This window comes from Stenotrophomonas sp. P5_A9 (assembly GCF_056400525.1).
Genome location: NZ_JBFULC010000001.1, coordinates 112,528 through 159,218, shown reverse-complemented (window position 1 = coordinate 159,218; position 46,691 = coordinate 112,528). Strand labels below are relative to the sequence as shown.

The window sequence follows — 46,691 nt, the reverse complement described above, 5'->3', positions numbered from 1 at the left end:
GCAACGTGGCCATTCCGATCGCGGCGGTGGGGTATTTCAGCTACTTCTTCCCGATTCTGTCCGAGCCGCTGCCGCGCTGCCTGGCGGTGCTGGCGCTGGTGTGGGCCTTGAGCTTTGCCAACGTGATCGGTCCGTCGTTCGTCAGCAAGCTGCAGACGGTGACCACCAGCTTCGCGCTGGTCCCGATCCTGGGCATTGCGATCTTCGGCTGGTTCTTCTTCGACCCAACCATCTTCAAGGGCGCCTACAACGTGTCCGGCGAGTCCAACTTCGGCGCGGTGTCCAGTGCTGCCGCGCTGACCCTGTGGGCGTTCATCGGCGTGGAATCGGCCTCGGTGACCGCCGGCGTAGTGGAGAACCCGGAGAAGAACGTGGCGCGCGCCACCCTGGCCGGTGTATTCCTGGCCGCGGTGGCCTACATCGCCAGCTCCTCGGTGATCATGGGCATGGTGCCCAATGGCGACCTGCAGGTGTCCGATGCGCCGTTCGCGCTGGCTGCGGCCAATGCAGTGGGCGGGTGGGGCGGTGCGCTGGTCAGCCTGTGTGCCTTCGTCGGCGCGGCCGGCTCGCTTGGCGGCTGGATCCTGCTGACCGCGCAGAGCGCAAAGGCTGCCTCCGATGACGGCCTGTTCCCCAGCATCTTCAGCAAGACCAACAAGGACGACGTGCCGGTCAAGGGCGTGCTGATCGTGGCAGTACTGATGACGGTGGCCGTACTGGTCACCTCCACCTCCAAAACCGCCTCGGCGCAGTTCGATGTGATCACCTCGGCCGCCGTGGTGCTGACCCTGCTGCCCTACATCTATTCCTGCGTGGCCTGCTACTTCGTGGTCGAGCGCTCGCACACGTTGGTGCATACCGGCGCGTTCTGGCTGCTGACCAGCGTGACAGTGGTGTACTGCTTGTGGGCGATCTTTGGCTCGTCCGGCAGCATCGTCCAGTACGCCTTCCTGTTCGTGCTGTTCATCACGGTGTTCTATCCGTTCTTCAGCGAAGAGCGGCGCCGCCAGCGCGGTCTGCCCGCGCTCGATTCTGCCGTCCGCGCGACGCTTTCGTGATATTGCCCCAGGAGAATCCCCGTGTACTTCAAGTCCCTTGATTACCCCATCATCGTCATCGACGACGATTACGAGTCACCGCGGATCGGCGGCATCCTGATCCGTGCGCTGGTGGACGAGCTGCGCAAGAGCGACCAGCGCGTGCTGTGTGGCCTGACCCTGGCCGATGCGCAGGCTGGTGCGCGCACCTATGTGGCTGCCTCAGCGGTGCTGATCTCCATCGATGGCACCGAAGAGAATCCCGAGCAGTTCCAGCGTCTGCTTGCCTTCCTGCGCGAGCAGACCGCCCGCCGTGCCAACCTGCCGGTGTTCCTGTACGGCGAGCGGCGCACCATCGAGAAGGTGCCGAGCAAGCTGCTGAAGTTCGTGCACGGCTATATCTTCCTGTTCGAAGATACCAAGAGCTTCATCTCGCGCCAGGTGATGCGTGCGGCCGAAGACTACATGGCCAACCTGCTGCCGCCGTTCTTCAAGGCGTTGATCCACCACACCGCCGAGTCGAATTACTCCTGGCATACGCCTGGGCATGCCGGCGGCGTGGCGTTCACCAAGTCGCCGGTGGGACGTGCGTTCCACCAGTTTTACGGGGAAAACACCCTGCGCAGCGATCTGTCGATCTCGGTGCCGGAGCTGGGCTCGCTGCTGGACCATACCGGCCCGATCAAAGAGGCCGAGAACGAGGCGGCGCGCAACTTCGGTGCCGACCATACCTTCTTCGTCACCAACGGCACTTCCACCGCCAACAAGATCGTCTGGCACGGGACCGTGGGGCGGGGCGATGTGGTGTTCGTGGACCGCAACTGCCACAAATCCCTGCTGCACTCGCTGATCATGACCGGCGGCATCCCGGTGTACTTCACCCCCAGCCGCAACGCGCACGGCATCATCGGGCCGATCAGCCTGGACCAGTTCACCCCCGCGTCGTTGCAGGCGGCCATCGCGGCCAATCCGCTGGCCAGCAAGGCCTACAAGGCCGGTTCCAAGCCGCGCATCGCGGTGGTGACCAATTCCACCTACGACGGGCTGTGCTACAACGCTGAGAAGATCGCCGAGGAAATCGGCAGCGCGGTTGATTTCCTGCATTTCGATGAAGCCTGGTATGCGTATGCGGCCTTCCATCCGTTCTACGAGAACCACTACGGCATGGCCAAGGGCAAGCCGCGCGAGCAGGATGCGATCATCTTCACCACCCATTCCACCCACAAACTGCTGGCCGCGTTCTCACAGGCCTCGATGATCCATGTTCGCAATGCGGCCAGCCGCGCGCTGGACGCCGAGCGTTTCAACGAAGCCTTCATGATGCACACCACCACCAGCCCGCATTACGGGGTGATCGCCGCGTGCGATGTAGCCTCGAAGATGATGGAAGGGGCGGCCGGTGAGTCGCTGGTGCAGGAGATGCACGATGAGGCCATCGCTTTCCGACGCGCGATGCTGCACGTGCGCGAGGACCTGGGCCGCGACGACTGGTGGTTCAGCGTGTGGCAGCCGGACAAGCTGGAACGGTCACTGGCCAAGGGCGATGCACCGGCACCGATGGTGGCCAAGCGGAGCGAATGGTACCTGCAGCCGGATGCACACTGGCACGGGTTCGATGGCCTGGTTGAAGACTATGTGCTGATCGATCCGATCAAGGTGACCCTGCTGACCCCGGGGCTGTCGATCGATGGCGATATCGGCCAGCGCGGCATCCCTGCGGCGGTGCTGAGCAAGTTCCTGTGGACGCGCGGCATCACCGTGGAGAAAACCAACCTGTACTCGGTGCTGTTCCTGTTCTCGATGGGCATCACCAAGGGCAAGTGGAGCACGCTGGTCACCGAGCTGATGGCGTTCAAGGAGCTGTATGACGCCAACGCGCCGCTGACCCGCGCCTTGCCGGGGCTGGCGGCGGACTTCCCGGTGGCGTATGCCGGCTGGGGCCTGCGCGATCTGTGCCAGGCGCTGCACGAATTCAACCGCCAGTTCGCCGTGGCCAAGGTGATGCGCGCGATGTACGTGGACCTGCCCGAGCCGGTGATGACCCCGGCCGAGGCGTACGACCACCTGGTGCGTGGGCAGATCGAGCGGGTGGACATCGAGCAGATCAGCGGGCGCATCGCCGGCACCATGCTGGTGCCGTACCCGCCGGGCATCCCGACGATCATGCCGGGCGAGCGTTTCGGCGCCAGCGATGAGCCGATCATCCAGTCGCTGCGCATCGCCCGCGAGCAGAACGCGCGCTTCCCAGGCTTCGAGTCGGACGTGCACGGGCTTATCATCGACCGCGACGGCGACGTGCCAGGCTACAAGGTGGAGGTGCTGAAGGTCTGACGCCTGCGCGCCGGACCTTCGGCAAGCGATGGATACAGCACGCGAGCAGCGGGTCCTCACGTTTTCCATCGGGGTAACGATGGCGGTCAGCGCCATCGGCTTTGTCGGTGGCCTGCTGGTGGGGTCGCAGGCCATTCTGTTCGACGGCGTCTACAGCCTGGTCGACGTGGCCCTGACCCTGGTGGCGCTGTCGGTGCTGCGGCTGGTGGCGCGGGAGGAAAGCCCGCGCTTCCAGTACGGGTACTGGCACCTTGAACCGATGGTGGAGGCTTTGGGCGGGGCGATCCTGTCGCTGGCCTGCATCTATGCGTTGGCCAATTCGATCATCGGGCTGACCACCGGCGGGCATGAGGTCAAGGCCGGCCCCGCGTTGCTGTGGGCGGCCGTATTGTGCGTGAGCAACCTGGGCATGGCCGCGTTCGTGCGTGCCCGCGCGCAGCAGCTGAAATCGGCGCTGTTGTGGCTGGACGTACGCGCCTGGCTGTTGAGCGGTCTGATGAGCCTGGCGGTGGTGCTGGCGTTTGCGATCGCGCTGCTGCTGCGCGATGGCACGCACGCACACTGGATTCCCTACCTGGACCCGCTGGTGTTGGCGGCGATCAGCGTGGCGGTGCTGCCGGTGCCGTTGCGCAGTGCGTGGAAGGCCATGCGCGAGGTGCTGCAGGTGGCGCCGGATACGCTGGACGCGCGCGTGCAGGCAGTGATGAAGGACTTCGTGGCCGAACACGGCTATCTGGATTTCACCAGCCACGTGGCCAAGATGGGGCGCATGCGCTTCGTCGAGATCCACATCCTGACCCATCCGGAAACGGTGATCGGCAGCATCGGCAATGTGGACCGGCTGCGCGATGACATCGCCGGGCGCCTGGACGCGCGCGGTAGCGAGTTCTGGTTGACCATCGATTTCACCGCCGATCCGGCCTGGACCTGATTCGGCGCGCAGCGCTCAAGGTGGGGACCTCTGGCCCTCACTGGACGTCGAGATGATCGTTGCGTTCTGCGGCAGTGACACCACGAACGGGTAGCGCGGCAGCAGCCAGGGGTAGTCTCGCTCCAACACGGCGTGGGCGTCATCCCGACGGTCGTTGAAGGCCAAGTCGTGCGCCATCACCCGGCGGGCATCCTGCTGGCTCGGCTCGCCCGTCACGACGTACACATCGCCAATGTAGGTGGCCTTGCCGGCCTCGATCGTGATGTGTGGGGCATCGGCCTCGTCCAGGGCCAAGGTCTGACCCTGCCGGTAGAACAGCAGTCCGATGTAATAGCGCCCGGCCTTGATCCGCAGCGAGGTGGTGGGCTCGTTGCAGACGATCACACCCTTGAAACGGTACGGGCCGATCAGCCCCTTGGCCGAGGTGCCAGGCGCGTACAACTGCATGCCGAAGGTGTTATCCGGGCAGTGGCTGGTGGTGATCAGCAGCCCTTCGTCGGGCTTGAGCGTGGCGCTTTCCTTGAGGTTTTGCGGCCCGGCCAGGCAGGGCAGGGCGACCAGCAACAGCAGTGCAGTCCAGACAATTCTCATCCTGAGCTCCCGTGGGGTTCTTCGTGAACGTGCTTTGGCGGGCGTACGACCCGCGCGGATGGCCGGGAGTGCTCGAATCATCCATGACTGCACCGCAGCGTTGCAATGCGCTGCGTTGACCTCAACCGAGGTTRAGGCACGAGACTGCGAACTCACTCCCTGACCAAGTCTTCCCCCATGTTGATCGATACCCCTGTCGCGCCCGCCGGCCTGTTCGGCTTCATCAATCCATCCGGCCTTTACGACCCGAGCGCGAATGGCTATTCGCATGTGGCGGTGGTGCGCCTGCCGGCCCGCGTGATCCATATCGCCGGGCAGGGCGGGGAGACCGCCGATGGCGCGTTGTCGCCCCGCTTCGAGGCGCAGGTCGCCCAGGCGCTGGACAACCTGAGCCTGGCGCTGGCGTCGGCCGGGGCCAGCTTGGCCGACGTGGCCAAGCTCACGGTGCTGGTGGTTGATCACGATCAGGACCGTTTGGGCATCCTGTCCGATCAGATCGGTCGGCGCTGGCCATTGGGGCGTGCCCCGACCTGTACGTTGATCCCGGTACCGCGACTGGCACTGGACGGGATGCTGTTCGAGATCGAGGCGACGGCGTACACCGCGTAAGCAACAATGTTGGCAGTGAATATATGAAGCGTATATGATGCGTATATTCTTCGTATCCAGGGCATCCCCATGGGCATCGTCAACATCGACGACGAACTGCACGACAACCTGCGCCGCGCCAGTGGTGTGTCCGGCCGCTCGATCAATGCCCAGGCCGGCTTCTGGATCAAGATCGGGATGCTGTGCGAGATGAATCCCGGGATGAGTTACCAGGAGATCGTCGGCCGCGAGCTGCGCGCGGCCGGGGTCGAGCCGGGTGCGTTGCGGGTGGCCGAAGCATGATCAAGACCGCTGAAGAGCAGGCGTTGATGCGCGCATCCGGGCGTCTGCTGGCACAGGTGTTCGAGGCGTTGGATACGCTGCCGCTGGAAGGCATGAGCACGCTGCAGGTCAACGACTGGGTGGAACGCTTCATCGTCGATCAGCTGCACGCGCGGCCGGCCAGCAAGGGCCAGTATGGTTTCGCCTACGTGTTGAACAGCTCCATCGACCGGGTGGTCTGCCACGGCGTGCCGTCGGCCGATGACGTCCTGCGCAGCGGCAGCATCGTCAACCTGGACATCACGCTGGAGAAGGACGGCTACATCGCCGACGCCAGCAAGACCTACCTGATCGGCGAGGTGGACTACGCGGCCAAGCGGCTGGTGCGGGTCACCCGCGAGGCGATGTGGAAAGGCATCGGCGTGGTGCGTCCGGGCGCGACGCTGGGCGATATCGGCTTTGCGATCCAGCAGCATGCCAAGGCGCACGGCTACAGCGTGGTCAAGGAGTTCTGCGGGCACGGCATCGGCCGGGAAATGCACGAAGAGCCGCAGGTGCTGCATTACGGTCGCCGCGGCGATGGGCTGGAACTGGAGGAAGGCATGACCTTCACCATCGAGCCGATGATCAACCAGGGCCGCGCGGCCATCGACATGAGCGAGGACGGCTGGACGGTGACCACGCGCGACGGCAAGCTCTCCGCGCAGGCCGAGCATACGGTGCTGGTCACTGCCGATGGGGTGGAGGTGTTGACGCTGCGTGCGGGTGAGCAGACGGGACGCTGATGGCGACCCGGTCGGGCACGACCCGGCGCTAGCCGATGTCGCCGCTGCGCGTGGACACCAGCTTGAGGAAGGCCTCGTTCTGGTAGCGGCTCATGCGCAGCTGCTGGCCGGTATCCATGGTGACCACGTGGTGGCCGTTGAACCAGGGATGGATGGCCTTGACCCGACGCACGTTGACGATCGCCGAGCGGTGCACCCGGGCGAAATGGYGCGGGTCCAGCCGCGCGGCCAACGTCGCCATGGTTTCGCGCAGCTCGTGCACGCGGTCGACCAGGTGGATTTCCACGATGTTGCGCGCGGCCTTGATCCAGACGATGTCGTCCACCGCGATCAGCACCACGTGCTCGTCCACCCGCACCGGAATGCGTTGCAGGTAGTCCTCGCGCTGGCGCAGCGCATCCAGTGCCTGCAGGATCTGCACCGAGGCCTGCGCGCCGACGCCACTGGCGGCCGACAGCCGGTGCTTTGCGCGCTGCAGGGTGGCGGCGAAGCGCTCGCGGCTGAACGGCTTGACCAGGTAATCGATGGCGTTGGCCTCGAAGGCCTTGACCGCGTACTGCTCGTACGCGGTGACGAACACGGTGGCGGGCATGCGCTCGGCACCGATGGTGGCGACCACGTCCATGCCGTTGATGGCCGGCATCTGGATGTCCAGGAACACCAGGTCCGGGGATTGATTGCGGATCGCGGCCACCGCCGAGACCCCATCGCCGCACTCGCCGACGATCTCGATATCGGTATCGTCGCGCAGCAGGCGCACGATCGCGTGGCGCGCGATCGGCTCGTCATCCACCACCAGCGCGGTGAGGGTCATGCCGGCGACAGGCCGGGGTTGAATTCGGGTGCATCCTCGGCGCTCTCCAGCACGCGGAAGGGCACGCGGATGCGGCACACCACGCCTTCGGGCCACATCATGTCCAGGCGCACCTCGGCGGCATCGCCGTAGAGTTCCTGCAGGCGCAATCGCGTGTTGGACATGCCGATGCCATGGCCGGCCGAGGCGGTCGGCTCGGCGGAGAGGGTGCTGTTGCGGTTGCGCACTTCGATGCACAGCGCGTCGCCGTCACGCCGCGCCTCGATCTCGATGGTGTCGCTGCCCACGCGTTGGCCGATGCCATGGCGCAGGGCGTTCTCCACCAGCGGCTGCAGGATCAGGCTCGGGACGGCGCACTCCAGCGTGTCCGGGGCGATGTAGGTGCGGGTGGTGAGGCGGTCCTTGAAGCGCACACGCTGGATGCCCAGGTACAGCTCGATCAGGTCCAGCTCCTGGCGCAGGCTGATTTCCTGGCCGTCGTAGTCCTCCAGGAACGCACGCAGCAGCTCACTCAGGCGCAGCAGCATGTCTTCGGCGGACAGCTTGTCCTCGTCGAGCAGGGTAATGATCGCGTGCAGCGTGTTGAACAGGAAATGCGGCTGCAGCTGCGACTTCAACGCGAGCAGACGCGACTGCGCCAGCTCGGTGGCCAGCTGGCTGGCTTCCAGTTCGCGCCGGGCCTTCTCGGCGTGGAAATGCAGCGCCTGCTGGATCGCAAACAGCGTCCAGTAGGTCAGCAGGCCAATGGCGAAGTGCTGTTCCAGGAAATACCCCAGCTGCTCGGCGAACCCGCTGGGTTCGAACAGGGTGGAGACCAGCGCGCCCAGCACCATCGCGGCGAAGGTGACGCACAGGCTGGCCAGCACCTGCGCGCCCAGACCGTGGAAGCGCAGCGTGCCGCGCACCGGGAAACGTTCGGCCAGGCGGAACACCGTCGGTGCCAGGGCGGCCCAGGTATACCACTGGATCAGCGACCAGCGGGCCAGATCCCAGAACGGCCAGTTGGTGCGGGGCAGGCCGACGTTGATCGCGTTCTGCATGGCGAACACCAGCGCCACCAGCGTCCACAGGGCGATGTAGCGGGACAGGCGGATCTGGGTGCTGCCAAGGCGGATGAGCATGGTCGGTCCTGCGCCGCGGGTGTGCGGCAAGGGGCATCTTAGGCGCGGGGGGAGGGGGCGGGAAGCGCCATGACGGCCCATTACGATTGGCCCGCGCGTGGCGACGATTGGTCCCGGATCGATTGGCGGCGGGCGATGGCCGGTGCCTGATACGGACGTCCTTCACCGCTACGGAGATGCCGCCATGTTCCTGATCCGCCCTGTCCTGATCGCTTCGCTGTGCTTGATCCCGCTGTTGGTGACCGCCCCGGCGCAGGCCGGCGATGCACGTTACCTCGGCCTGCTCAACCGCGCCCACGACAGCGTCGTCGCGCTGGAGGTGGCCCCGGCCGGCAGCGATGCATACGTCGCCCGACCGATCGACAGGCTCGACGGGGGCGGCGGCAGCGCCACCGTGCGCCTGGGCGAGGCCGGCTGCCGGTTCGATGTACGGCTGCAGTTCCGCAATGGCCGGCGCGCGGTCTATCACGGGGTGGATGTGTGCACCGGCGACACGCTGGCGATCGCGCCGCTGCCGCGTGGGCGCGACGATGTGGCCGTGGCCGTGCAGTCGCGCTGAGCGCACCGGTCGTCCGGGCATTGCATCAGAGGGGGGGCGGTGGTTCCGGGGGAGCGCGGATCACGCCGCGACGGGCGCGGCCAGGCCCTCGCGTTCCAGCGCGGTGCGCACCGAGGGGCGGGCCTGCACGCGCTGATACCAGCGCTGCAGATTGGCCAGCGCATCGAAGTGGATGTCGGCCTTGTAGTACGAAGTCAGCCACGCCGCCTGGCCCCAGCCAACCAGTGCGAACAGGTAGGCGTCGGCGACGCTGAAGGTGTCGCCGGTGAGGTAATCGCGTTCGGCCAGTTGCGCGTCGATCCAGGCGACACGTTGCGCGAGCTTCGGCCGTGCGGTGTCCACATACTTGCCGGCGGCGGTGGCGTACAGCAGGGGGATGAATCCCTTGTGGATCTCGGTGGCGAGGAAGCTCAGCCATTCCTGCAGGCGGTAGCGCGCCAGCGTGCCGTTCGCTGGTGCCAGTGCGCTGGCCGGATGCTGGTCGGCGAGGAACTGCAGGATCGCCGCGCCTTCGCGCAGCACGCTGCCGTCGTCCAGTTCCAGCGCCGGCACGTAGCCAAGTGGATTGACCCGCAGGTAGTCATCGCCGTCGGCGGTGCGATGGGTGCGGTGATCGACCTTGACCAGCGTGGCGGCGATGCCGAGTTCGTTGAGCACGATGTGTGCGGCGAGCGAGCAGGCGGCGGGCAGGTAATAGAGCTTCATTGAGGTATCCAGGACGGGGAGGGGGCCTCTGCGTGAGGCGTCCTGCCGCATTCTAGGAGCGCGGTATAAAAACGGAAGAAGGCACTATCCTGTGGTGTAGGTACATAATTGTTACCTCYCGCCTTCTGGACCCTTCGATGAAAGACACCGTCTCCGGCTGCTCGGTGGAAGAAGCCATGCGCCTGCTCGGCGGGCGCTGGCGGCTGCTGATCGCCTCTTACCTGCTCGATGGGCCGAAGCGCTTCAACGATCTGCGCCGCGACATTCCCGCCATTTCCCAGCGCATGCTGACCCTGGACCTGCGTGCACTTGAAGCGGCCGGGCTGGTCAGCCGCACCGTGTATCCGACGGTGCCGGTCAAGGTGGAGTACGCGCTGACCGAGGACGGGCGGCGGTTGCAGCCGGTGGTGGAGGTGATGCAGGTGTTCGGGTTGTGGGTCAAGGCGCGTGCGGCCGTCGTCGATGCGGACGCGGTGCGCTGACCGACGCGTGCATCACGTGCGTGGATTCACTGGTCGGCGGCGGCGGCGGAACGGAACCCGATGACCTTGTCCACGGTGAAGCCGGGCAGCATCGCGCGCAGTTCATCCAGCATCTTCAACCGCGACGCCTCGGCGCTGTCGGCGGGAAGGCCAGCAGCAAGCGCACGCTGGTAGGTGTCCAGCCCCGCCGCCTGCAGCGCCGGTTCGCAGTGCGATGCCGCGGCAAGGGCGATCTCGGTGGCGCTGGCGCTGCTGCGGTAATGCTGCTGGGCGTAGGCGAAATGGCAGTCGAGCAATGCGGTCAGCAGCGGGTCCCGGCTCGGTTCCGGGGTCTGGGCCAGTGCCGTGCTGCCCAGGACGAGGCCGGCAAACAGTGCGATGCAGCAGCGGTGGTGCATGGGGTTTCCTGGTGGGGCTGTCGGGCGTAAGCGCTCAGCGCTGGGGCAGGGTGTCGACCGGCGCCTGCGTGGCCATCAACCCGGCCACCCAGTCGATGAACACCCGCAGTTTGACGCTGACATGCCGGTTCGGCGGAAACGCAACATACAGCGGCATCGGCTCGAGGTGCCAGTCCGCGAACACGCGCACCAGTTCGCCATTGGCCACGTGCGGGGCGGCCATGTAGGTAGGCAGCCATAGCAGGCCCAACCCGGCCACACCGGCGGCGAGATAGGCGTTGCCGTCGTCCAGTGCCAGCCGGTGGCGGCCCTGCACGGTGATGCGTTCTTCGCCACGCTGCATCGTGTAGGGAAGCACCTTGCCGTTGCGCGAGCGCAGGTAGCCGACGATGCGGTGGTGGCTGTCGATCAGGGCGCGCGGGTGGTCGGGGATACCCGCCTGGTTCAGATAGGCCGGTGCCGCGTGGATGCCGGCCTGCAGGTCGCCGATGCGGCGGGCGACCAGCGACTGATCGGTGATCGGGCCGCCGCGGATCACCGCGTCCACGTTCTCACCGATCAGGTCGATGTTGCGATCACTCACGCCCAGATCGAGCTGGATGTCCGGGTAGCGGGCCAGGAAGTCGGGCAGGGCGGGGACCAGCACCAGGCGCGCGAGCGGCGCGGGCACGTCGATGCGCAGGCRTCCGCGTGGCAGGGCGGCGGCGCCGGACAGGCTGGTGTCGGCATCGTCGATGTCGGCCAGCAGGCGCACCACCCGTTCGTAGTACGCCGCGCCGTCAGCGGTGACGTTGACCTGGCGGGTGGTGCGGTTGAGCAGGCGCACCCGCAGCCGCGCCTCCAGTTGCTGGACCAGTTGGGTGACGGTGGTGCGGCTCAGCTGCAGGGTCTGGGCCGCCTTGGTGAAGCTGCCGGTTTCCACCACGCGCACGAAGGCCTGCATTGCATCGAAGCGGTCCATGGGGCGCCTTACGGAGTGGGATTGTTTGGATTCTACAAATAGTGATGGTCGGTCTGGGGCGTTTATCCAGGCCGGCGCGGCCTCTACCGTAGTGGCATCACAACAACGGGCCACCGGCCCGGGAGAAAACGATGGCAACCCGTGACGTGGTCTTTCCGCCTGGCCGGCAGGCCCTGTACGAGCGCAACCGCTATTCGCCGGCGGTGCGTGCCAATGGCTTCCTGTTCGTCTCCGGCCAGGTCGGCAGCCGCGAGGACGGCTCGCCCGAGCCGGTGCTCGAGGACCAGGTGCGGCGTGCGTTCGACAACCTCAACGCGGTACTGGGGGCTGCCGGCTGCACCTTCGAGGACGTAGTCGATGTGACCGTGTTCCTGGTCGATCCGGAGCGGATCTTCGAGCGGGTGTGGGCGATCGTGCCCGAGTACTGGGGCCAGGCGCCGTACCCGACCCTGACCGGGATCGGGGTGACGTGGCTGTATGGGTTCGATGTGGAGATCAAGGTGATTGCAAAGCTGCCGGACTGAGGGCCGTCCGGGCCGTGCGCCGGCCAGAAACGTGGGGCGGTGCCCGGTGGTAGAGCCACGCCATGTGTGGTTGGCAGCGCTCATGACGCGGCAACGGAGGCCAGCCACGCATGGCGTGCCTCTACCGACGCAGTAGGCCTTCACGCGACTGCGCCAGCCCGATGGCGATAGTGCACGGGTCATTCTGCTGCCCCGCGCCTACCTACATGCCCCTGATTCCCGAGCGCGTCCAGCGCTGGCCCCGGCCGTGGCGCCTGGCGTTGTTCTCGTTGCTGGCGCTCTACGCGCTGTATCTGATTGCCGGTAACGTGTTCCTCAATACGCCGCTGTTTGATGCGGTCACCAACCGCAAGCCTGAAAAATTCACCATGCAGACCGGGCCGGCGCTCACCGTGCTGCCGGGCCAGGCCATCGTGTGGAACATCCGCATGCGCGGGCAGGCCGGGCATACGGTCTACATCTTCCGCGCCGACCGGGCCAGCGCCTGGATCGATCTGGTGGCGCTGTTCCGCCGCGAGGTACGGATCCCGCGCATCGATGCCACGGGCGTGGAAGCGGACATCCAGCGGGTGGACAAGGCGATTCCGCCACCGCCGCGCAGCGATCGGGGCTGGACGCTGCGTTTCGACGCGATCCACAGTGATTCCATCCGCAGCGGCCAGTTCGGCAAGCTGCTGATCGTGGGGCAAGGGCATGGCAACGTCGGCTTCCTCAAGCAGCTCAAGGGCGGGCCGTCGGAACTGTTCGATTCCACCGCCGGCTTCGAGCAGGCGACAGTCAGTTTCGACGGGGTGAAGGTGCTGGACGAGGCGCATCTTGGCGCACGCTTCCACTTCCCGCGTCACTATCGTGACCAGGCGCCGGGGCTGCGCAAGTTCGAGATCACCTGGGCGCAGCTGCAGATCGATGCGCGCAGCCAGGCGTTGGAAATCGACACCGGCGGCGCGCATGTCAAGGTGGGCAGCGCCCCATCGAACGCGCGGCTCAATGCCGATGTGGTGCTGGACCAGGGCGCGTTGCAGGCCGGCAGCCGGGTGGTGTGGCGGGTGCCGGTGCATGCCGGCATCGATGCCGATGACCGGGGTTTGCTGTCCCTGCAGCTGGATGTGGCGCAGGACATGCGGGTGCAGGCGCGGCTGCCGCGGGATCCGGAAACCGGCAGTGAACTGCATGCCGACCTGCGCGTGACCGGCACGAAGATTCCGTTCCGGGCGCCGGCCGAGCTGCTGCCCCGGTTGTCCGGGCAGGTGCAGGGCGCGTGGAAGTTCGAGTCGTTGAACTGGATCGCCGATCTGTTCGTGCGCAAGCCATGGTTCCACCTGGATGGTGGCGGGCTGCTGGAGGGCGACCTGAAGATCGCCGATGGCCAGCTTGCGCCGGGCAGCACGCTGGACATTCCGCAGGTGGCGGCCGTGGCCGAGGTGGCCGGTGTACGTCTGCGCGGCGATGCCAACGCACACGGCAGCATCGTGGCGGGCGCGCCGGCCCAGGCGCAGCTGGACGTGAAGATTCCGCAGTTCCTGGCCGCGCCGACGAACGCGCCCAAGGCGTTGTTGTTCGATGGGCGCGCGATGGCCCTGACCCTGCGCGGGGACGCCCGCCTGCAGCAGTTGCGTGACGGCATGCGCGCGCGCCTGCGCTTCAAAGATGCGCGGGTGCCGGACCTGACCGCCTACAACCGCTACCTGGGCAACGACAACGTGCGCCTGCTCGGGGGCACCGGCCTGCTCAGCGGCGATGTCGAAATGGATTCCTCCGGTCGTGTTGGCACCGGCCGGGCCGACCTGCGGGGACGCGGTGCGCAGTTGCAGGTGGCTGGCATCGCCATGCGCGGTGATGCACGGCTGAAGGCGCGCGTGCAGCGGGCCGATTTCGATGCCAAACAATTCGACCTGGGCGGTACCACGATCGATCTGCGCAGTATCCGTGTCGGCGATGCGGGCGGTGAAGAGAACTGGTGGGGAACGGTGGTGGTGCGCAAGGGCCATATCGATGCGGCCGCGCCGTTCCAGGTGGATGCCCAAGCCGATCTGCGCCTGCGCGATGCCGGGCCGTTGCTGGGCGTGTTCGCCGAGCGCAGCGCCTATCCACGCTGGGTGCTGGGCCTGCTGGATTCGGGCGAGGTGCAGGCCAGCGGTCAGCTGCGCTGGCGCAGTGGCGAGCTGCGCGTGGAGGATCTGCAGGCCGAGAACGAACGCCTGTCGTTGCGCGCCCGGCTCGACCTTGCACATGCGCAGCGGCGGGGGGATCTGTACCTGCGCTGGGGCGTGCTGGGTGCCGGGATCGAGCTGCAGGGCCAGCAGCGCAAGTGGCACCTGGCGGGCGCGCGCGAGTGGTATGACCAGCAGCCGCGGTTGTTGCCGGCCAGTGGGTCGGCGCCGTAGTTTGGCGGCTTCGGCAGCCACGCATGGCGTGGCTCTACCCGGGTCCGATGCGGTGTTAGGCATGGTCCGGGATGTGGCGTCACGGATCGCAACCCGGCAGCAACGGGGGTAGAGCCACGCCATGCGTGGCTGACGCGGTGTCCGGGTCAGGCATTGCCGCAGGGTGAAGATGCCGATGGCCATCCCATCGCTGGCCGAGCGCATGGTGGGGTGGGCGCCCGCCCGGTAGCGCATTGGCCGGCTGTCACTGCAACTGCAATCCCTGCGCGGCGGTTAGTTGCCCGTCGAGCGGATGCAGGTGGTGGCGGGCCTGCGGACCGTTGCTGTCGAAGCGGCCGAGCAGATGTCCTCGAAGGCGACCTGCTGCATGGCCACGGCGTGGTGGCGCGCTGGTGTGGTCATGGCGTCGCTTCCGGGGCTGGCGCAGGCCAGTAGAAACTGTCCGAGGTAGCGCGCGCGCCGAAGATGGCCTGGCCGACACGGACCACGGTGGCCCCTTCTTCGATGGCCAGGTCGAAATCGCCGGACATGCCCATCGACAACTCGTCCAAGGTAACCCCCTCAGGCAAGGTCGGGCGCAACCGGTCGCGCAGGTCGCGCAGACGCGCGAAGCAGGGGCGGACCAGGGTCGGGTCCGGCGAGAACAGGGCCAGAGTCATCAGCCCGCGCACGCGCAGCCGGGTGAACGCCGGCAACTGCTGCAGGAAGTCGGCGACCGCGATCGGGTCCAGCCCGTACTTGCTGGCTTCACTGGAGGTGTTGACCTGCACGAACACGTCCAGGTCGCGCTGCTCCACTTCCAGCCGTCGGTCCAGGGCCTCGGCCACGCGCAGGCTGTCCAGCGCCTGGAACTCGCTGGCGAAACGCGCCACCTCGCGCGCCTTGTTGGTCTGCAGGTGGCCGATCACCGACCAGCGGATCGGCAGGTCGGCCATGGCCTCGGCCTTGGCCTGTGCCTCCTGCACCTTGTTCTCGCCCAGTTCGTGGCAGCCTGCCTCCCAGGCCAGCCGCAGCCGCGCTTCATCCACGGTCTTGCTTACCGGCAGCAGGCGCACGCTGGATGGCGCGCGGCCAGCGCGGGCGCAGGCGTCGGCGATGCGTGCATGTACGGCTGCGAGGTTGTCGGCGATCTCCGCGGCGGTCGTGGCCTGCGGCCAATCAGGGCGTGGGTTGGACATCGCGTACTCCCGGAAGCTCGGCCGGTATGGTGGCATATCCGCGCGGCCGGATGGCACGCGCACCTCAGGGCGCGCTGGGCGTGCTCGGGCGCACGTAGTGCGATTGGCCGTTGTCGCCGACGAAGATCAGCTCCGGCTTGCCCTGCCATGAGGTGAGCATGGCGCCGGTGCTGTTCTGGTGTTTGAGCACCAGGGTGGCGCCCCGATCCGGGTTGGCGGTGACCTTGAAGACTTCGGTGGTGCCGCTGGCATCGTCCAGGGTGAGCATGGCTTCATCGCCGACATCGGCGGTGCCGTAGCCGCCACGTTCGGAGCCATGGGCGTCGAGCAGGATCATGCCGGACAACGGCGAGGCGCGCGGCCCCTGCGACACCCCCTTGCTCAGCGGATCGGGCACCGGCGCCCCCAGGATCAGCCGGGCCTGGCCGTTGCCGTCCTGGATGACCAGACCGCGCGCGGTGATCACCCGGTCCTCGGCCTGGCTCTGGTGCAGGCGCACAGCGGTCCAGCCGGAAACAACCAGGGCAAGGCTGGAGACGATCAGTGTGGTGACGGTAAGTGCGCGGGACAAAGGCGGCTCCAGATCCTTGGAAGGCAGCGACAATACCGGACGGGCCGATGGGGACACCAGTCGGGAAAGTCTGCAATTGCGGTGATCGTGAAGTGGATCACGCGCTGCGCGCGGGCACTCAGTGGAAGTCGCGGCTGCGTGTACGCACGCCGTCGATCAGGGCATCGATGTTGTACATCTGCCGCACGATCAGGTGCTGCACGCCGTCCACGCGTTCGAGGCGGCCGTCGATCTGCATCATCTGCGCTTCGACCAGCACGCGGTGCTGGCGGTCGGCGATCTTGCGCCAGACCACGGCATTGACCATGCCGCATTCGTCTTCCAGGGTGAGGAAGGTGACCCCGCTGGCGGTCTGCGGGCGCTGGCGCATGCGCACCAGCCCGGCAAAACGCACGCTGCGCCCGTGCGGCAACGCGGCCAGTTCGTCCGAGCGCTGGCAGCGGCGCTGGCGCAGTTGCGGGCGGATGAAGGACACCATGTGCCGGCCGAGCGTGGTGCCGGTGCTGTTGTAATCGGCCTGCATGTCCTCCAAAGCGCTGGGCAGCGGCAACGGCACGCTGGCTTCGACGGTGGCGCGCGCGGTGTCGAACAGCGGCAGCGGTTTTTCCACGCCGGACACTTCCCAGCGCGCGCGATGGCGATGCCCGCTCAGGCCTTTCAATGCGCCGGCGTCGGCAAGCAGGCCCTGGTGGCGACGGTCCAGCCGCGCGCGTTGGCTGAGATCGGCCACGCTCTCGAACGGCAGCCGTGCGCGTGCCTGCACCAGCGCGGTGGCCACGTCTTCGCTGAAGCCGTCGATCAGGCGCAGGCCCAGGCGGATGCCGAACGGCCGCCCGGGTGCGGTGGGCGCCACCAGCGTGCAGTCCCAGTCGCTGTGGCGCACATCCACCGGCAGCACCGGCACGCCATGGCGGCGCGCGTCCTGCAGGATCTGGTCGGGCGTGTAGAAGCCCAACGGCTGGCTGTTGATCAGGCTGGCGGCGAATGCGGAGGGATGGTGGCACTTGAGCCAGCAGCTGACATAGGTGATCAACGCGAAGCTGGCCGCGTGGCTCTCCGGGAAACCGTAGCTGCCGAAGCCCTTGATCTGTTCGAACAGGCGCTCGCCGTATTCGCGGCTGTGGCCATGGGCGGCCATGCCGGTGAGCAGCTTGTCGCGGTGCGGCTCCAGCCCGCCATGGCGCTTCCACGCCGCCATCGAGCGGCGCAGTGCATCGGCCTCGCCGGGGCTGAAGCCGGCGGCGGCGACCGCCAGTTGCATCACCTGTTCCTGGAACAGCGGCACGCCCAGGGTGCGCTTGAAGACCTTCTCCAGCGCGGGCGGGTAGTCGATCTCCTCGATGCCTTCTTCCTTGAGCTTCTTGCGCCGGTTCAGGTACGGATGGACCATGTCGCCCTGGATCGGGCCGGGGCGCACGATCGCCACTTCGATCACCAGGTCGTAGAAGCAGCGCGGCTGCATGCGCGGCAGCATCGCCATCTGTGCGCGCGATTCGATCTGGAACACGCCCAGGGTGTCGGCGCGGCAGATCATGTCGTAGGTGGGGCCATCGCCGGAGGGAATATCGGCCATGCCCATCTTCGGCGCGCCATGCGCGTGCAGCATGGCCAGGCATTTGCGCACGGCGGTGAGCATGCCCAGCGCCAGGCAGTCGACCTTCATCAGCCCGGTGGCGTCCAGGTCGTCCTTGTCCCACTGGATCACGGTGCGATCGGCCATGGCCGCGTTCTCCACTGGCACCAGCGTGGACAGGGGGTGTTCGGAAATCACGAAACCGCCCGGGTGCTGGGACAGGTGGCGCGGAAAATCGACCAGTTCGCTGGTCAATGCCACCACCCGCCGCATCAACGGCGTGTCCGGGTCGAAGCCACGCTCGCGCAGGGCCTCGGGCAGGGGTTCGTGGCTGCTCCAGCGGTCCAGGCACGCGGCCAGTTCGTTGACCTGGTCCGGCGGCAGGCCGAGCACGCGGGCCACGTCGCGCACCGCGCTGCGGCCGCGGTAGCTGATGGCCACGGCGGTGAGCGCGGCGCGTTCGCGGCCATAGCGGTTGAACACGTACTGCAGCACTTCCTCGCGGCGCTCGTGTTCGAAATCGATGTCGATGTCCGGCGGTTCGTCGCGCTCGGCGGAAATGAAGCGCTCGAACAGCAGCTCCATGTCGCTGGGGTCGATCTCGGTCACGCCCAGCACGTAGCACACCGACGAATTGGCCGCCGAGCCGCGGCCCTGGCACAGGATCTGCTGGCGGCGCGCGAAGCGCACGATGTCGTGCACGGTCAGGAAGTAGGACTCGTACTGCTTGGTGTGGATCAGGTGCAGTTCGTGTTCTATCTGCGCGCGCTGCTTGGCGGTGGCACCGCTTTTCCAGCGCCATTGCATGCCTTCCTCGACCAGCGTGCGCAGCCAGCTGGCCGGATCGTGCCCGGCCGGGATCAGTTCGCGCGGGTAGGTGTAGTGCAGCTGTTTGAGGTCGAAGTGGCAGCGTTCGGCGATGCGCAGGGTTTCGGCCAGCAACGCGGGCGGGTACAGCGCGGCCAGCGCCTGGCGGGTGCGCAGGTGGCGCTCGCCGTTGGGAAACAGCCGCCAGCCGGCATCGGCGATGGTGCAGTGGTGGCGTATCGCGGTGAGGGTGTCCTGCAGGGCGCGGCGGCGGCGGACGTGCATGTGCACATCACCGCTTGCCACCAGCGGGAGGGCGTGTTCGTCGCCGAAACGTTGCAGCGTCGCCAGGCGTTGCGCATCGTCGGCCTCACGGTGCAGCTCCACCGCCAGCCATAGCCGCTGCGCGAAGCGCGCCTGCAGCCAGGCGGCATCCTCTGCCGTGGGCGTGCGGTCCAGCCACAGGCACAGCAGGCTGGCCGGCAGCGCATCGAAGTCCTCGCGCACGCAGCGGTACTCGCCCTTGGGCGCGCGCCGGCGGCAGGTGGTGATCAGCTGGCACAGGCCGGCGTAGGCGGCCAGGTCGGTGCATAGCAGCACCAGCCTGGGGCCGTCCTCGATCTGGAACTCGGCGCCGGTGATCAACGCCAGGTCGTGTTTCTTCGCGGCCTGCCAGGCGCGCACGATGCCGGCCAGCGAGCATTCGTCGGTGATCGCCAGCGCGCGGTAGCCCTGGCCCTTGGCGCGGGCGAACAGTTCCTCGGCGATGGACGCGCCACGCTGGAAACTGAAGGCCGACAGGCAGTGCAGTTCGGCGTAGTCGGGCAGGGCGGTGCTCATGCGAACCAGCCGTGCAGCATCCACGGGCCGCCGCGCGTGTCGGCACTGGTATAGGCCCAGCCACGCTGGCCCTGCGCGGTTTCCACCACGTAGTAGTCGCGGCGGATATCGCCTTCGTCCCACCAGCCCGATTCGATCCGTTCGGGGCCGGACAGGATGCGCAGGTGCGGATCGAGCAGCGGTTGCGGGCGCGGCAGCAGCCAGCCCGGGCGTAGGGGCAGCGGCGGCGGCGGGCCTTTGGGCGCGCCGTGCGCATCGCCGCTGGCCCGTTCCGGGCGGTGCTCGGCACGCAGTCCCAGGCCCTGCACGGCATCGTCGCCGAGGCGCGCGCRCAGGCGTTCGCGCACCTGTTCCCAGGGCATCGCCTGTTGCGGGCGCGGGTCGAACAGGTCGCGCGCGGCCGGCACGAACGGTGGCAGGTGCTCGGCCTGCAGGCGCAGGCCACGGCTGCCGGCCGGCAGCTGCAGGTGGTCCACGCGGTTGCGGGCCAGCTCGAACAGCATCGCCGCATCGCGCTCGGGCGCGAGCAGGCCGATGCTCAGGCAGGTGTCCGGGTGCTGGTCGTGTTCGAACCACAGGTCGAAACGCTGCACCCCGCCATCGCGCGAACACAGGAACGCGGCCAGGTCGCCGGTCAGGCGACGCAGCGGGAACAGCAGGGCCTGGGTGGACTCGATTTCGTAATCGAACTCGATGCGCGCATCGAAGCGGTCCGGTGGCTGGAAATAGCGTAACGGCGGCGTACTGATTCCGCGCAGCGCGTCCAGGTGGGCCAGCACCTGGGGCGGGAAACGCCGGGCCAGGCTCTCGCGCGGCAGCTGGAAGGCCGCGCCCAGCGTGCGCAGGCCCGAGCGCGCCAATACCGTGACCGCCTCGGCGGGCAGGCCGCTGCGTTCGATCGGGAGCTGCGCCAGGGTGGCGTCCAGTTGGCTGGCGTCCACGCCCAGCCGTGCATGCGCGCGAGTCAGTACCCAGGCCGCATGTGGATTGGGCGCGGCAACCAGGCGATGGCGGAAACCGAGGTCCTTCAAGCCATCGCAGAGACGCTTTTCGATCGCCGGCCAATCGCCGAACAGCGCGCGGCTGGCGCCGATCTCCAGCGCCAGCGCGTGCGGGAAGGCCAGGCTGACCTGCGAGCTGATGCCGTACAGCCAGCTGGCCAGCAGGTGCCGGGTGGCCTGTTCGGCGCGCGGGTCATGTTCAACGGTGAGCATGTCGCGGGTGAGTACCTGCGCGGCCGAAAGCAGCATGCCGCGACGCAACCCCAATTGGCGGGCCGACGGGCTCACCGCATGCAGCACGCGGCGCTGCGCCGGGCCGCTGAGCAGCACCAGCGGCACCGACGGATCGGGCTGCTGGCGCAGGGCGGCATCCAGCGCCAGCTGTGGCAACAAGAGGCAGGCCCAGTGCACGGCGGCCGCTCAATGCGCCAGCGACAGCGGCAAGGGCTGCGCCGGGGCCATGCCGCCGCGACACTTGAGCACGCGTACCTGGCCGTTTTGCAGTTGCAGGCGCAGCGGCGCCGGTGAACTGTTGCGCGCCTGGCGCAGGTCGCGGAAGGCAAACCCCAGGCACTGGCCGGTTTCGGCGGCCACCTGCAGCCGGCGCAGGGCGCGGTCGTCGGCCTGCTGCGGCCAGCACAGCACGGCGGCGCAGGCCGCAGAGCGCAGGCACTGTTCGGCGGCCCACAGGGCATCGCGCGGGGCTGCCCGCACCACCTGCACCTGGTTCAAGGCCAGCCCGGCACCGGCCCAGCCGGGTGCATGCGGCAGGTAGGGCGGGGCAATCAGCACGATGGTCTGCTGCTGCTGGCTCAGCCGCGCCAGGGTCGGCCAGACCAACGCCAGCTCGCCGTGCCCCGGCGCGGCCAGCAGCACCTCCGACAGCGCCGCCGGCGGCCAGCCGCCGCCGGGCAGGCGGGCGTCCAGCGCCGGGTGGCCGGTAGGGTGCGGGGCCGTGGCCGGCGGCGTGGCCTGCGGCCTGCCGCGCCAGACCTGCCGGCTTTCCAGCAACTGGTCCAGGGCCAGTACCGCGCCCATCAGCGCACCTCCCGAAGGGGCTGGCGCAGGCAGGCGGGGGCGGCAAGGCGGGGCATGGCGGGCAGTATCGGCAGGGTCGGTGTCAGGGGCTGAGACCGACAATCCTACCGGCAATTAGTAAAAATGCTAACGATTCGCGCGACGGCAGTTTGAACGCAGCCGGGGTGATGAATGCTTCAGCCAGTGGCCTGCCCGCCGCTTCAGCGGCCGTGGGGGTCAAGTCGATGTGGAGGGCATGGAAGGCCGCACCGGCGGCCGCGGCGGGATGCGCGGTTTGTTCAAGCCCGGCCGCGCCATTGTCGCGAGCATGGCCGCTCCTTTGTATGGAGCAGGTCGATGAAGCGATGGTGGTTGGCGTTGTATGCGCCGGGAATGCTGCTTGGATGCGTGGGAATGGCCACGTGGTGGGTGGGGTATGCAGCGGGATCGGCCCTGTGGCTGCTGCCGGGGTTGGTGCTGGCCATCGCCGTGTCGTGGCTGGCCGAGCGCTGCTGGCCGTATGACCCGGCCTTCAACGCACGCCAGGGCGATGCGGGCCGCGATGCCGTCCACGCGCTGGTGAATGAAGGGTTGAACCTGCTGGCGATCGGTGCGATTCCGCTGGTGGCCACGTGGGTGCCGTGGCAGCTGTGGCCGACGCACTGGAGTGTTGTGGCGCAGGTGGTGCTGGCGATCGTCGCCGCGGACCTGGGCATCACCCTGGTGCATTACGCCAGCCATCGCTGGGCCTGGCTGTGGCGGTTGCATGCGGTCCACCACAGCGTGACCCGCATGTATGGGTTCAACGGATTGATGAAGCACCCGCTGCACCAGACGGCCGAAGCCTTGGGCGGGGTGCTGCCGCTGCTGTTGCTGGGCATGCCGTACCCGGTGGCGGCGGTGCTGGCCTTCGCCATTGCCATCCAGCTGCTGCTGCAGCACTCCAACGTGGACATGCGGCCGGGCTGGCTGGGCAAGGTGATGGCATGGGCCCCGCTGCATCGGTTCCACCATATGCGCTATGGCACGGCCGGCGACGTCAATTTCGGGCTGTTCCTGACCGTCTGGGACCATCTGCTGGGCACCGCGTTTGATGCGGACTACCGGATGCGGGTGGACGATCTGGGCATCGGCAGCCAGCCGGATTATCCCAAGGATTACCCAGGGCAGCTGCTGGCCCCGTTCCGTGCATTGCCGCATGGGGAGGCACCGCCGCCGCCGCCGGGGCTGGAGCGGTCGTCGCGGTAGTGCTGCAGGTGCAGGCGTGACAGATGCTCGGCACGCACGCCGAACATGCGCCGCAGGCTGCGCGAAAAATGGGCCAGGTCGGCGAAGCCGGCGGCATGGGCGCAGGCGGTGAGGCTGTGGTCCTCCATCACCAGGACCAGGGCCTGGCGCAGCCTGCGCCACAGCACCAGGCCGCGCAGCGATACCGCCAGGTCCTGCTGGAAGCGGCGGTGCAACTGGCTCTCGGACAGGTGCGCGGCCGCTGCGATGGTCGTGGCCGCGACGCGTTCGGGCAAGTGCGCATCCAGCGCAGACAACGCTGCCTGCAGCCGTCGGTCCAGCGGTGTGCGGGCGATCAGGGTCGACAGGCAGGGCAGCAGTGCCACCGGATCGCAGGGGAGCTGCGGCAGCTGGGCCTGCAGATGCGCCAGGTCGACATGGCTGGGTTCCAGCCACAGCGTGCAGCCGCGCGCGGGGACGGCAAGCACGGCATGTGACTGGAAGGAGGGCAGCAGCATGCGCGGCCCGGACCGCATGCCGTCTTCGTCCTCTATCGTCCACTGTCCGGTGTCAGCCAGCAGGATCTGATGCGCGTAGTGGGCATGGGCACCGGTGGCGCCGGCATGGCCCTGCAGCAGGGCGAAATGCGCACCGAGCAGCAACGTGCCGGTCCAGCGTTGCTCGTTCACCACCACCACCGCATTCTGCGCATCATCACGTCGACATGGCAGGGTTGCCTGTGTCCAACAGGGTAGCGGAAACACGGTCGCCGCCCCATCGCAACGCTCACCGGGAACGACGCAGGGCCGCCCATAGGCCCAGGGCAAGCAACGAGACGCACCCGCCTGCGATGCACACACCGCTCCACCCGTAGCTTGCATACATCGCGCTGCCCAGCACCGCACCCAACCCGCTGCCGGCGGCATAGAACAGCATGTAGGCGGCGATCACCTGTGCCTGCGCGTGCGGCGCGGCGGCCAGGATCAGGCTCTGGTTGGTGACATGCAGGGCCTGCACCGCCAGATCGAGCAGCAGCACGCCCAGCACCAGCCAGCCCAGGTGCAGCGACAGCCCCGCCAGCGGCGCCCAGCTCAGCAGCAACAACAGCAACGCCGCGCCGGTCACGCGTTCGGCATGGCCTTGATCGCTCCAGTGCCCGCTGCGTGAAGCGGCCAGCGCACCGAGCAGGCCGACCAGCGCGAATGCGCCGATCGCGGTGTGGTCGAGCGCATGCGGCGGTGCGCTCAGGGGCAGCGCCATGCTGCTCCAGAACAGCCCGAACGCAACGAACATCAGCAAGCCCAGCACGCCGCGCCGGCGCAGCACCGGTTGCTGGCGCAGCAGTGCGAACAGGGACAGCTGCGGCGTTGCGGCCGGTATCGGCAAACGTGGCAGGCGCACCCACAGCAGCACGCCGCTGACCACCATCAGCGCGGCCGACAGCAGGTAGACCGCGCGCCACCCGGCCAGGTCGGCAACGCCACCGGCCACCACCCGCGCCAGCAGCAACCCGATCACCACCCCGGCCTGGGCGGCACCCACTACGCGGCCGCGCTCGTGCGGATCGGCGGCGGCGGCCGCGTAGGCGATCAGGCCCTGGGTCATCGCGGTGCCGAGCAGACCCAGCGCGAGCATGCCCAGCAACAACGCCAGCGGGTTGCCGGCGCAGGCGACGCCGAGCAGGGCCAGCACCAGCGCCGCGTTCTGCACCGCCATCAGGCGGCGCCGGTCGCGGCGGTCGCCCAGCGGCACCAGCCACAGCAGGGCCAGCACCGAGCCGAGCTGGGTAGCGGCGATCACCACGCCGATCCGCGCGGTGCCGATGTGCAGGTCCGCTGCCAGCGCATCCAACAGGGGCTGGGCGTAGTAGACGTTGGCCACGCTGAGCCCGGCGGCACAGGCGAACAACAGCAGCAGGGGCGTGGCGGTACGGGGCAGGGAGGCGGCATGCGACATGCGGTGGTCTCAAATTAGAACCAGTTGATTCTGGCGCACGCGGTTCTAAAATRAAACCACTTCTGGAGGGCCCGCCATGAATGACGATCCGAACCTGACCTGCCCGGTGGCGCGCGCGCTGGACGTGGTGGGCGATCGCTGGTCGCTGCTGATCGTGCGCGACGCCTTCGACGGCGTGTGCCGTTTCAGCGATTTCCAACGCAGCCTGGGCATGTCGCGCAGCATGCTCAGCCAGCGCCTGCAGGCCTTGCAGGACTCCGGCGTGCTGGCACAGCAGGCGGCGGCCGATGGCAGCCGTTACCAGGACTATGTGCTGACTACGCAGGGCCGGGCGCTGTTCCCGCTGGTGGTGGCGCTGCGGCAATGGGGCGAGGGCTTCCTGTTCGCCGAAGGTGAACCGCGTTCGCAGTTGCTGACGCTCACCGAGGGCCGTGAACTGGCCCCGCTGCTGCCGCGCGACGCAGACGGGCAGGTGCTGGAGCCGACGGCCACCCACGTGGTGAAGCCCCCGGCAGGGTGATCGCAAGCCGCCGCACGCGCCTGCGAATCTGAACACGCTGTTGACAGGCATGAACAGGGTGGACGACTCTTCACCGGATGGGTGCCGCCTGCGGCGCCCACCGGACAGCATGGCTGTATCGACGGGCGGAGGGGCCTGGTCGTAGCTGCGTTGCCCCGGGTAGTACCCGATACCGGCCTGCAAAGGCCGGGATCCGCCATCTTGGCGCTGCACCCTTCTGCGGCACGACTCCCTGGATTTTTTGCGTAAGCAAAGGTGTTTCGCCCGCTCATGAAAACGATTTCAAAGCCACTGGCCCTGACGGCCGCCATCACGCTCTCGCTCGCCGCTTCGGCCTGGGCATCCTCGCCGAAGGTCGCCGACAGCGGCGATGCCTTCACCGTGCTCAGCCTGGAACAGGCGCCGGACTGGCTCGATGCCAAGGACGTCGCCGCGCAGTTGCAGGCCCTGAACGTGGACGCGCTGACCATCGGCAACGTGCACCGTGCCGCCGATACGGCTGAAAGCAGCCGCGCGCCGGATCCGCTGGAAGCGCTGGCCGACCAGCTGGGCTACACCTATCGTTTCGTCAGCGCCGATCCGGCCTCGGCCGAGCGCCGCGGCAGCATCGTGATCTCGCGCCTGCCGGTGGAAGCGGCTTCCGGCATCGAAGCCCCGGGCCTGAACTACCTGCGCTTGAACGACGGCCGCCACGTGGTGGCGCTGTATACCCGCACCGCCGATGGCGACGCGACGGGCGCCGCGTTCAAGGCGCTGGTCGATGCATCGCGCGTGGGCGCCCCGGCGGTCCTGCTGGGCGCCGATGAGGCCGGCGCACGCGCGGCCGGCTTCGAGGCGCGTGGTGAGGACACCTATTCCAATGGTTTCCAGTCCGCCTCCCGCACGTCGGTGAAGCTGCGCCTGGATGCCGGCAAGACCGCGCTCAAGGGCACGCTGCTGACGTTGGACTACGCCGCCCCGGTCGGTGGCGACACGCCGTGGATGGATACCTCGCTCAACGCCGATGCACGCGCCCGCCTGATCGTGGCGAAGATGACCGACGATGAGAAGTTCCAGATGCTGCACAGCTACTTCGGGCTGGGCAAGGATGGCGGGCCGTTGCCGGAAGGCGCGGTCGGTTCGGCCGGTTTCGTGCCGGGCGTGGCGCGGCTGGGCATTCCGTCGCAGCAGTCGGCCGATGCCGGCGTGGGCGTGACCAACCCGGGCGGCATCCGCAAGGGAGACCACGCCACGGCGATGCCGTCCGGTCCGTCCACCGCGTCCAGCTGGAACCCGGAAGTGGCCTTCGCCGGTGGCGCCACCATGGGCCGCGAGGCCTGGCAGCAGCGCTTCAACATCCTGCTGGCCGGCAGCGTCAACCTGCAGCGCGATCCGCGCAATGGCCGCAACTTCGAGTACGCCGGCGAAGACCCGCTGCTGGCCGGTCGCCTGGTCGGCGAGTCGATCCGTGGCGTGCAGAGCCAGCACGTCATGTCGACGATGAAGCATTTCGCGCTCAACGACATGGAAACCTCGCGCAATTTCCACAGCGCCGAGATCGGCGAGCAGGCCATGCGTGAATCGGACCTGCTGGCCTTCGAGATCGCACTGGACATCGGCAAGCCCGGCTCGGTGATGTGCTCCTACAACCGCATCAACGGCACCTACGGCTGCGAGCACGATTACCTGATGAACCAGGTGCTCAAGCAGGAATGGAAGTTCCCCGGTTTCGTGATGTCCGATTGGGGCGGCGTGCACAGCGGTTCGAAGGCGGCACTGGCCGGCCTGGACCAGCAGTCGGCCGGTGAAGTGTTCGACAAGGCGGTGTTCTTCGATGAACCGCTGCGCCTGGCCGTGGCCGGTGGCGTGGTGCCGCGCGCCCGTTTGGACGACATGGTCAGCCGGATCCTGCGTGCGATGTTCGCCAACGGCAACTTCGACGTGCCGCCGCAGCACCAGCCGATCGACGATGACGCCGGCTTCGCGGCCGCCCAGCGCACCGTGGAAGAAGGCAGCGTGCTGCTGCGCAATGCCAACAACGTGTTGCCGCTGGGCCCGGAGGTCAAGCGCATCGTGATCATCGGTGGCCACGCCGACAAGGGCGTGATCGGTGGCGGTGGTTCGTCGATGGTCGGCTGGACCGCCAAGGGCACCAACGCGGTACCGGGCGTGCTGCCGACCACCTGGCCGGGTCCGGTGATCTTCCACCCGTCCTCGCCGCTGGAAGCGCTGCGCGCCGAGCGCCCGGACGCCAGCATCGAATACGTGGATGGCCGCAACGTGGCCGCCGCCGCGCGCGCTGCCGCCGCGGCGGATGTGGCGATCGTGTTTGCAACGCAGTGGTCGGCCGAGTCGGTCGATCTGCCGCACATGAAACTGCCCGACAACCAGGACGCGCTGATCGCCGGGGTGGCCAAGGCCAACCCGAAGACGGTGGTGGTGCTGGAAACCAACGGCCCGGTCGAGCTGCCGTGGCTGCAGCAGGTGCCGGCGGTGCTGCAGGCGTGGTACCCGGGCATCCGTGGCGGCGAAGGCATTGCCGCGCTGCTGACCGGCAAGGTCAATCCGTCCGGCCGCCTGCCGGTGACATGGCCGGTGGATGCCAGCCAGCTGCCGCGCCCGGAAGTGAACGGGCTGGGCTTCAATCCGAAGCACAAGCCGGACGACACCATCGACTACAACATCGAAGGCGCCAACGTCGGCTACAAGTGGTTCGCCGCCAAGGGCCTGGTGCCGCAGTTCGCGTTCGGCCATGGCCTGTCGTACACGCAGTTCAGCTACGACAACCTGAGCGCCACCTCGATGGGCCAGCGCCTGGTCGCCACCGTGGATATCCGCAATACCGGCAAGGTCGCCGGCGCGGACGTGGCGCAGCTGTACCTGAAGATGCCCGATGGCAGCACCACCCCGATCCGCCTGATCGGTTTCCAGAAGGTGATGCTGCAGCCGGGCGAGTCGCGCCGGATCCGCATCGAAGCCGAACCGAAGACGCTGGCCAGCTTCGATACCGCCGACAAGCAGTGGAAGATCGCTGAAGGCCGTTACGAACTGCAGCTGTCGCGCTCGGCCAGCGAGCCGCTGCAGACCACGCCGATCGTGTTGAGCGGTGGTGTGGTGCGCTGAGCAAGGCAGGTACCGGCCAACGGTCGGTACCTACCGATGCGGGACGGCCAACGGCCGGCACCGACCGGTCCCGGCGTCCGGGCAGGTCACGACCGCTGGTCGTGCCTGCCGTCGGGTTCACCCCGGCAGATGCTGGCGCAGGTGCGCCAGCAGCAACTGCACCCGGCGCGAGGGATGCGCGGTGTTGGGAAACACCGCATACACGCCCTGGCGCGGGAAGCGATGCCCACGCAGGATCGGCAGCAGCCGGCCTGCGGCGAGGTCATCGGCGATCAACCACTGCGGCAACACCGTCGCCCCGGCCCCGGCCAGCGCGAAGGCGCGCAGCGTGGACGCATTGTCCACGGTGACCACCGCGTCGGCCGGATTGCTGGCAAACAGCTGATCGCTGCCATCGGGCGCGATCAGGGGCAGGTCGGCCAGGCGGGGATAACCCAGCCGAGGCAGCGTGCGTACCCAGTCCGGGCTGTCGCGCGCGGCCGCATCGGGCAACGCAGACAACAGTGACGGCGCGGCCACCGCGCACAACGCATGCTCGTCCAGCAGGGTGGCGCGCAGTTCCGAATCGGCCATGCGCCCGAGCCGGATCGCCAGGTCGAAGCGCTCGGGAATCAGGTCGGCATGCGTCGGCGAGGTCGACAGGTGCAGGCGCAGCTGCGGGTGCTGGGCGCGGAATGTTTCCAGCAGCGGCACCAGCCTGGCGCTGGCGTATTCGGGTGTGGTGGTCAGGCGCAGCGTGCCGCGCAGCTGCTGTTGTTCGCTGCGGGCTTCCTCGATGGCCTGCTCGGCGGTGGCCAGCATGGCCACGCAATGCTGGTGGAAGCGCTCGCCGGCCTCGGTGAGTGCCAGGCTGCGGGTGTTGCGCACCAGCAGGGTGACGCCCAGCTCCTGTTCCAGCCGTTTGAGGTTAAAGCTCACCACCGCCTTGCTGTGGCCCAGCTGTTGCGCGGCTGCGGTGAGGCTGCCGGCATCGACCACGGCTTTGAAGATCTCGAAGCGGTCCAGGCTGACCATCGCCTTGCCTTTGAATGTCAAAAATAATTTGACAGTCTTGCATCGGATGCTCGGTTTATCCAGCGCTTCCCGGCGCGCATGCTACGCCCTCGTCAACGGAGCGCGCCATGACCTACCGGGCCAAAGTGGAAGGGCTGTACCTGCTCGGGTTCTCGCTGGACCTGGTCAACATGTTCATCGGCAACGTCGCCTATCCGGCGCTTGCGGCCGAGCTGCATGCCTCGGTGCCGCAGCTGGCGTGGATCGGCAACGCCTACATGCTCGGGCTGACGCTGGTGATTCCATTGGGTGGCTGGTTGGCCGCGCGGCTGGGCGAACGGGTGCTGCTGTGCCTGTCGCTGGGCGTATTCGCGCTGGCGGCGATCCTGGCCGGCAGCGCGCCGACCATCGAGGCGCTGATCGGCTGGCGGTTGCTGCAGGGCCTCGGTGGTGGGTTGTTGATTCCGGTCGGACAGGCCATGGCTTACCGGCATTGCCCGCCGGCCGAACGGGGTCGGTTGACCGCGCGGATCATGGCGGTCGCGCTGCTGGTGCCGGCGCTGTCGCCCGCGCTGGGCGGCTGGCTGGTGGGGCTGGGATCGTGGCGCTGGGTGCTGTGGGCCAGCGTTCCACTGGCGATGCTGGCCCTGGTGCTGGCGGCGATGTGGATCCGGCCCGAAGCGAGGCTGGCGTTGCCGCGCCTGGATCGACGCGGGCTGGTGCTGGGCTCGCTGGGCCTGAGCCTGCTGCTGGTGGCCTTGAGCCTGATCGCCGAAGCGCAGCAGCGCGCGCAGGGCATTGCGCTGCTGGCAGCGGCCGCAGGCATTCTGATCGTCTATGCACGCACCGCCCGGCACACCGCGCAGCCGGTGCTGCAGTGGACGTTGCTGCGGCATCCTTCGCTGCGGCTGGCGATGTTGATCTACCTGCTGGTGCCGGGCACCTTCATCGGGACCCAACTGGTGGCGACGTTGCTGCTCAGTCGGCTCGGCTACAGCCCGGCCAGCATCGGCGGCTTCATGCTGCCGTGGGCGCTGGCTTCGGCGTGTGCTATTGCCACCACCCGTAGCGCGCTGCCGCGGATCGGCCCACGCGTGCTGCTCAGTGCCGGCATGGTCTGCCAGGCTGCGGGCATCGCGCTGCTGCTGGGCGTGCAGCCCTCGCAACCGCTGCTGGCGGTGCTGGCGTTCGCGCTGATGGGCCTGGGCGGCAGCCTGTGCAGCAGCACCGCACAGACGCTGGCGTTCCAGGGCCTGGCGCATGAAGAACTGATGCCGGGCAGCGCGTTGTGGAATCTCAATCGCCAGCTCAGCTTCTGCCTGGCCGCCGCACTGCTGGCGTGCGTGCTGGGTGCATTGACCGCCGTGCTGCCCGAGCGCGCGTTTTTCCTCACGCTGCTGCTGGCCAGCGGCATGACCCTGCTGCCACTGCCGCTGCTGTGGCGGATACCGGCAGCGTCCCTTTCCCTGCGAGCCAATCCCACATGACCCCTGCACAGACCGAACGTTCCCACGCCGCCTTCGATGAGGTGCGCATGCTGCACGTGCTGATCGAAGACTGGTTCAACGCGCGCCTGCCGGCCAGTGATCTGGAACGGCTGCTGGCACGTTTCAACGACGACTTCAGCATGGTCGGCATCGGCGGAGTGCGCCTGGACAAGCCGGCACTGGCGCGCTTCTTCGCGGGCGCGCATGGACGGCGGGCAGGCCTGCGCATCGAGGTGGCCGAGTTGGCGGCGATCGCGCTGCCGGGCGGTGCCTGTGCGGTGCGCTACCGCGAAGACCATACCGACCATGCCGGGGTAGCGACCCGGCGCGAAGCGCTGGCAGTGCTGGTCGCCGGACACGACGGTGGGCTGCAGTGGGCGGCTTTGCAGGAAACGTCGGTTGGCGCATGAATGCGCGCAATGGCGACCTTTGGCACCTACCCGGGCCGTGCGCCCGGCGCTAGGCTGCAAAGGTTCGTCGCCACCATCTGCCGGGAGAGAGCCCATGCGTGTCCGTGTCGTGCCTGTCGTGCTGTTGAGTTTCATGGTTGCCGCCAGCGTGTCGGCGCAGACCTCGCCGATGACCCCGGACATCCCGGCCAAGGGCTTCGTGACGCCGACCGCGCACGATGACTACGACAAGCGCGTGGTGATGGTGCCGATGCGCGACGGCACAAAGCTCTACACGGTGATCGTGGTGCCCAAAGGCGCCAAGAATGCCCCGATCCTGCTGACCCGCACCCCGTACGACGCGGCCAACCGCGCCAAGCGCATCGACTCGCCGCACATGCGTGACATCCTGCCCCAGGGCGATGAGGTGTTCGTCGACGGCGGCTATATCCGCGTGTTCCAGGACATCCGCGGCAAGTACGGTTCCGAAGGCGATTACGTGATGACCCGGCCGCTGCGCGGGCCGCTCAACCCTACCAAGGTCGACCATGCCACCGATGCGTGGGACACCATCGACTGGCTGGTCAAGCACGTGCCCGAAAGCAACGGCAAGGTCGGCATGCTGGGGTCCTCGTATGAAGGCTTCACCGTGGTGATGGCGTTGACCAACCCGCATCCGGCGTTGAAGGTGGCCGCGCCGCAGAGCCCGATGATCGATGGCTGGATGGGCGATGACTGGCTCAACTACGGTGCCTTCCGCCAGGTCAACTTCGGCTACTTCACCGGCCAGCTGGCCAAGCGCGGCAAGGGACCGGCGATTCCCAGCGTGGGCTACGACGACTACACCACTTTCCTGCGCGCCGGGTCGGCCGGCGACTATGCCAAGGCCAACGGACTGGACCAGTTGCCGTGGTGGCACAAGCTCATCGAACACCCGGCCTACGACGCGTTCTGGCAGGCGCAGGCGCTGGATGCGCAGATGGCCAAAACGCCGCTGAAGGTGCCGACCATGTGGCTGCAGGGCCTCTGGGACCAGGAAGACATGTGGGGCGCGGTGCACAGCTATGCGGCCATGGAACCGCGCGACAGCAGCAACACGCTCAACTACCTGGTGATGGGCCCGTGGCGGCACAGCCAAGTGAACTACGACGGCAGCAATCTGGGCGCGCTCAAGTTCGACGGCGATACCGCGCTGCAGTTCCGCCGCGACGTGCTCAAGCCGTTCTTCGACCAGTACCTGGTGGATGGCGCGGCCAAGGCCGATACGCCGCCGGTGCTGATCTACAACACCGGCGAAAACCACTGGGACAAGCTGCAGCAGTGGCCGCGCACCGCCGCACAGTCCAAACCGCTGTACCTGCGTGCTGGAGGCAAGCTGTCGTTCCAGGCGCCGCAGCCGGGTGAGGCGAACTACGAGGCCTACGTGTCCGATCCGGCCAAGCCGGTGCCGTTCGTGCCGCGCCCGGTGCGCTTCGCCGACCGCGACATGTGGACCAGCTGGTTGGTCAAGGACCAGCGTTTCGTGGACGGGCGCACGGACGTGCTGACCTTCGTCAGTGAACCGCTCACCGAGCCGCTTCGCATCGGCGGGGCACCGCAGGTGAACCTGGCGGCGGCCACCAGTGGCAGCGATGCCGACTGGGTGGTGAAACTGATCGACGTCTATCCCGACCAGACACCGTCCACGCCCGAGATGGGCGGCTACGAGCTGGCGGTATCCATGGCGATCTTCCGTGGGCGCTACCGGGAGAGCTTCAGCGATCCAAAGGCGATCGCAAGCAATCAGGTGCTGGATTACAGATTCGGCCTGCCGACGGCCAACCATGTGTTCCAGCCCGGTCATCGGGTGATGGTGCAGGTGCAATCGAGCCTGTTCCCGCTGTACGACCGCAACCCGCAGACCTTCGTGCCCAACATCTACCTGGCCAGGCCGGGCGATTACCAGAAGGCCACGCAGCAGGTGTGGCATGCACCACAGCAGGCAAGCTTCATTTCGCTGCCGGTGTATTGAGCGCTGCAGGGCCCGCCGCCGGTTGGCGTCCGATGACGCTGTGATCGATCCGGTAGTGCCGGCCGCTGGCCGGCTCCTCGTGATCCTGGAAAGAGATTCGAGGCGCCGAGCAACCGTCGGCGCTATCGGAATTGCAGGCGGCCACGACGCATTGCATTGCATCGGCCACCCCCAGGCGCTAGCGTGCAGCTCCGCTGTTGATTGATGTGATCCATGAAACGGATAGTCGGGTTGTGCGCGCTGTTGTCGCTGGCGACCGGCGTGCAGGCCGCGCCGGCGGAGACATTCTCTGCGCTGGCGCATAATTTTTCCGCCGAGGCGCTGATCGATGTCGATGGGCGGCTGCGGGTGGCGCCCAACGGTGCGCGACTGCAGCGGCTGTCCGCGGATCGCTGGCTGCGCATGCAGGGCGAGGGCACGCCGCAGCAGTGGTTCGATGACGCCGGCACGCTGCTGCGCGAGGACCCGGGATATATCGAATACGGTGAACGCTTCGCGCTGCCTGGGCAGCCTGCGGATCAGCCGTTGTGGCAAGCCTTCCTGATGGATGCCGAGGGCGTGCGACGTGGCCATGCCGTGGTGAATGCGCTCGGGCAGGTGCGTTGGCCAGCATTGCAGGAGGGCCAATGGCAGCCGCTGGCGGTACCCGACCGGGTGCTGTGGAATGCCAACGCGGGGCCGTTGCGCTTCTTCGACATGGCTGGACACGAGGTCATGGCGATGGACGAGCACGCCTGGCAGTGGGTGGCCGGGCCGTTCCCGGGGCGCCCTGTCTACGTATTCTGCGGTGCCCGGGACGGCGCAACGTGTCAGGTGCAGGACGAGCGGGGCAAGGTGCTGTTCGTCGATGACATCGATGCGCTGCTGCCGGTGAGCGATGGCGGTTGGTGGCTGCGGCAGCGCGACCTTTGGCGGCGGGTGGATGCGCGGGGACGGTCGCTGGATGCCGCGCGCTACCAGCAGGGCGGGTTGTATCCGCGCTTCCGGCAGTACGGCGGCAGTGCCGGCCGGCGTGACTGGCCCGGGGAGGTCACGCGCTACGCCACGGGGAGCGAGCAGGACACGCCCGAGCGTGGCTGGCTGCTGGCCGACGGACGCTTCCAGCCGCTGCCTACGCAGGACCGCCGCTACCGACGGGACTACTGCGGCGGGCGCTGGTGGATCGGTGACGCGGACCGCAGCGGACCTCCGCAGGCGGTGACCGATGCGGTCGCTGCGGTGTTCGACGCGCCGGATGAGGCGACGCGGCAGGCGCCGCCGTGGCGGGTGCGCCCGGCGGACGGATCGCGTCGCGCGGCGGTGCTCGACTGCGCGGGACGGACCCTGTTCGCGCCGTCGAACGTGGTCGATCTCGACGCGGTTGGCGGTGGGGTGCTGGGTACCCTGGCGGGCGAGCGTTCGCCCCGGCTGTGGTGGAACGGCGGCGCCGCACACACGGTGCCTGCGGGGCTTGCGATCGACGATGATCATGTGGCGCCGCCGCTGCTGCTGCTGTGGGACCACGTTGCAGGGCAGAACCGGCTATACAACCTGCAGAGCGGCAAGGTGGTCGGGCGCGCCTTCAGCGGGGTAGAGCATCTGGATGCACGCCGGCTGGTGTTCCGCCGCGATGGGCAGCAGGGCCTGATGCTGGCCGATGGCAGCGAGCCGCTGGCCCAGACCTTTCTGGAGGTTCTGCCGTGGGGCGAAGACCGCACCTGGACGCGGCGTTACCTGGAGGATGGGGGAGAGGAGCTGACGTTGCTGGACGCCGACTACCACGTATTGATGCGACGACGGTTGCTGTTCACCGGCGTGACGTTGGAAACGACGTGGCGCGGCGCTGTCCAGGGCCAGGCGGTGGCTCGCGTCAACCTGGGAACGATGCAGTTGGTCGATGGCCCCTATTTCGTCCAGCAATGGCTGGACCGGAACGGGCAGGTGCTGGTCAGCGATATCAGTTGCCCGGCGCCTGGCGATGAGGTGCTTGCGGGCGGCGCAGGGGTGCTGTTGGGCAAGGGATGGCGGGTGGATAGTACGCCGCGGCAGCCGTGCAGATTGCCGGATGCGTTGATGCCGGTGCTGCGGGGCGGCGATGTGACGCCAGCGATGCGGTAGTGCCGGCCGCTGGCCGGCTCCTCATGAGCGTGGACGGATGTCCGAGGAGCCGACCAACGGTCGGCTCTACCAGGACAGCCGGTCAGCGTCGGCATCACCCAAGGCAGCCGACCGGCGTCGGCATTACGCGAGGCAGCCGACCAACGGTCGGCTCTACGGCGGTTACGAGCCTGACACGCTCGGGTAGTCGGTGTAGCCGTGCGACCCGCCGCCGTACAGCGTGTCCGGGTCCAGCTCGGACAAGGCGACGCCCAGGCGGAAGCGCTCGACGAGGTCGGGGTTGGCGATGAACGGACGGCCGAAGGCGATCACATCGGCGTAGCCCGAGGCGATGGCCGCTTCGGCGGTGTCCTTGGTGTAGCCGTTGTTGGCGATCCACGCGCCCTTGAACTTCGCGCGCAGCGCCTGGTAGTCGAACGCGATGTTGTCGCGCGGGCCGCCGGTGGCGCCCTCGATGACATGGATGAAGGCCAGCGGACCGATCGCGTCCAGACGCTCGACGGCGCGTTCGAACAGCGGCTGCGGTTGCGAGTCGTGGGCGTCGTTGGCCGGGGTCACCGGCGACAGGCGCACACCGGTGCGTTCGGCGCCGATTTCCGAGGCAATCGCACGGACCACTTCATCGAGCAGGCGCGTACGGTTCTCGATGCTGCCGCCATATTCGTCAGTGCGCTGGTTGCTGCCGTCCCGCAGGAACTGGTCGATCAGGTAGCCGTTTGCGGCGTGCACTTCCACGCCGTCGAAACCGGCGGTGATGGCATTGCGTGCGGCCTGGCGGTAATCCTGGATCAGCGCTGGAATCTCCGACAGCTCCAGTGCGCGTGGCACCGAAACGTCTTCAAAGCCCTTGGCGGTGAAGGTCTTGGCCTTGGCCTGCAGCGCGCTTGGCGCGACCGGCACCTGGCCTTCGGGCAACAGGCTGGTGTGCGAGATGCGGCCGACATGCCACAGCTGCAGCACGATCTTGCCGCCGGCGTCATGCACCGCATCGGTGACTTTCTTCCACGCGTCGATCTGGGCCTGGTTGTAGATCCCGGGCGTATCCAGATAGCCCTGGCCGAGCGGGCTGATCTGCGTGGCCTCGGCGATCAGCAGGCCGGCGCTGGCGCGCTGCGCGTAGTACTGGATGGCGAGCGGGTTGGGCACGCGCCCTTCGATGGCGCGGTTGCGGGTGAGGGGTGCCATGGCGATGCGGTTGGCGACCGCGATCGCGCCGAGACGGGTAGGGGTGAAAAGGGGGCCGTCGCTGGGAGAAGTCATGTGCATACCTTGGGGGAGGAGGGCGCCGCGAATGCGCAGCGTAGATGTTGGAGATGTGGACGTACGACCGCCAGCATAGGGGCCGGTGCGTTGCAGCGATGGGAAGCATTGTTGCGGGCGCCCATGTGCACGTTCTGTAACGCCGTTGAGGCGTACGGTGATGGCCGATGCAGGCGATGCCTGCCCCGTATTCCAACCAGAGGTACAACGCGATGATTGATTATCAGCTCAAGGGCAAGGTGGCGATCGTGACCGGTGGCGTGTCCGGCATCGGCCTGGCAGCGGCCGAACTGCTCGCCGCATCCGGCGCGGCGGTCGCGGTGTGGGACTTGAAGGAGGAGGCGGTGCAGAAGACCGCCGAGGCGCTGCGCAGCAAGGGTGCAAAGGCGATCGGCATCGCGCTGGATGTGACCGATGAAAAGGCGGTGGACGCGGCGGTGCAGCGCACCGTGCAGGAACTGGGCGGGCTGGATATCGCGGTCAACAATGCCGGCATCGGCGGGCCGTCGGCAACCAGCGGCGACTATCCGGTGGACGGCTGGAAGCGGGTCATCGACGTCAACCTGACCAGCGTGTTCCTGTGCCAGCGCGCGCAGATCCAGGCGATGCGCCGCGGTGGCAAGGGCGGCAGCATCATCAACATGGCCTCGATCCTGGGCCAGGTCGGATTCAACAAGTCGGCCGCCTATGTGGCGGCCAAGCACGGCGTGGTCGGGCTGACCCAGACCGCTGCGTGGGAGCATGCCAAGGACAGCATCCGCGTCAATGCGGTGGGCCCAGGCTTCATCGCCACGCCACTGCTGGACAAGATGGATCCCACGGTAAAGCAGGCACTGGAAAGCAAGCACGCGCTGGGCAGGCTGGGCAAGCCGGACGAGGTCGCTGCACTGGTGGCATGGCTGGCCAGCGATGATACGTCGTTCGCCACCGGCACCTATTACGCCATCGACGGCGGCTACCTGGCGCAGTAAGCGCGGCGCTCCCGGCCTCGGTTCCTGCGGTACGGTCGTGCGGCGTTTCCCAACCCCGCATGACCGTGCACATCCGCCTCACGCCTCCCTTCACGGTGCTGCCACGGCGGCCACGCAAGGCTGGGCCGAACAGGTAAGGAGCGGCGGATGGGACTGGAACAAGATCTATCGATCCTGCTGCGGATTGCCGCAGCGATGGTGTTTGGCGGCCTGATCGGCATCGAGCGCGAGATGGGCAAGCACGCCGCCGGGCTGCGTACGCACATGCTCATCGCCGGGGCGGCCGCGCTCATCGTCGGCCTGGGCGACAGCATCGCCGAACACTTCCAGCAGGAGCGTTACCGCGACCTGCTCCAGGTCGATCCGGTGCGTTTGATCGAAGCGGTGATCGCCTGCGTCGGATTCGTCGCGGCCGGCACCATCCTGCGCGGTACGCGCGACGACCAGGTCAGCGGCCTGACCACCGCCAGTTCGTTGATCATGTCCGCCTCCATCGGCATTGCAGTGGGCATCGGCGAGTACGTGATCGCCATCGGTGTCTGCATCCTGTGCCTGATCGTGCTGGCCGTGTTCAGCCGTATCGCCAAGAAACTGGAGCCCTCATGAGCAGCGAACGTCCGTTCGAGATCCAACGCATCGACCACGTAGTACTGCGCGTGCAGGACTTGCCGCGCGCGGTGCACTTCTATCGTGACGTGCTGGGCTGCACGGTGGCGCGTGAGCGGCCATCGCTGGGCATGGTGCACCTGCATGCTGGCGCATCGATGATCGACCTGGTCGGTGTCGACGGGCCGCTGGGCGTGCAGGGCGGTGCAGCGGCGGGCGAGCAGGGCCGCAATGTGGACCATGTCTGCCTGCGCGTGGAGCCCTTCGATGTGGCCCATCTACGCGAGCATCTGCAGACGCACGGGGTGGCGTTGACCGGYAAGCCGGCCAGCAACTATGGCGCCGAGGGCGATGGCATGTCGGTGTTCCTGCGCGATCCCGACGGCAATGGCGTGGAGCTGAAAGGTCCGGCGAGCGACTGCGGTTGCGGATAATGGTCATACCAAGCGGGTCGGTGATCGCTATGGTTTAATGGGCTTGTCGCTCCCGTCGTAGTCGGGTGTCGATGGTTCTGTGCCCGTTCCGGGGAAGTGGTCATACCACATCTCCGGTGGTTGCAGAGCGCTGCCGGCACGCGATGAACATCGCGCGGCCACACCTGACCGTTGCTGATGAGACCCGCCGATGCTGGCTTGGACGTTCCCCGATCCCGATACCGGTCGTGTCCGGTGCTTGTGCGTGTTCGCGCCGGTGACGACGTGAAGCACGAACGCCTGTCTGACCGGGTGGCCGTGCAGCTGCGCGAGCTGGTCCATGCCCGGAACCTGCAACCCGGCGATCGGCTGCCGGCCGAGCGTGCGCTGGCGGTGCAGCTGGGCGTATCGCGCACGGCGCTGCGCGAAGCCATCGCCCAGCTGTCCAGCCAGGGCCTGCTGACGGCGCGGGTTGGTGGCGGCACCTACGTGAGCGTGCCGATGGCACGTACGCACCCGGGCGTCGACGCGTCGCTGTTGCCCTACCTGCCGGTGTTCCAGAACGACCCGGAGTACCGCTTCGATGTGCTGGAGATCCGCCATGCGCTGGAGGGTGCGACCGCCTGGCACGCCGCGCTGCGCGCCACCGACGCGGACCGGGCGAAGATCCGTGCGGCCTTCGAGCACATGCTCGCCGCGCACGGCAAGGACGATCCCGCCGGCGAGGCGCGCGCGGATGCGGCCTTCCACCTGGCCATCGCCGAGGCCTCGCACAACCTGGTGCTGCTGCAGGTGATGCGTGGCCTGTTCGAGCTGTTGCAGACCAATATCTCGCAGAGCCGTGAACGGCTCTACACCTCGCCCCGCACGTTTGAGCCGCTGTCGACGCAGCACCGCGAGCTGATGGACGGGGTGCTGACCGGCGACCCCGAACGCGCGCGCGCCGCCGCGCATGCACACCTGGCATTCGTGCACGCCTCCCTGCGCACGCTCGATGACAACGAGGCCCGGCGCGCCCGCGCATCGCAGCTTCCTCCTGCCCACGGTTGACCCATGATCATTGCCGCCTCCACCGATTACCGCGCCGCCGCCCAACGGCGGCTGCCGCCGTTCCTGTTCCACTACATCGATGGTGGCGCCTATGCCGAGCACACGCTCAAGCGCAACGTGTCCGACCTTGCCGACATCGCGTTGCGGCAGCGGGTACTGCGCAACGTGGCCGAGCTGAGCCTGGAGACCGAGCTGTTCGGCGAGCGCCTGGCGATGCCGGTGGCGCTGGGCCCGGTCGGGCTGACCGGCATGTATGCGCGCCGGGGGGAAGTGCAGGCGGCACGGGCGGCGGCCAGCCGCGGCATTCCGTTCACCCTGTCCACGGTGTCGGTGTGCCCGATCGAGGAAGTGGCACCGGCCATTGATCGTCCGATGTGGTTCCAGCTGTACGTGCTCAAGGACCGCGGTTTCATGCGCAATGCGCTGGAGCGGGCCAAGGCCGCCGGGGTGACCACGCTGGTGTTCACCGTGGACATGCCCACCCCGGGTGCGCGCTACCGCGATGCGCATTCGGGGATGAGCGGTCCGCGTGCGCCGTTGCGGCGCATGCTGCAGGCCGTGACCCATCCGCGCTGGGCGTGGGATGTGGGCCTGTTGGGCCGCCCGCATGACCTGGGCAACATTTCCACCTACCGGGGCAGCGCTACCGGCCTGGCCGATTACATCGGCTGGCTCGGCAGCAATTTCGACCCGTCCATTTCCTGGAAGGACCTCGAGTGGATCCGTGAGTTCTGGACCGGTCCGATGGTGATCAAGGGCATCCTCGATCCGGAGGACGCGCGCGATGCGGTGCGCTTTGGCGCCGATGGCATCGTGGTGTCCAACCACGGCGGTCGCCAGCTGGACGGCGTGCTGTCCACCGCACGGGCGTTGCCGGCGATTGCCGATGCGGTCAAAGGGGAGCTGAAGATCCTGGCCGACTCGGGCATCCGCAACGGGCTGGACGTGGTGCGCATGCTGGCGCTGGGCGCCGACAGCGTGCTGCTGGGTCGCGCCTTCGTGTACGCGCTGGCGGCGCAGGGCGGGGAGGGCGTGGCGAACCTGCTCGACCTGATCGCCCGGGAAATGCGCGTGGCGATGACGCTCACCGGCGCGACAACCATCGCCGACATCAGCCGCCAGTCGCTTGCCGAAGTCACCCGGTACACGCAGGTGTCGCGGTGAGGGGGGCCGCCGGTACCGGCGCATTGCTGGCCCAGCTCCGCGACATCGTCGGTGCCGCCCATGTGCTCAGCGGCGACAAGCCGACCCGACGCTTCCGCAAGGGCTACCGCTTCGGCGATGGCCCGGTGCTGGCGGTGGTCCGCCCGGGTACGCTGGTGGAGCAGTGGCGGGTGCTGCAGGCGGTGGTCGCCGCGCAGGCCATCGTCATCATGCAGGCGGCCAACACCGGCCTCACCGGCGGGTCAACGCCCGATAGCGCCGACTACGACCGCCCGGTGGTGATCCTCAACACGCTGCGCCTGACCGGCATCCAGCTGCTCAACGACGGCCGCCAGGTGGTGTGCCTGCCCGGGGCCACGCTGGATCGCCTGGAGCAGGCGCTGGCGCCGCTGGACCGCGAGCCGCATTCGGTGATCGGGTCGTCGTGCATCGGCGCCTCGGTATTGGGCGGTGTCTGCAACAACTCCGGGGGTGCGCTGGTGCGGCGCGGCCCGGCGTACACCGAGCTGGCCTTGTTTGCGCAGGTGGACGCGCAGGGGCAGTTGCAGCTGATCAATCATCTGGGCATTGCGCTCGGCGAAGATCCGGAGCAGATGCTCGAACGCCTGCAGCGCGGCGACTACACCGCCACCGACGTGGACAACCACAGCGGCCGCGCAGCCACCGATCCACGCTATGCCACCCAGGTGCGGCAGGTGGATGCGCCGACCCCGGCGCGCTTCAATGCCGATCCGTCGCGTCATTTCGAAGCGGCCGGTTCGGCGGGGAAGCTGGCGGTGTTCGCGGTGCGCCTGGATACCTTCGAACGCGAGCGTAGCGAGGTGTTCTACATCGGCAGCAATGCGATGGAGGACCTGACCGGCATCCGCCGCCACCTGCTCACCGCCTTCGAGCGCCTGCCGATCTCCGGGGAGTACCTGCATCGGGAGGCGTTCGATATCGGGCAGCGTTACGGCAAGGACACCTTCCTGCTGATCGACCGGCTCGGCACGGCGCGGGTGCCGGCCGCGTTCGCACTCAAGAGCCGCATCGATGGCTGGTTCGAGTCGGTGGGGTTGCGCGGGGTTACCGATCGGCTGCTCCAGGCGGCGATGCAGCTGTTGCCCGCGCACCTGCCGCCGCGCATGACACAGTTTCGTGACCGCTACGAGCACCATCTCCTGTTGAAAGTATCCGCAGTGGATGCCGCCGCGACGGACGCGTTCCTGCGCGCGCATTTTGCCGATGGGCAAGGCGACTATTTCCACTGCACGGCAGAGGAAGGGCGCAAGGCGTTCCTGCATCGCTTCGCGGTGGCCGGTGCCGCGGTGCGTTATCGCGCGGTGCATCGCGACGCGGTGGAAGACATCGTCGCCCTCGACGTGGCGCTGCGCCGCGATGACCGGCAGTGGATGGAGCAGCTGCCGGCGGCACTGGAGGCGCGGTTGGCCGGCAAGCTCTATTACGGGCACTTTCTATGCCACGTCTTCCACCAGGACTACATCGTGCGCAAGGGCGAAGACCCGCTGGCGATCGAGCATGCGATGTGGGCGCTGCTGGACCAGCGCGGTGCGGAGTACCCGGCCGAGCACAATGTCGGCCACCTGTATCCGGCCAAGCCGGCGCTGGCGGCCTTCTATCGCCAGCTGGACCCGACCAATGCGTTCAATCCCGGCATCGGCCAGACTCCAAGGCACGCGCACTGGCGGTAGCGCCAGCCCACGGGTGGCTGCACACCGACATGCGATCCGCTGGCCCCGCCGTTGCGATCACTCGCAGCGAACGGCGGTGATCAGGTTGTTCTTGTCGATGAACACCCGCAGGCGATCCTGGCGCAGGTCGCGGGTGGTGATGGTTTCCGGGCCGATCGGGTTCACCAGTCCGGCACCGCTCTGCGCCGCCAGCTTGCGCATGTTGGCCTCATCGGCGGGCTGGCCGACCGCCCAGGCAAGGCCATCGGCCTTGCACAGTCCAGGGCCCTTGACCACCGGGCCGGGCGTGCTGACGCAGGCAGCCAGCGCCAGGCTGGACACGATGGCCAGCGCCGGAACCAGCACCTTCGGTGGGAGGCTGCGCGAAAGGAATGTCATGGGGGTCGCTCCTGCGTGATCAGTGGCTGACGATACCACCGTCGTTGCCGCGGCCGCGTGGTGGCGGCGCTACACTACGCGCCGTTCCACAGGTTCCAGGAGAGCGCAGTGCTGCACGTGTTCATGCTCGGCGGACGCCACGCGCGTGCGCGGATCGAAGTCCATGACGTGGCCTTCGCCAATGTCGACCGCGTGGAGGATGCGTACCCGCAGTTGCGCGCGGACTGGTTCGGCCAGGCCAAGGGTCTGCACGTGGATGGCTGGTTGGCGGTGGACGGCGTGGACGGCCATCAGGTCCGCTTCGGCGATGCCGCGCCCGCGCCTGGCGCCCCGCGGCTGTTCTTCGTCAATCTGGGCGGCTACGTGCCGCGCTCGCTCGGCGAGGCCCACGACTACCAGCTGCTGGTCGCCCGCGACATCGCTGAGGCGAAATCCAAGGCCAAGGCGCTGCGCGATGCCAGCTGGATCAAGCCGCATACCGACGCCCTGCTGGAGGTGGACGACTGCATCGCCATCGACCAGGTCGGTGGCCGCCATGTGCAACTGCAGCCCGGCCCGCACCGGGGTATCGCGCTGGTCAGCGACTACATCGTGATCGGCTGACGCCCGTTGCCGGGCAGGATTGCCGGCCTGCGGCCGCTGGCGCATAGTGTCGCGGCCAAGTGAGCAGGTGCCCAGGGACGGCAATGACGCCCTCCCGGCCGCCGCACGCGCCAACGACGGAAGAAAACGATGTACGACGGGATGTTCAGGGGCCGGCTGGTCATGCTGCTGGGAACCTGCCTGCTGGCTGCTTCGGCGGCGGCTGCCGAACCTGCCGGCCCGGTGGTGGGCGGCTGGCGCAACCTGCACTCGGCCAATGGCGCCGATCCCGCACGGCGCGACGTTCCTTTCGCAGTATTGCCGGAGGCGGTGACCAAGGGCGCGCGTTTTGCGATCCTGGACCGCGAAGCCGGGCGCACGGTGTGCTGCCTGGTGGTGGAAAGCGATCGTCTGGATGCCATCGCCCTGGAAACCCGCTATCGCCTGCCCGGGGTGTGGATCGCCGATCTCACCGGTGGTGAGGAATACAACCGCCGCCGCGGCGAGCCGCACATCTACGAAATGAAGCGCGAGGGCGACCTGGTCGGCCACGTCTACAGCGACGATCCAGCCGCTTACAGCGACATGGGCGGGCTGCTGCTGCCCGCCGATGCCGGCATGGACGCCGCCGGCGTGCTGACGCTGGGCGCGGACCGTTACCGCCTGCAGTTCAAGTCGCTGCCCTTCGCCGATGAGAACGGTGCGCTGGACCGCTATACGCTGCAGCCCGCCGCGGCCGCGGCCGCGCCGGCGTTGGTAGTGGAAGTGCCCTTCAGCACCTACTGAGCGCCGCCGGCCGCCACGTGCGGCCAAAGCGTAGCGTGCCGGCTCGGTTACCATGCGTGCCGAGCCCGCCATGCCGGAACGGGCAAGTCCGTGCCCGTCCGTGTCCAACCTTCGCCCGATGCTGTTGTCGCTGTGCCTGTTGCTGGTCGCCTGTGCCACGCAGCCCACCGTCGTGCCGGTGGCTCCGGCCAAGCCGCCCCCGAACCCGGACGCGCTGTGGGGCCTGATCCAGCGCGACTGCGTGGGGACGGGCACGCCGCGCGGTGATTGCCTGGCGGTGGACGCGGCTCCCGGCCGGCGCGATGTGCTGTTCAAGGACGCCCACGGGCGCTACCAGTTCCTGCTGATGCCGCTGGACAAGGTCAGTGGTATCGAGAGCCCCGCGCTGCTGCACACCGATGCGCCCAACTATTTCGCCAGTGCATGGGCGGCACGCTGGCGTACCGAACAGGCGCTGGGCCAGCCACTGCCGCGCGAGGTGGCCAGCCTGGCGCTCAATTCGCCGCATGGCCGCTCGCAGCACCAGCTGCACATCCACATCGACTGCCTGCGCACCGACGTGCTGGCGCAACTGCGGCGCATGGACGCTGGCATCGGCACGCACTGGCAGCGCCTGCCCGCACCGCTGCGCGGCCACGTCTACCAGGCCCGGCGCGTGCGCGGCGAAGTGCTTGCCGTCGACCCGATCCAGCTGCTGGCCCATGAGCTGGCCGGCGTGCACGATCTCGGCCACTGGTCGCTGGTGGTGAGCGGCGCACGCGAGCGCGATGGCACGCCCGGCTTCCTGCTGCTGGCGACCCGCCTCGATCCGGCCACCGGCAACGAGGCCAGTGGCGAAGAATTGCAGGACCATGCGTGTGCTGCGGTCACCGGCGCCGACGGCCCGCTCGACGGGGTGCGCTGAGCGGCGTCTTCGCTGGGCTAGAATCGCCGCTCTGTCGACAGGCGCTTTGTGGCGCGCAGGAAGCGAACCATGCCGGAGAAGTTTGAATCGATGCGTCACCGCGCCGCTGCCGCGCTCGGCCTGCTGCTGCTGGCCGACGTCGCCGGCGCCGCCGCGCCCGTGCACGACCGTGCCGGCAACCGCCTGGAGGCGCTGATCGAACAGCCTGGCCGCGCCACCGCGGGTAGCGATGATGGCACTGCCTCGCCGCGTTTCTGCACGGAGGACCGGCAATGGTGCGTGCGTACGCGGCGCGACGGCGATCCGTCGGCGGCGCAGCTGGAGGTGGAGCATCGTCCCGCTGGCGAAACCGAACCGAGGCTTCGCTACATTCCGATGCCGGATCCGGACGCCCGGGCGAGTGAGCGGCCATGGCCCTTCATCGTGCGCATGGCACCCCGGATCGGTGCTCCCCAGGTGCCCTCGGACCCGCAGCAGGCCGCGTTGGAGAATGTGCTGGTCGGCGTGGTGAGCGAGGCCAGTGCCGGCTATTCCGGCGGCGGGTCGGATGCTGGGAAGCTGCGGCTGAGCCGGCTCTACCACCAGCAGGACGGTATCCAGATCGACCCGGACGTGCTGATGGTGCCGGCTGACGGCCATGCGATGATCCGCGCCTGCTTCGGCCAGGCCGATGAAGCGCGTCGCGCCGGCGCCTGCCACGACGAGTACAGCTTCAGCATGACGCTGACCCTGGATCCGGCCGGGCAGGGCATGCCCGTGCTGCGCTACCGGACCACCGCCACCCGGTTTCCGGCGGGCGCTTCACGGTTCCAGGATGCCTCGACCAAGGGGCCGCTGCGCAAGCGCGACCTGCGGATCCAGACCGATCCGACCTGCTCCTACCAACGGACCTTCCGCTTCGTTGGCGGAGCGTATGTGCCGGATACGCCATTGCCCGGGTGCGAGGAGTTCACCGAACTGTAGGGCCGCGCACGCTGGCATGGCTTTCGGCAGGGCGCATATCGTCATGCAGCCACGTTATAGTGGCCAATCAATGCGGTGCCCGCTTTCGCGCCCGGGCTGTCTGGCGCGTCGTACCTGACCTATTCCATGACTGCTGAAACGACTACTCCGCCGGCACAGGCTTCCGGCCCGCTGTTCTACCGCCAGCCGCTGCCGCTGCAATCGGACAAGCACGCCAACTGGCGCCTGAAGCAGGGCACCGTGGCCTTCGCGGCCGAAACCAACGCCATTCCGGCGGTGGTCGGTGAGTTCGGCCTGGCCGCACAGCACTTCCCGATCCTGTTCACCGGCAGCGATGCCGCCCCGATCGTGGCCGTGGGCCTGGCCCGCAACAACCTGTTCATCGACGGCGACAAGTGGGCCGAAGACACCTACGCACCGGCCTATGTGCGCCGCTATCCGTTCGTGTTCATGCAGGCAGAGCCGGAAGGCGACTACATGCTGGCCATCGATGCCGATGCCGAGCACGTCAACCAGGGCACCAGCGAAGAAGGCGAGCCGCTGTTCGCCGACGGCAAGGCGACCGAACTGGTCGACAGCGCCATGCGCTTCTGCGGTGATTTCACCCGTGAGCACGAGCTGACCCGCCAGTTCTCGGCCGCCATCAAGGCGCAGGACCTGC

45 protein-coding genes (1 of these 45 running past the window's edge) are annotated in these 46,691 nt (G+C 67.9%); 28 read left to right on the top strand and 17 right to left on the bottom strand.

The genetic code is table 11. The features are described from left to right. From AC1DR7_RS00760 to AC1DR7_RS00750, 3 genes are all read left to right on the top strand, one after another. Positions 1-1,058, top strand: a 1,058-nt coding sequence (locus AC1DR7_RS00760) for an amino acid permease (protein WP_478076358.1), incomplete at its 5' end; no start/stop codon positions are given. Between the two features lie 21 nt (positions 1,059-1,079). Next, complete coding sequence (locus AC1DR7_RS00755; protein WP_478052563.1) at positions 1,080-3,368, top strand: Orn/Lys/Arg family decarboxylase; 2,289 nt, start codon at positions 1,080-1,082, stop codon at positions 3,366-3,368. 28 nt (positions 3,369-3,396) lie between these two features. Beyond that, positions 3,397-4,299 carry a cation diffusion facilitator family transporter gene (locus AC1DR7_RS00750; RefSeq protein ID WP_478052371.1) on the top strand — a complete coding sequence of 301 codons (903 nt, stop codon included), beginning with the start codon at positions 3,397-3,399 and terminating at the stop codon, positions 4,297-4,299. Positions 4,300-4,314: 15 nt separating this feature from the next. On the opposite strand, the gene AC1DR7_RS00745 is transcribed toward AC1DR7_RS00750, so the two are convergent. Continuing rightward, on the bottom strand, positions 4,315-4,890 hold the full coding sequence (locus tag AC1DR7_RS00745) for a hypothetical protein (RefSeq protein WP_457319420.1): 576 nt from the start codon (positions 4,888-4,890) through the stop codon (positions 4,315-4,317). 177 nt (positions 4,891-5,067) lie between these two features. On the opposite strand from AC1DR7_RS00745, the gene AC1DR7_RS00740 reads away from it, so the two are divergent. From AC1DR7_RS00740 to map, 3 genes are all read left to right on the top strand, one after another. Beyond that, positions 5,068-5,499 (top strand): RidA family protein, encoded by a 432-nt coding sequence (locus tag AC1DR7_RS00740; protein ID WP_256774163.1) that lies wholly within the window; start codon positions 5,068-5,070, stop codon positions 5,497-5,499. 69 nt (positions 5,500-5,568) lie between these two features. Next, positions 5,569-5,781 (top strand): ParD-like family protein, encoded by a 213-nt coding sequence (locus AC1DR7_RS00735; protein WP_179458689.1) that lies wholly within the window; start codon positions 5,569-5,571, stop codon positions 5,779-5,781. Beyond that, positions 5,778-6,545: a type I methionyl aminopeptidase gene (gene map, locus AC1DR7_RS00730; RefSeq protein WP_256774164.1), complete on the top strand. Its 768-nt coding sequence runs from the start codon at positions 5,778-5,780 to the stop codon at positions 6,543-6,545. The genes AC1DR7_RS00735 and map overlap by 4 nt, the downstream gene beginning before the upstream one ends. Positions 6,546-6,573: 28 nt before the next feature. Here the strand turns inward: map and AC1DR7_RS00725 are convergent, their stop codons facing one another. Beyond that, positions 6,574-7,359, bottom strand: coding sequence for a LytR/AlgR family response regulator transcription factor (locus AC1DR7_RS00725; RefSeq protein ID WP_478076357.1), 786 nt, complete (start codon positions 7,357-7,359; stop codon positions 6,574-6,576). Next, complete coding sequence (locus AC1DR7_RS00720) at positions 7,356-8,480, bottom strand: sensor histidine kinase (protein WP_457317913.1); 1,125 nt, start codon at positions 8,478-8,480, stop codon at positions 7,356-7,358. Before AC1DR7_RS00720 ends, AC1DR7_RS00725 begins: the two co-directional genes overlap by 4 nt. A gap of 184 nt (positions 8,481-8,664) precedes the next feature. On the opposite strand from AC1DR7_RS00720, the gene AC1DR7_RS00715 reads away from it, so the two are divergent. Further along, positions 8,665-9,039 (top strand): hypothetical protein, encoded by a 375-nt coding sequence (locus tag AC1DR7_RS00715; RefSeq protein ID WP_478051537.1) that lies wholly within the window; start codon positions 8,665-8,667, stop codon positions 9,037-9,039. Positions 9,040-9,099: 60 nt separating this feature from the next. Here the strand turns inward: AC1DR7_RS00715 and gstA are convergent, their stop codons facing one another. Then, positions 9,100-9,744, bottom strand: a complete 645-nt coding sequence (gstA, locus tag AC1DR7_RS00710) for a glutathione transferase GstA (protein WP_457317911.1) — start codon at positions 9,742-9,744, stop codon at positions 9,100-9,102. Between the two features lie 137 nt (positions 9,745-9,881). Between gstA and AC1DR7_RS00705 the strand changes: the two genes are divergently transcribed. Further along, positions 9,882-10,226: a winged helix-turn-helix transcriptional regulator gene (locus tag AC1DR7_RS00705; protein WP_256774169.1), complete on the top strand. Its 345-nt coding sequence runs from the start codon at positions 9,882-9,884 to the stop codon at positions 10,224-10,226. Between the two features lie 26 nt (positions 10,227-10,252). Here AC1DR7_RS00705 and AC1DR7_RS00700 read toward each other — a convergent pair whose 3' ends face one another. Both AC1DR7_RS00700 and AC1DR7_RS00695 read right to left on the bottom strand, forming a co-directional pair. Then, positions 10,253-10,624: a hypothetical protein gene (locus tag AC1DR7_RS00700; RefSeq protein WP_457317910.1), complete on the bottom strand. Its 372-nt coding sequence runs from the start codon at positions 10,622-10,624 to the stop codon at positions 10,253-10,255. A gap of 34 nt (positions 10,625-10,658) precedes the next feature. Further along, the gene (locus AC1DR7_RS00695) at positions 10,659-11,585 is read right to left on the bottom strand and encodes a LysR family transcriptional regulator (RefSeq protein ID WP_478076356.1); all 927 of its coding nucleotides are present in this window, start codon (positions 11,583-11,585) and stop codon (positions 10,659-10,661) included. Between the two features lie 131 nt (positions 11,586-11,716). On the opposite strand from AC1DR7_RS00695, the gene AC1DR7_RS00690 reads away from it, so the two are divergent. Together AC1DR7_RS00690 and AC1DR7_RS00685 are read left to right on the top strand one after the other, a co-directional pair. Continuing rightward, the gene (locus AC1DR7_RS00690; protein ID WP_256774172.1) at positions 11,717-12,109 is read left to right on the top strand and encodes a RidA family protein; all 393 of its coding nucleotides are present in this window, start codon (positions 11,717-11,719) and stop codon (positions 12,107-12,109) included. 206 nt (positions 12,110-12,315) lie between these two features. Continuing rightward, positions 12,316-14,493 carry a hypothetical protein gene (locus tag AC1DR7_RS00685; RefSeq protein ID WP_457317907.1) on the top strand — a complete coding sequence of 726 codons (2,178 nt, stop codon included), beginning with the start codon at positions 12,316-12,318 and terminating at the stop codon, positions 14,491-14,493. Positions 14,494-14,766: 273 nt separating this feature from the next. Here the strand turns inward: AC1DR7_RS00685 and AC1DR7_RS00680 are convergent, their stop codons facing one another. From AC1DR7_RS00680 to imuA, 6 genes are all read right to left on the bottom strand, one after another. Beyond that, positions 14,767-14,895: a hypothetical protein gene (locus tag AC1DR7_RS00680; RefSeq protein WP_256774174.1), complete on the bottom strand. Its 129-nt coding sequence runs from the start codon at positions 14,893-14,895 to the stop codon at positions 14,767-14,769. Then, complete coding sequence (locus AC1DR7_RS00675; RefSeq protein WP_457317906.1) at positions 14,892-15,671, bottom strand: YggS family pyridoxal phosphate-dependent enzyme; 780 nt, start codon at positions 15,669-15,671, stop codon at positions 14,892-14,894. The genes AC1DR7_RS00680 and AC1DR7_RS00675 overlap by 4 nt, the downstream gene beginning before the upstream one ends. A 64-nt stretch (positions 15,672-15,735) precedes the next feature. Next, positions 15,736-16,242: a hypothetical protein gene (locus tag AC1DR7_RS00670; RefSeq protein WP_457317905.1), complete on the bottom strand. Its 507-nt coding sequence runs from the start codon at positions 16,240-16,242 to the stop codon at positions 15,736-15,738. A gap of 118 nt (positions 16,243-16,360) precedes the next feature. Next, a complete protein-coding gene (locus AC1DR7_RS00665) occupies positions 16,361-19,462 on the bottom strand; it encodes an error-prone DNA polymerase (RefSeq protein ID WP_478054576.1) in 3,102 nt (1,033 codons plus the stop codon). Then, positions 19,459-20,874, bottom strand: a complete 1,416-nt coding sequence (locus AC1DR7_RS00660) for a Y-family DNA polymerase (protein WP_478076355.1) — start codon at positions 20,872-20,874, stop codon at positions 19,459-19,461. Before AC1DR7_RS00660 ends, AC1DR7_RS00665 begins: the two co-directional genes overlap by 4 nt. A 9-nt stretch (positions 20,875-20,883) precedes the next feature. After that, on the bottom strand, positions 20,884-21,501 hold the full coding sequence (imuA, locus tag AC1DR7_RS00655; protein ID WP_256774179.1) for a translesion DNA synthesis-associated protein ImuA: 618 nt from the start codon (positions 21,499-21,501) through the stop codon (positions 20,884-20,886). Between the two features lie 336 nt (positions 21,502-21,837). Between imuA and AC1DR7_RS00650 the strand changes: the two genes are divergently transcribed. Continuing rightward, the gene (locus AC1DR7_RS00650) at positions 21,838-22,728 is read left to right on the top strand and encodes a sterol desaturase family protein (RefSeq protein ID WP_457317901.1); all 891 of its coding nucleotides are present in this window, start codon (positions 21,838-21,840) and stop codon (positions 22,726-22,728) included. Here the strand turns inward: AC1DR7_RS00650 and AC1DR7_RS00645 are convergent. Both AC1DR7_RS00645 and AC1DR7_RS00640 read right to left on the bottom strand, forming a co-directional pair. Beyond that, positions 22,638-23,396 carry a helix-turn-helix transcriptional regulator gene (locus AC1DR7_RS00645; protein WP_457317900.1) on the bottom strand — a complete coding sequence of 253 codons (759 nt, stop codon included), beginning with the start codon at positions 23,394-23,396 and terminating at the stop codon, positions 22,638-22,640. The genes AC1DR7_RS00650 and AC1DR7_RS00645 overlap by 91 nt on opposite strands. Before the next feature lie 97 nt (positions 23,397-23,493). Then, complete coding sequence (locus AC1DR7_RS00640) at positions 23,494-24,663, bottom strand: MFS transporter (RefSeq protein WP_457317899.1); 1,170 nt, start codon at positions 24,661-24,663, stop codon at positions 23,494-23,496. Between the two features lie 76 nt (positions 24,664-24,739). Between AC1DR7_RS00640 and AC1DR7_RS00635 the strand changes: the two genes are divergently transcribed. Together AC1DR7_RS00635 and AC1DR7_RS00630 are read left to right on the top strand one after the other, a co-directional pair. Next, a complete protein-coding gene (locus AC1DR7_RS00635) occupies positions 24,740-25,183 on the top strand; it encodes a winged helix-turn-helix transcriptional regulator (protein WP_457317898.1) in 444 nt (147 codons plus the stop codon). A 270-nt stretch (positions 25,184-25,453) separates the two neighbouring features. Further along, a complete protein-coding gene (locus AC1DR7_RS00630; RefSeq protein WP_478052559.1) occupies positions 25,454-28,285 on the top strand; it encodes a beta-glucosidase in 2,832 nt (943 codons plus the stop codon). Between the two features lie 117 nt (positions 28,286-28,402). On the opposite strand, the gene AC1DR7_RS00625 is transcribed toward AC1DR7_RS00630, so the two are convergent. Further along, entirely contained in the window at positions 28,403-29,299 is an 897-nt protein-coding gene (locus tag AC1DR7_RS00625; protein ID WP_457317915.1) for a LysR family transcriptional regulator, read from the bottom strand. 107 nt (positions 29,300-29,406) lie between these two features. Here AC1DR7_RS00625 and AC1DR7_RS00620 point away from each other — a divergent pair, with 107 nt between their 5' ends. From AC1DR7_RS00620 to AC1DR7_RS00605, 4 genes are all read left to right on the top strand, one after another. Continuing rightward, complete coding sequence (locus tag AC1DR7_RS00620) at positions 29,407-30,765, top strand: MFS transporter (protein ID WP_457317896.1); 1,359 nt, start codon at positions 29,407-29,409, stop codon at positions 30,763-30,765. Further along, positions 30,762-31,175: a DUF4440 domain-containing protein gene (locus tag AC1DR7_RS00615; RefSeq protein WP_457317895.1), complete on the top strand. Its 414-nt coding sequence runs from the start codon at positions 30,762-30,764 to the stop codon at positions 31,173-31,175. The genes AC1DR7_RS00620 and AC1DR7_RS00615 overlap by 4 nt, the downstream gene beginning before the upstream one ends. Positions 31,176-31,269: 94 nt before the next feature. After that, positions 31,270-33,165, top strand: a complete 1,896-nt coding sequence (locus AC1DR7_RS00610) for a CocE/NonD family hydrolase (protein WP_478051425.1) — start codon at positions 31,270-31,272, stop codon at positions 33,163-33,165. Between the two features lie 213 nt (positions 33,166-33,378). Continuing rightward, positions 33,379-35,262, top strand: a complete 1,884-nt coding sequence (locus AC1DR7_RS00605; protein ID WP_457319280.1) for a hypothetical protein — start codon at positions 33,379-33,381, stop codon at positions 35,260-35,262. Positions 35,263-35,424: 162 nt separating this feature from the next. Here AC1DR7_RS00605 and AC1DR7_RS00600 read toward each other — a convergent pair whose 3' ends face one another. Next, a complete protein-coding gene (locus tag AC1DR7_RS00600) occupies positions 35,425-36,522 on the bottom strand; it encodes an alkene reductase (protein ID WP_457319281.1) in 1,098 nt (365 codons plus the stop codon). A gap of 212 nt (positions 36,523-36,734) precedes the next feature. Here AC1DR7_RS00600 and AC1DR7_RS00595 point away from each other — a divergent pair, with 212 nt between their 5' ends. The 6 genes from AC1DR7_RS00595 to dld all read left to right on the top strand — a co-directional run bounded on the left by AC1DR7_RS00595 (position 36,735) and on the right by dld (position 42,417). Further along, complete coding sequence (locus AC1DR7_RS00595) at positions 36,735-37,493, top strand: SDR family NAD(P)-dependent oxidoreductase (protein ID WP_457319282.1); 759 nt, start codon at positions 36,735-36,737, stop codon at positions 37,491-37,493. A gap of 147 nt (positions 37,494-37,640) precedes the next feature. Further along, positions 37,641-38,099, top strand: a complete 459-nt coding sequence (locus AC1DR7_RS00590; RefSeq protein ID WP_256774191.1) for an MgtC/SapB family protein — start codon at positions 37,641-37,643, stop codon at positions 38,097-38,099. Continuing rightward, a complete protein-coding gene (locus tag AC1DR7_RS00585) occupies positions 38,096-38,533 on the top strand; it encodes a VOC family protein (RefSeq protein ID WP_457319283.1) in 438 nt (145 codons plus the stop codon). Before AC1DR7_RS00590 ends, AC1DR7_RS00585 begins: the two co-directional genes overlap by 4 nt. Before the next feature lie 264 nt (positions 38,534-38,797). Next, entirely contained in the window at positions 38,798-39,562 is a 765-nt protein-coding gene (gene lldR / locus AC1DR7_RS00580; RefSeq protein WP_457319284.1) for a transcriptional regulator LldR, read from the top strand. 3 nt (positions 39,563-39,565) lie between these two features. Next, on the top strand, positions 39,566-40,726 hold the full coding sequence (lldD, locus tag AC1DR7_RS00575) for an FMN-dependent L-lactate dehydrogenase LldD (protein WP_478051680.1): 1,161 nt from the start codon (positions 39,566-39,568) through the stop codon (positions 40,724-40,726). Then, on the top strand, positions 40,723-42,417 hold the full coding sequence (gene dld / locus AC1DR7_RS00570) for a D-lactate dehydrogenase (protein WP_478051679.1): 1,695 nt from the start codon (positions 40,723-40,725) through the stop codon (positions 42,415-42,417). The genes lldD and dld overlap by 4 nt, the downstream gene beginning before the upstream one ends. Positions 42,418-42,474: 57 nt before the next feature. Here dld and AC1DR7_RS00565 read toward each other — a convergent pair whose 3' ends face one another. After that, the gene (locus AC1DR7_RS00565; RefSeq protein WP_457319457.1) at positions 42,475-42,795 is read right to left on the bottom strand and encodes a hypothetical protein; all 321 of its coding nucleotides are present in this window, start codon (positions 42,793-42,795) and stop codon (positions 42,475-42,477) included. A 108-nt stretch (positions 42,796-42,903) separates the two neighbouring features. Here AC1DR7_RS00565 and AC1DR7_RS00560 point away from each other — a divergent pair, with 108 nt between their 5' ends. The 5 genes from AC1DR7_RS00560 to AC1DR7_RS00540 all read left to right on the top strand — a co-directional run. Further along, positions 42,904-43,398, top strand: coding sequence for a DUF1543 domain-containing protein (locus tag AC1DR7_RS00560; RefSeq protein ID WP_457319456.1), 495 nt, complete (start codon positions 42,904-42,906; stop codon positions 43,396-43,398). Positions 43,399-43,560: 162 nt separating this feature from the next. Beyond that, entirely contained in the window at positions 43,561-44,163 is a 603-nt protein-coding gene (locus AC1DR7_RS00555) for a decarboxylase (protein WP_457319455.1), read from the top strand. Positions 44,164-44,281: 118 nt separating this feature from the next. Next, a complete protein-coding gene (locus AC1DR7_RS00550; RefSeq protein WP_457319458.1) occupies positions 44,282-45,067 on the top strand; it encodes a CDP-diacylglycerol diphosphatase in 786 nt (261 codons plus the stop codon). A 69-nt stretch (positions 45,068-45,136) separates the two neighbouring features. Continuing rightward, positions 45,137-46,030: a hypothetical protein gene (locus AC1DR7_RS00545; RefSeq protein ID WP_457319454.1), complete on the top strand. Its 894-nt coding sequence runs from the start codon at positions 45,137-45,139 to the stop codon at positions 46,028-46,030. Positions 46,031-46,156: 126 nt separating this feature from the next. Further along, on the top strand, positions 46,157-46,691 hold the 5' portion of the coding sequence (locus AC1DR7_RS00540) for a SapC family protein (RefSeq protein WP_457319453.1). It continues 224 nt past the right edge of the window; the window shows 535 of its 759 coding nt (coding positions 1-535); it begins with the start codon at positions 46,157-46,159; the stop codon falls past the right edge of the window.

Excerpts from the sequence above, each read along its gene's own strand:
- AC1DR7_RS00750 (WP_478052371.1), top strand. The coding sequence starts at position 3,397 with ATGGATACAGCACGCGAGCAGCGGGTCCTCACGTTTTCCATCGGGGTA.
- AC1DR7_RS00745 (WP_457319420.1), bottom strand. The coding sequence starts at position 4,890 with ATGAGAATTGTCTGGACTGCACTGCTGTTGCTGGTCGCCCTGCCCTGC.
- AC1DR7_RS00740 (WP_256774163.1), top strand. The coding sequence starts at position 5,068 with ATGTTGATCGATACCCCTGTCGCGCCCGCCGGCCTGTTCGGCTTCATC.
- AC1DR7_RS00735 (WP_179458689.1), top strand. The coding sequence starts at position 5,569 with ATGGGCATCGTCAACATCGACGACGAACTGCACGACAACCTGCGCCGC.
- map (WP_256774164.1), top strand. The coding sequence starts at position 5,778 with ATGATCAAGACCGCTGAAGAGCAGGCGTTGATGCGCGCATCCGGGCGT.
- AC1DR7_RS00720 (WP_457317913.1), bottom strand. The coding sequence starts at position 8,480 with ATGCTCATCCGCCTTGGCAGCACCCAGATCCGCCTGTCCCGCTACATC.
- AC1DR7_RS00715 (WP_478051537.1), top strand. The coding sequence starts at position 8,665 with ATGTTCCTGATCCGCCCTGTCCTGATCGCTTCGCTGTGCTTGATCCCG.
- gstA (WP_457317911.1), bottom strand. The coding sequence starts at position 9,744 with ATGAAGCTCTATTACCTGCCCGCCGCCTGCTCGCTCGCCGCACACATC.
- AC1DR7_RS00705 (WP_256774169.1), top strand. The coding sequence starts at position 9,882 with ATGAAAGACACCGTCTCCGGCTGCTCGGTGGAAGAAGCCATGCGCCTG.
- AC1DR7_RS00700 (WP_457317910.1), bottom strand. The coding sequence starts at position 10,624 with ATGCACCACCGCTGCTGCATCGCACTGTTTGCCGGCCTCGTCCTGGGC.
- AC1DR7_RS00690 (WP_256774172.1), top strand. The coding sequence starts at position 11,717 with ATGGCAACCCGTGACGTGGTCTTTCCGCCTGGCCGGCAGGCCCTGTAC.
- AC1DR7_RS00685 (WP_457317907.1), top strand. The coding sequence starts at position 12,316 with ATGCCCCTGATTCCCGAGCGCGTCCAGCGCTGGCCCCGGCCGTGGCGC.
- AC1DR7_RS00680 (WP_256774174.1), bottom strand. The coding sequence starts at position 14,895 with ATGACCACACCAGCGCGCCACCACGCCGTGGCCATGCAGCAGGTCGCC.
- AC1DR7_RS00675 (WP_457317906.1), bottom strand. The coding sequence starts at position 15,671 with ATGTCCAACCCACGCCCTGATTGGCCGCAGGCCACGACCGCCGCGGAG.
- AC1DR7_RS00665 (WP_478054576.1), bottom strand. The coding sequence starts at position 19,462 with ATGAGCACCGCCCTGCCCGACTACGCCGAACTGCACTGCCTGTCGGCC.
- imuA (WP_256774179.1), bottom strand. The coding sequence starts at position 21,501 with ATGGGCGCGGTACTGGCCCTGGACCAGTTGCTGGAAAGCCGGCAGGTC.
- AC1DR7_RS00650 (WP_457317901.1), top strand. The coding sequence starts at position 21,838 with ATGAAGCGATGGTGGTTGGCGTTGTATGCGCCGGGAATGCTGCTTGGA.
- AC1DR7_RS00640 (WP_457317899.1), bottom strand. The coding sequence starts at position 24,663 with ATGTCGCATGCCGCCTCCCTGCCCCGTACCGCCACGCCCCTGCTGCTG.
- AC1DR7_RS00635 (WP_457317898.1), top strand. The coding sequence starts at position 24,740 with ATGAATGACGATCCGAACCTGACCTGCCCGGTGGCGCGCGCGCTGGAC.
- AC1DR7_RS00630 (WP_478052559.1), top strand. The coding sequence starts at position 25,454 with ATGAAAACGATTTCAAAGCCACTGGCCCTGACGGCCGCCATCACGCTC.
- AC1DR7_RS00625 (WP_457317915.1), bottom strand. The coding sequence starts at position 29,299 with ATGGTCAGCCTGGACCGCTTCGAGATCTTCAAAGCCGTGGTCGATGCC.
- AC1DR7_RS00620 (WP_457317896.1), top strand. The coding sequence starts at position 29,407 with ATGACCTACCGGGCCAAAGTGGAAGGGCTGTACCTGCTCGGGTTCTCG.
- AC1DR7_RS00615 (WP_457317895.1), top strand. The coding sequence starts at position 30,762 with ATGACCCCTGCACAGACCGAACGTTCCCACGCCGCCTTCGATGAGGTG.
- AC1DR7_RS00610 (WP_478051425.1), top strand. The coding sequence starts at position 31,270 with ATGCGTGTCCGTGTCGTGCCTGTCGTGCTGTTGAGTTTCATGGTTGCC.
- AC1DR7_RS00605 (WP_457319280.1), top strand. The coding sequence starts at position 33,379 with ATGAAACGGATAGTCGGGTTGTGCGCGCTGTTGTCGCTGGCGACCGGC.
- AC1DR7_RS00600 (WP_457319281.1), bottom strand. The coding sequence starts at position 36,522 with ATGACTTCTCCCAGCGACGGCCCCCTTTTCACCCCTACCCGTCTCGGC.
- AC1DR7_RS00595 (WP_457319282.1), top strand. The coding sequence starts at position 36,735 with ATGATTGATTATCAGCTCAAGGGCAAGGTGGCGATCGTGACCGGTGGC.
- AC1DR7_RS00590 (WP_256774191.1), top strand. The coding sequence starts at position 37,641 with ATGGGACTGGAACAAGATCTATCGATCCTGCTGCGGATTGCCGCAGCG.
- lldD (WP_478051680.1), top strand. The coding sequence starts at position 39,566 with ATGATCATTGCCGCCTCCACCGATTACCGCGCCGCCGCCCAACGGCGG.
- AC1DR7_RS00565 (WP_457319457.1), bottom strand. The coding sequence starts at position 42,795 with ATGACATTCCTTTCGCGCAGCCTCCCACCGAAGGTGCTGGTTCCGGCG.
- AC1DR7_RS00555 (WP_457319455.1), top strand. The coding sequence starts at position 43,561 with ATGCTGCTGGGAACCTGCCTGCTGGCTGCTTCGGCGGCGGCTGCCGAA.
- AC1DR7_RS00550 (WP_457319458.1), top strand. The coding sequence starts at position 44,282 with ATGCTGTTGTCGCTGTGCCTGTTGCTGGTCGCCTGTGCCACGCAGCCC.
- AC1DR7_RS00545 (WP_457319454.1), top strand. The coding sequence starts at position 45,137 with ATGCCGGAGAAGTTTGAATCGATGCGTCACCGCGCCGCTGCCGCGCTC.